The sequence below is a fragment of the Pseudoflavonifractor intestinihominis genome (assembly GCF_040096055.1).
GTDB classification, from domain to species: Bacteria; Bacillota; Clostridia; order Oscillospirales; family Oscillospiraceae; genus Pseudoflavonifractor; species Pseudoflavonifractor intestinihominis.
Genome location: NZ_JBBMFK010000004.1, coordinates 57,672 through 112,000, shown reverse-complemented (window position 1 = coordinate 112,000; position 54,329 = coordinate 57,672). Strand labels below are relative to the sequence as shown.

Annotated in this window: 58 protein-coding genes, 5 tRNA genes and 4 pseudogenes (2 of these 67 cut by a window edge); 39 read left to right on the top strand and 28 right to left on the bottom strand. The window is 63.2% G+C overall.

All coding sequences use genetic code 11. From position 1 onward, the window contains the following. The 3 genes in view from WMO64_RS03885 to mraZ are tightly spaced (at most 59 nt apart) and all read right to left on the bottom strand, a layout consistent with a single transcriptional unit that may run on beyond the window. Positions 1-165 carry the start of a hypothetical protein gene (locus WMO64_RS03885; protein ID WP_349231075.1) on the bottom strand. It extends 408 nt beyond the left edge of the window, so the window shows 165 of its 573 coding nt (coding positions 1-165); the start codon lies at positions 163-165; the stop codon falls past the left edge of the window. Between the two features lie 59 nt (positions 166-224). Continuing rightward, positions 225-1,166, bottom strand: coding sequence for a 16S rRNA (cytosine(1402)-N(4))-methyltransferase RsmH (gene rsmH, locus WMO64_RS03880; RefSeq protein WP_294517280.1), 942 nt, complete (start codon positions 1,164-1,166; stop codon positions 225-227). Position 1,167: 1 nt separating this feature from the next. Beyond that, entirely contained in the window at positions 1,168-1,590 is a 423-nt protein-coding gene (gene mraZ / locus WMO64_RS03875) for a division/cell wall cluster transcriptional repressor MraZ (RefSeq protein WP_006574889.1), read from the bottom strand. A 453-nt stretch (positions 1,591-2,043) separates the two neighbouring features. Between mraZ and WMO64_RS03870 the strand changes: the two genes are divergently transcribed. From WMO64_RS03870 to WMO64_RS03845, 6 genes are all read left to right on the top strand, one after another. Further along, positions 2,044-2,412 carry a VOC family protein gene (locus WMO64_RS03870; protein ID WP_349231074.1) on the top strand — a complete coding sequence of 123 codons (369 nt, stop codon included), beginning with the start codon at positions 2,044-2,046 and terminating at the stop codon, positions 2,410-2,412. Positions 2,413-2,415: 3 nt separating this feature from the next. After that, positions 2,416-3,480 carry an acyltransferase gene (locus WMO64_RS03865; RefSeq protein WP_349231073.1) on the top strand — a complete coding sequence of 355 codons (1,065 nt, stop codon included), beginning with the start codon at positions 2,416-2,418 and terminating at the stop codon, positions 3,478-3,480. A 31-nt stretch (positions 3,481-3,511) separates the two neighbouring features. Further along, positions 3,512-4,930: an MBOAT family O-acyltransferase gene (locus WMO64_RS03860; RefSeq protein ID WP_349231072.1), complete on the top strand. Its 1,419-nt coding sequence runs from the start codon at positions 3,512-3,514 to the stop codon at positions 4,928-4,930. A gap of 12 nt (positions 4,931-4,942) precedes the next feature. Then, a complete protein-coding gene (locus WMO64_RS03855; RefSeq protein WP_349231071.1) occupies positions 4,943-6,178 on the top strand; it encodes an alginate O-acetyltransferase AlgX-related protein in 1,236 nt (411 codons plus the stop codon). 4 nt (positions 6,179-6,182) lie between these two features. Next, on the top strand, positions 6,183-7,418 hold the full coding sequence (locus WMO64_RS03850; protein WP_349231070.1) for an MFS transporter: 1,236 nt from the start codon (positions 6,183-6,185) through the stop codon (positions 7,416-7,418). A 152-nt stretch (positions 7,419-7,570) separates the two neighbouring features. Continuing rightward, positions 7,571-8,194, top strand: coding sequence for an FUSC family protein (locus tag WMO64_RS03845; protein ID WP_349231069.1), 624 nt, complete (start codon positions 7,571-7,573; stop codon positions 8,192-8,194). Between the two features lie 46 nt (positions 8,195-8,240). On the opposite strand, the gene WMO64_RS03840 is transcribed toward WMO64_RS03845, so the two are convergent. Genes WMO64_RS03840 through thyA form a run of 4 tightly spaced genes read right to left on the bottom strand, consistent with a single transcriptional unit; the run spans position 8,241 to position 10,593 of the window. Further along, complete coding sequence (locus WMO64_RS03840; RefSeq protein WP_349231068.1) at positions 8,241-8,810, bottom strand: NUDIX hydrolase; 570 nt, start codon at positions 8,808-8,810, stop codon at positions 8,241-8,243. Positions 8,811-8,814: 4 nt separating this feature from the next. After that, positions 8,815-9,294: a dihydrofolate reductase gene (locus tag WMO64_RS03835; RefSeq protein WP_349231067.1), complete on the bottom strand. Its 480-nt coding sequence runs from the start codon at positions 9,292-9,294 to the stop codon at positions 8,815-8,817. Continuing rightward, a complete protein-coding gene (locus WMO64_RS03830; protein ID WP_349231066.1) occupies positions 9,295-9,750 on the bottom strand; it encodes a 2-thiouracil desulfurase family protein in 456 nt (151 codons plus the stop codon). A 12-nt stretch (positions 9,751-9,762) separates the two neighbouring features. Next, positions 9,763-10,593 (bottom strand): thymidylate synthase, encoded by an 831-nt coding sequence (gene thyA / locus WMO64_RS03825; protein ID WP_349231065.1) that lies wholly within the window; start codon positions 10,591-10,593, stop codon positions 9,763-9,765. Between the two features lie 155 nt (positions 10,594-10,748). On the opposite strand from thyA, the gene WMO64_RS03820 reads away from it, so the two are divergent. Then, a complete protein-coding gene (locus tag WMO64_RS03820; RefSeq protein WP_294517308.1) occupies positions 10,749-11,252 on the top strand; it encodes a hypothetical protein in 504 nt (167 codons plus the stop codon). Positions 11,253-11,314: 62 nt separating this feature from the next. On the opposite strand, the gene WMO64_RS03815 is transcribed toward WMO64_RS03820, so the two are convergent. After that, positions 11,315-12,571, bottom strand: coding sequence for a diaminopimelate decarboxylase (locus tag WMO64_RS03815; protein ID WP_349231064.1), 1,257 nt, complete (start codon positions 12,569-12,571; stop codon positions 11,315-11,317). Positions 12,572-12,956: 385 nt separating this feature from the next. Here WMO64_RS03815 and WMO64_RS03810 point away from each other — a divergent pair, with 385 nt between their 5' ends. After that, positions 12,957-14,312: a uracil-xanthine permease family protein gene (locus tag WMO64_RS03810; protein ID WP_349231063.1), complete on the top strand. Its 1,356-nt coding sequence runs from the start codon at positions 12,957-12,959 to the stop codon at positions 14,310-14,312. A gap of 69 nt (positions 14,313-14,381) precedes the next feature. On the opposite strand, the gene WMO64_RS03805 is transcribed toward WMO64_RS03810, so the two are convergent. The 6 genes from WMO64_RS03805 to WMO64_RS03780 all read right to left on the bottom strand — a co-directional run bounded on the left by WMO64_RS03805 (position 14,382) and on the right by WMO64_RS03780 (position 15,805). Next, positions 14,382-15,212, bottom strand: a complete 831-nt coding sequence (locus WMO64_RS03805; protein ID WP_349231062.1) for a TrmH family RNA methyltransferase — start codon at positions 15,210-15,212, stop codon at positions 14,382-14,384. 100 nt (positions 15,213-15,312) lie between these two features. Continuing rightward, positions 15,313-15,386: transfer RNA gene (locus WMO64_RS03800), tRNA-Cys, on the bottom strand. Positions 15,387-15,435: 49 nt separating this feature from the next. Next, positions 15,436-15,511, bottom strand: a tRNA-Gly gene (locus WMO64_RS03795). A gap of 42 nt (positions 15,512-15,553) precedes the next feature. Then, positions 15,554-15,629, bottom strand: a tRNA-Phe gene (locus WMO64_RS03790). A gap of 3 nt (positions 15,630-15,632) precedes the next feature. Continuing rightward, positions 15,633-15,709 (bottom strand) — tRNA-Asp (locus WMO64_RS03785). 20 nt (positions 15,710-15,729) lie between these two features. Next, a tRNA-Val gene (locus WMO64_RS03780) sits at positions 15,730-15,805 on the bottom strand. A gap of 419 nt (positions 15,806-16,224) precedes the next feature. On the opposite strand from WMO64_RS03780, the gene WMO64_RS03775 reads away from it, so the two are divergent. After that, positions 16,225-18,009: a Na/Pi cotransporter family protein gene (locus WMO64_RS03775; protein ID WP_349231061.1), complete on the top strand. Its 1,785-nt coding sequence runs from the start codon at positions 16,225-16,227 to the stop codon at positions 18,007-18,009. Between the two features lie 72 nt (positions 18,010-18,081). On the opposite strand, the gene WMO64_RS03770 is transcribed toward WMO64_RS03775, so the two are convergent. Next, on the bottom strand, positions 18,082-18,885 hold the full coding sequence (locus WMO64_RS03770) for a hypothetical protein (protein ID WP_294517321.1): 804 nt from the start codon (positions 18,883-18,885) through the stop codon (positions 18,082-18,084). Between the two features lie 329 nt (positions 18,886-19,214). Between WMO64_RS03770 and WMO64_RS03765 the strand changes: the two genes are divergently transcribed. The 9 genes and pseudogenes from WMO64_RS03765 to WMO64_RS03725 all read left to right on the top strand — a co-directional run bounded on the left by WMO64_RS03765 (position 19,215) and on the right by WMO64_RS03725 (position 25,279). Beyond that, positions 19,215-20,507, top strand: coding sequence for a polysaccharide deacetylase family protein (locus WMO64_RS03765; protein ID WP_294517323.1), 1,293 nt, complete (start codon positions 19,215-19,217; stop codon positions 20,505-20,507). Positions 20,508-20,797: 290 nt separating this feature from the next. Beyond that, positions 20,798-21,949 (top strand): DUF6017 domain-containing protein, encoded by a 1,152-nt coding sequence (locus WMO64_RS03760; protein WP_349231060.1) that lies wholly within the window; start codon positions 20,798-20,800, stop codon positions 21,947-21,949. 15 nt (positions 21,950-21,964) lie between these two features. After that, positions 21,965-22,177: a DUF5348 domain-containing protein gene (locus WMO64_RS03755; RefSeq protein ID WP_349231059.1), complete on the top strand. Its 213-nt coding sequence runs from the start codon at positions 21,965-21,967 to the stop codon at positions 22,175-22,177. Positions 22,178-22,282: 105 nt separating this feature from the next. Then, positions 22,283-22,759, top strand: a complete 477-nt coding sequence (locus tag WMO64_RS03750; protein WP_349231058.1) for a PcfB family protein — start codon at positions 22,283-22,285, stop codon at positions 22,757-22,759. Further along, positions 22,756-23,052, top strand: a pseudogene (locus tag WMO64_RS03745) (VirD4-like conjugal transfer protein, CD1115 family); the annotation flags it as partial. The gene WMO64_RS03750 and the pseudogene WMO64_RS03745, both read left to right, overlap by 4 nt. A 31-nt stretch (positions 23,053-23,083) precedes the next feature. Continuing rightward, positions 23,084-23,479: pseudogene (locus WMO64_RS03740) on the top strand (recombinase family protein); the annotation flags it as partial. A 92-nt stretch (positions 23,480-23,571) separates the two neighbouring features. Continuing rightward, the gene (locus tag WMO64_RS03735; RefSeq protein ID WP_072849168.1) at positions 23,572-23,691 is read left to right on the top strand and encodes a transposon-encoded TnpW family protein; all 120 of its coding nucleotides are present in this window, start codon (positions 23,572-23,574) and stop codon (positions 23,689-23,691) included. Positions 23,692-23,733: 42 nt separating this feature from the next. Continuing rightward, positions 23,734-23,961, top strand: a pseudogene (locus tag WMO64_RS03730) (type IV secretory system conjugative DNA transfer family protein); the annotation flags it as partial. Positions 23,962-24,289: 328 nt separating this feature from the next. Then, positions 24,290-25,279, top strand: a complete 990-nt coding sequence (locus WMO64_RS03725) for a DUF4368 domain-containing protein (RefSeq protein WP_349231057.1) — start codon at positions 24,290-24,292, stop codon at positions 25,277-25,279. A gap of 73 nt (positions 25,280-25,352) precedes the next feature. On the opposite strand, the gene WMO64_RS03720 is transcribed toward WMO64_RS03725, so the two are convergent. The 5 genes from WMO64_RS03720 to WMO64_RS03700 all read right to left on the bottom strand — a co-directional run bounded on the left by WMO64_RS03720 (position 25,353) and on the right by WMO64_RS03700 (position 29,307). Then, complete coding sequence (locus WMO64_RS03720; protein WP_349231056.1) at positions 25,353-25,808, bottom strand: CD1247 N-terminal domain-containing protein; 456 nt, start codon at positions 25,806-25,808, stop codon at positions 25,353-25,355. A gap of 315 nt (positions 25,809-26,123) precedes the next feature. Next, positions 26,124-26,687: an elongation factor P gene (efp, locus tag WMO64_RS03715; RefSeq protein WP_294517327.1), complete on the bottom strand. Its 564-nt coding sequence runs from the start codon at positions 26,685-26,687 to the stop codon at positions 26,124-26,126. A 123-nt stretch (positions 26,688-26,810) separates the two neighbouring features. After that, the gene (locus tag WMO64_RS03710) at positions 26,811-27,875 is read right to left on the bottom strand and encodes a M24 family metallopeptidase (RefSeq protein WP_349231055.1); all 1,065 of its coding nucleotides are present in this window, start codon (positions 27,873-27,875) and stop codon (positions 26,811-26,813) included. A 68-nt stretch (positions 27,876-27,943) separates the two neighbouring features. Next, positions 27,944-28,789 (bottom strand): TIM barrel protein, encoded by an 846-nt coding sequence (locus WMO64_RS03705; protein WP_349231054.1) that lies wholly within the window; start codon positions 28,787-28,789, stop codon positions 27,944-27,946. Next, positions 28,786-29,307, bottom strand: a complete 522-nt coding sequence (locus tag WMO64_RS03700) for a YqeG family HAD IIIA-type phosphatase (protein ID WP_294517334.1) — start codon at positions 29,305-29,307, stop codon at positions 28,786-28,788. The genes WMO64_RS03705 and WMO64_RS03700 overlap by 4 nt, the downstream gene beginning before the upstream one ends. A 90-nt stretch (positions 29,308-29,397) precedes the next feature. Between WMO64_RS03700 and WMO64_RS03695 the strand changes: the two genes are divergently transcribed. From WMO64_RS03695 to WMO64_RS03685, 3 genes are all read left to right on the top strand, one after another. Then, positions 29,398-30,174 (top strand): hypothetical protein, encoded by a 777-nt coding sequence (locus WMO64_RS03695; protein ID WP_349231053.1) that lies wholly within the window; start codon positions 29,398-29,400, stop codon positions 30,172-30,174. A 95-nt stretch (positions 30,175-30,269) separates the two neighbouring features. Then, on the top strand, positions 30,270-31,628 hold the full coding sequence (locus WMO64_RS03690) for an 8-oxoguanine deaminase (RefSeq protein WP_349231052.1): 1,359 nt from the start codon (positions 30,270-30,272) through the stop codon (positions 31,626-31,628). Positions 31,629-31,673: 45 nt separating this feature from the next. Continuing rightward, positions 31,674-31,964, top strand: a complete 291-nt coding sequence (locus tag WMO64_RS03685; RefSeq protein ID WP_294517340.1) for a hypothetical protein — start codon at positions 31,674-31,676, stop codon at positions 31,962-31,964. A gap of 124 nt (positions 31,965-32,088) precedes the next feature. On the opposite strand, the gene WMO64_RS03680 is transcribed toward WMO64_RS03685, so the two are convergent. After that, positions 32,089-32,553 (bottom strand): DUF2798 domain-containing protein, encoded by a 465-nt coding sequence (locus tag WMO64_RS03680; RefSeq protein WP_294517342.1) that lies wholly within the window; start codon positions 32,551-32,553, stop codon positions 32,089-32,091. Positions 32,554-32,847: 294 nt separating this feature from the next. Between WMO64_RS03680 and WMO64_RS03675 the strand changes: the two genes are divergently transcribed. The 5 genes and pseudogenes from WMO64_RS03675 to WMO64_RS03660 all read left to right on the top strand — a co-directional run bounded on the left by WMO64_RS03675 (position 32,848) and on the right by WMO64_RS03660 (position 37,189). After that, entirely contained in the window at positions 32,848-33,861 is a 1,014-nt protein-coding gene (locus WMO64_RS03675; RefSeq protein WP_349231051.1) for an inorganic phosphate transporter, read from the top strand. 198 nt (positions 33,862-34,059) lie between these two features. Then, positions 34,060-34,173: pseudogene (locus WMO64_RS17105) on the top strand (MerR family DNA-binding transcriptional regulator); the annotation flags it as partial. Positions 34,174-34,216: 43 nt separating this feature from the next. Then, positions 34,217-34,867: a hypothetical protein gene (locus WMO64_RS03670; RefSeq protein ID WP_349231050.1), complete on the top strand. Its 651-nt coding sequence runs from the start codon at positions 34,217-34,219 to the stop codon at positions 34,865-34,867. Between the two features lie 118 nt (positions 34,868-34,985). Further along, positions 34,986-36,908 (top strand): FAD-dependent oxidoreductase, encoded by a 1,923-nt coding sequence (locus WMO64_RS03665; protein ID WP_349231049.1) that lies wholly within the window; start codon positions 34,986-34,988, stop codon positions 36,906-36,908. A 116-nt stretch (positions 36,909-37,024) separates the two neighbouring features. Then, positions 37,025-37,189, top strand: a complete 165-nt coding sequence (locus tag WMO64_RS03660) for a hypothetical protein (RefSeq protein ID WP_349231048.1) — start codon at positions 37,025-37,027, stop codon at positions 37,187-37,189. Between the two features lie 68 nt (positions 37,190-37,257). Here the strand turns inward: WMO64_RS03660 and WMO64_RS03655 are convergent, their stop codons facing one another. After that, positions 37,258-38,784, bottom strand: a complete 1,527-nt coding sequence (locus tag WMO64_RS03655; RefSeq protein WP_294517352.1) for a PepSY domain-containing protein — start codon at positions 38,782-38,784, stop codon at positions 37,258-37,260. Continuing rightward, the gene (locus tag WMO64_RS03650; protein WP_294517354.1) at positions 38,781-39,365 is read right to left on the bottom strand and encodes an RNA polymerase sigma factor; all 585 of its coding nucleotides are present in this window, start codon (positions 39,363-39,365) and stop codon (positions 38,781-38,783) included. The genes WMO64_RS03655 and WMO64_RS03650 overlap by 4 nt, the downstream gene beginning before the upstream one ends. Positions 39,366-39,605: 240 nt before the next feature. Between WMO64_RS03650 and WMO64_RS03645 the strand changes: the two genes are divergently transcribed. Beyond that, a complete protein-coding gene (locus WMO64_RS03645) occupies positions 39,606-39,875 on the top strand; it encodes a hypothetical protein (protein WP_294517356.1) in 270 nt (89 codons plus the stop codon). 62 nt (positions 39,876-39,937) lie between these two features. Here WMO64_RS03645 and WMO64_RS03640 read toward each other — a convergent pair whose 3' ends face one another. The 4 genes from WMO64_RS03640 to WMO64_RS03625 all read right to left on the bottom strand — a co-directional run bounded on the left by WMO64_RS03640 (position 39,938) and on the right by WMO64_RS03625 (position 42,926). Beyond that, the gene (locus tag WMO64_RS03640; protein WP_349231122.1) at positions 39,938-41,266 is read right to left on the bottom strand and encodes an MATE family efflux transporter; all 1,329 of its coding nucleotides are present in this window, start codon (positions 41,264-41,266) and stop codon (positions 39,938-39,940) included. A gap of 206 nt (positions 41,267-41,472) precedes the next feature. Continuing rightward, positions 41,473-41,868 carry a NifB/NifX family molybdenum-iron cluster-binding protein gene (locus WMO64_RS03635; RefSeq protein WP_349231047.1) on the bottom strand — a complete coding sequence of 132 codons (396 nt, stop codon included), beginning with the start codon at positions 41,866-41,868 and terminating at the stop codon, positions 41,473-41,475. After that, a complete protein-coding gene (locus WMO64_RS03630) occupies positions 41,865-42,227 on the bottom strand; it encodes a DUF134 domain-containing protein (RefSeq protein ID WP_294517360.1) in 363 nt (120 codons plus the stop codon). The genes WMO64_RS03635 and WMO64_RS03630 overlap by 4 nt, the downstream gene beginning before the upstream one ends. Positions 42,228-42,308: 81 nt before the next feature. After that, positions 42,309-42,926, bottom strand: a complete 618-nt coding sequence (locus tag WMO64_RS03625) for a thiamine diphosphokinase (RefSeq protein ID WP_349231046.1) — start codon at positions 42,924-42,926, stop codon at positions 42,309-42,311. Between the two features lie 229 nt (positions 42,927-43,155). Between WMO64_RS03625 and acpP the strand changes: the two genes are divergently transcribed. The 12 genes from acpP (at position 43,156) to WMO64_RS03565 (ending at position 52,819) form a co-directional block, all read left to right on the top strand. Then, a complete protein-coding gene (acpP, locus tag WMO64_RS03620; RefSeq protein ID WP_294517364.1) occupies positions 43,156-43,386 on the top strand; it encodes an acyl carrier protein in 231 nt (76 codons plus the stop codon). A 10-nt stretch (positions 43,387-43,396) separates the two neighbouring features. After that, positions 43,397-43,822 carry an acetyl-CoA carboxylase biotin carboxyl carrier protein gene (locus tag WMO64_RS03615; protein WP_349231045.1) on the top strand — a complete coding sequence of 142 codons (426 nt, stop codon included), beginning with the start codon at positions 43,397-43,399 and terminating at the stop codon, positions 43,820-43,822. A gap of 3 nt (positions 43,823-43,825) precedes the next feature. Beyond that, positions 43,826-45,208, top strand: a complete 1,383-nt coding sequence (gene accC / locus WMO64_RS03610; protein WP_349231044.1) for an acetyl-CoA carboxylase biotin carboxylase subunit — start codon at positions 43,826-43,828, stop codon at positions 45,206-45,208. Next, positions 45,205-46,065, top strand: a complete 861-nt coding sequence (accD, locus tag WMO64_RS03605) for an acetyl-CoA carboxylase, carboxyltransferase subunit beta (RefSeq protein ID WP_294517373.1) — start codon at positions 45,205-45,207, stop codon at positions 46,063-46,065. Before accC ends, accD begins: the two co-directional genes overlap by 4 nt. After that, positions 46,062-46,883, top strand: a complete 822-nt coding sequence (locus WMO64_RS03600) for an acetyl-CoA carboxylase carboxyltransferase subunit alpha (protein WP_294517375.1) — start codon at positions 46,062-46,064, stop codon at positions 46,881-46,883. The genes accD and WMO64_RS03600 overlap by 4 nt, the downstream gene beginning before the upstream one ends. Next, positions 46,880-47,836 (top strand): beta-ketoacyl-ACP synthase III, encoded by a 957-nt coding sequence (locus WMO64_RS03595; protein ID WP_349231043.1) that lies wholly within the window; start codon positions 46,880-46,882, stop codon positions 47,834-47,836. The genes WMO64_RS03600 and WMO64_RS03595 overlap by 4 nt, the downstream gene beginning before the upstream one ends. A 62-nt stretch (positions 47,837-47,898) precedes the next feature. Then, positions 47,899-48,831: a nitronate monooxygenase gene (locus WMO64_RS03590; RefSeq protein WP_294517379.1), complete on the top strand. Its 933-nt coding sequence runs from the start codon at positions 47,899-47,901 to the stop codon at positions 48,829-48,831. Next, positions 48,828-49,766: an ACP S-malonyltransferase gene (fabD, locus tag WMO64_RS03585; RefSeq protein ID WP_349231042.1), complete on the top strand. Its 939-nt coding sequence runs from the start codon at positions 48,828-48,830 to the stop codon at positions 49,764-49,766. The genes WMO64_RS03590 and fabD overlap by 4 nt, the downstream gene beginning before the upstream one ends. Further along, on the top strand, positions 49,766-50,509 hold the full coding sequence (gene fabG / locus WMO64_RS03580) for a 3-oxoacyl-[acyl-carrier-protein] reductase (protein WP_349231041.1): 744 nt from the start codon (positions 49,766-49,768) through the stop codon (positions 50,507-50,509). The genes fabD and fabG overlap by 1 nt, the downstream gene beginning before the upstream one ends. Positions 50,510-50,546: 37 nt before the next feature. After that, positions 50,547-51,791, top strand: coding sequence for a beta-ketoacyl-ACP synthase II (fabF, locus tag WMO64_RS03575; protein ID WP_349231040.1), 1,245 nt, complete (start codon positions 50,547-50,549; stop codon positions 51,789-51,791). Then, entirely contained in the window at positions 51,791-52,228 is a 438-nt protein-coding gene (gene fabZ / locus WMO64_RS03570; protein WP_294517389.1) for a 3-hydroxyacyl-ACP dehydratase FabZ, read from the top strand. The genes fabF and fabZ overlap by 1 nt, the downstream gene beginning before the upstream one ends. A gap of 126 nt (positions 52,229-52,354) precedes the next feature. After that, positions 52,355-52,819 (top strand): MarR family winged helix-turn-helix transcriptional regulator, encoded by a 465-nt coding sequence (locus tag WMO64_RS03565; RefSeq protein WP_040647801.1) that lies wholly within the window; start codon positions 52,355-52,357, stop codon positions 52,817-52,819. A gap of 179 nt (positions 52,820-52,998) precedes the next feature. Here WMO64_RS03565 and WMO64_RS03560 read toward each other — a convergent pair whose 3' ends face one another. Continuing rightward, positions 52,999-54,329: the 3' portion of a recombinase family protein gene (locus tag WMO64_RS03560; protein ID WP_349231039.1), read on the bottom strand. Its footprint extends 316 nt past the window's final position; 1,331 of the gene's 1,647 nt are visible here — the last part of the coding sequence; its start codon lies off the right edge, out of view — the gene reads right to left on this strand; it ends in the stop codon at positions 52,999-53,001.

The window sequence follows — 54,329 nt, the reverse complement described above, 5'->3', positions numbered from 1 at the left end:
GACTGCCGCCCGCTCTCTGGGCCGGACCAGGGGGCGGGTCCCGGTCTGCTCTCCGCCCCGGAGGGGCCGGGCAGCCGTATCGGTGTAGCTCAGGTCGTAGGCCACGCTGTCATAGGTGGCGCGGGGCGTGTTATATCGTCTTCTTCGGGCTGCGGCAGTTGCCATGGGGCGTCCACTCCATTCTTTTGCAGATGCATTGGGGAAGGTGTTCCCTTTTCTCTCATTTACAGTTTCTCCGCAATCCGCAGCTTGGCGCTGCGGGCGCGGGCGTTCTCATTCAGTTCTTCCTCGCCGGACACGATGGGCTTTTTATTCACCAGCCGGATGACCGGCTTCTTCCCGCACACACACACCGGGAAGTCCGGGGGACAGGTGCAGCCCTTGGCAAAGGCGGCGAAGGCGTTTTTCACGATCCGATCCTCCAGCGAGTGGAAGGAGATGATGGCCAGCCGTCCGCCGGGCGCCAGCGCGGGCACAGCCGCCTGGATCAGCCTGTCCACCGCGGAGAGCTCGTCGTTGACCGCGATGCGGATGGCCTGGAAGGACCGCTTGGCCGGGTGCTGCTTCTCCCGCAGGGCGTGGGCAGGCATGGCCGAGCGGATGATGTCCACCAGCTGAAGGGTGGTCTCAATGGGGGCCTTCTCCCGGGCGCGGACAATGGCCGCGGCAATGGCGGGGGCATACCGCTCCTCGCCAAACTGGAACAGGATCCGCCGGAGCTCCTCCTGGGGCCACTCGTTGACCACCGTTCTGGCAGTAAGCGCCTCGGACTGGTCCATCCGCATGTCCAACGGGGCGTCAGCCATATAGGAGAAGCCCCTGCTGGCGTCGTCCAGCTGGGGGGAGGACACGCCCAGGTCGGCCAGCACGCCGCTCAGGTTGTCCAGCTTCAGCCGGTCCAGAATGTCCGCCAGGTCGCCAAAGTTGCCGTGGACCAGAGTCACCCGGTCCATCAGGCCCTCCAGCCGCCCGGGTGCCGCGTCCAGGGCGGCCTGGTCCCGGTCGATGCAGATGAGCCGGCCGGTGGTGAGCCGCCGGGCGATCTCCCGGGAGTGGCCCGCCCGGCCCAGGGTGGCGTCCACATAGACGCCCGCCGGGTCGATATTCAATCCGTCGATGCACTCCTGGAGCAGCACCGGCTTGTGGGAAAATTCCATCTCACTCATATTACAGCCCCAGCCCCTTGAGGATGGCGTTCATCTTCTCGGGGGTGATCTCCTCCTGTTTCTCCTGCCAGCGCTCGGCGCTCCAGATCTCCGCCCGGTTGTGGACGCCGGTGATGACCGCGTCCTTCTCCAGTCCAGCGAACTTCCGCAGCATGGCCGGGATGACGATCCGGCCCTGGCTGTCCGGCTCGCACTTGGCGGCGTTGGCGAACAGGGGGCGCATGGCCACCGACTCCGTCATGGGCAGGGCGGCGAATTTGGCGGTAAAGGTGTCCCAGGTCTCCTGGGGATAGACGGCCAGGCAGCCGTCAATACCCATGGTGACGTAGAGGGTGTCCCCCAGCTCACGGCGGAGCTGGGCGGGAATGAACAGGCGGCCTTTGGCATCGAGGCTGTGCTCGTACGTGCCGGTGGCGCTCATCATTCCCCTTCACCTCTCCTCCACTTTCCCCCCTCTGGGCAATGGCAGGCTCCATTTTCCCCCACCAGTGTTTTTAGTATAATTGTTATGTAACCAAAATGCAACCCTTTTTTAACTCTTTTTTCCCTCCCAACCCCGGTATTTTCGTGTGAAAACAAGTGATTTCCGCACAAGAAACGTATGTTCGATTACTTTTGTAAACAGGAACCAGCGACCAATTTTCCTGTTTTATGTCTCCTTTCCGCCAAAGGAGAGAAAGCTCGTTACTTTTTCCACATTTACGCCCGTTTTTTTATTTTCGCGTTACCGTCTGATTCGACATTTTCTGACCGGCGGTAAATTTTCCGCCCCCTGTTTTTCCGCCCCCGCCCTGTTCAACTTCCAGATCATGTGATATAATGCTTTCCGTTGTTTTCGGCACCCATCCTGCCGCATCTTTTCAATGAGGTGAACCATATGCTGCGCTTTGCACACTTTAATTTCAACGTTCTGGACCTGGACAAGTCCCTGGCCTTCTACCGGGACGCCCTGGAGCTCTCCCCGGTGCGCACCAAGGAGGCGGCGGACGGCTCCTTCAAGCTGGTGTACCTGGGAGACGGGGAGACCGGCTTTGAGCTGGAGCTGACCTGGCTGAAGGACCGCACTGAGCCCTACGACCTGGGGGAGTGCGAGTTCCACCTGGCCTTTGTCACCGACCGCTACGACGAGCTCTACCGCCGCCACAAGGATATGGGCTGCGTCTGCTTCGAGAACCCGGCCATGGGCATCTACTTCATCGAGGACCCGGACGGCTACTGGATCGAGATCGTCCCCGCCAAGGGGTGACCCATGGCCAGGACCTCTGACGGCCGCCTGGCCTACGCCGACCTGCTGCGGGTGCTCTCCATCGCGGCGGTGGCGGTCATCCATGTGGTGAGCCTGTGGATCTACGACGTGCCCGTGGGCAGCGGCGCGTGGGATATATATAATGTATACGACAGTCTGGTGCGCTGGTGCGTGCCCGTGTTCGTCATGCTCTCCGGCATGTTCCTGCTGGACCCCAAGAAGAGCCTGACCCTGCCCAGGCTGTTCTTCCACCATATCCTGCGCATTTTCGTGGCCCTGGTGGTGTGGGGCGCGGTGTACGCCATCGTGGACTTCGGCCGGGTGGGCGGCGCCTTCACCTGGGAGAGCGTCCGCTCCGCTCTGTACACCGCCCTGCTGGGCACCACCCACTACCACCTGTGGTTCCTCTATGTGATCCTGGGCCTCTACCTGGTGACCCCCATCCTCCGGGCCTTTGTCCAGGGGGCCTCCCGGAAGGACTTCCACTACTTCTTCCTGCTGTGCTTCGTGGTGGCCTACCTGCTGCCCACCCTGCTCCAGCTCCGGCCCAGCCAGACCGTCTCCACCTACCTCTCCCGGCTCAATCTGCACATGGTCATGGGCTATGTGGGGTACTACGTGGCGGGGTACTACCTGAAGACCTTCCCCCTGGGCCGGGTGGCGGAGATCATCATCTACCTGCTGGGCATCGGCGGAGCGGCGGCCACCATCTGGGGTACCCGGGTGCTCTCCCTCCGGAGCGGCGCCCTGTCCGGCGCCCTCTACGACTACATGACCCCCAATGTGGCGGCCATGGCGGTGGCGGTGTTCGTGCTGTTCCGGTACCTGCTGGGGGTGAGCGACGAGGGCTCCCGGCGGCAGAGCCTGTCCGGTCTGGTCAAAATCACCTTCGGCGTCTACCTGGTCCACGACCTGTTCCTCATCGTCTACCGCCACTTCGGCATTACCCGGCTGCCCCTGCCGCCGGTGCTGGCGGTGCCCGCCGTCACCGCCCTGGTATTGATCCCCTCGGCGGCGGCGGCCTGGCTCATCAGCAAGATCCCTTTTGCGGGCCGCTATCTCACCTGACGGCCCCAATCTTCACGAAGGAGTTCGACCCATGCTTTTTTCCAGCTCTGTGTTCCTGTTTCTGTTCCTGCCGGTGGTGCTTCTGGTGTACTACCTCCCCCTGCGCAAGTGGCGGCAGGGACAGAACATCTTCCTGACCCTGGCCTCCCTGTTCTTCTATGCCTGGGGTGAGCCCTGGTTCGTCGTGGTGATGATGGGCTCCATTATGGCCAACTACCTGTTCGGCCTGTGGGTTGCCGCCTGGAAGAACCACGGCCGCAGCCTGCGGCTCCCGGTCACCATCGCAGTGATCTGCAACCTGTCCATCCTGTTCATCTTCAAATACCTGACCTTTGTCCTCACCAACCTGAACCTGCTGGGCTTCCAGCTGACGGTACCCGTCATCAACCTGCCCATCGGCATCTCCTTCTTCACCTTCCAGGCCATGAGCTATGTGCTGGACGTGGCCCGGGGCCGGGGACAGGCCCAGAAGAGCCTGCTCAACGTGGGGCTGTACATCTCCTTCTTCCCCCAGCTCATCGCCGGTCCCATCGTGAAGTACGAGACGGTGGCCGAGGAGATCCTCCACCGCCGGGAGAACTGGGACGACTTCACCGCCGGTGTCCAGCGCTTCCTTGTGGGCCTGGGGAAGAAGGTCATCCTGTCCAACCAGCTGGCCGTTGTGGCCGACGCCGCCTTCAACCACGGCCAGCCCCAGTCGGTGGCCTTCGCCTGGCTGGGCGCCGTATGCTACATCCTCCAGCTCTACTACGACTTCGGCGGCTACTCCGACATGGCCATCGGCCTGGGCCGCATGTTCGGCTTCCACTTCCTGGAGAACTTCGACTACCCCTACATCTCCACCTCGGTCACCGAGTTCTGGCGCCGGTGGCACATCTCCCTCACCTCCTGGTTCCGGGACTACGTCTACTTCCCCCTGGGCGGCAGCCGGGTGGACAAGAAGTGGAAGGTGGTACGCAACATCTTTGTGGTGTGGCTCCTCACCGGCATCTGGCACGGCGCCAACTGGACCTATGTGGTCTGGGGCCTGATGAATTACGCGCTGCTCATGCTGGAGAAGTACGGCGGCATGGGCAAGGGCTGGCCCAAGGCCATCGGCTGGTTCTACACCCAGGCGGCCTTTGTGCTCACCTGCGTGGTGTTCCGGTCCGACTCCCTGTCCGCCGCCGGTTCCTACTTCCTCTCCCTGTTCCATATCGGCTCCATGCCGGTGTGGAGCAGTCAGGCGGCCCTCTACCTGCGGGAGTACTGGGTCATCCTGCTGGGCGCCGTGCTCTGCGCCGCCCCCACCGCCACCTGGATTCGGAAAAAGCTGACCGTCACAGCAAACGGCAAGCTGCTGCCGGTGTGGGACTGCCTGTCCACCCTGGCCCTGCTGGCGGTCTTTGTGGTGGCCGTGTGCTTCACCATCAAGGGCACCTACAACCCCTTCATCTACTTTAATTTCTAAGGAGGACGCACCATGAGCAAACTGAAACGCAATCTCACCGCCGTCCTCTTCCTGCTGGGCATCGCCGCCGGACTGGTGGTGGCCGTGACCGCCTTCTTCAGCGGCAGCGGCAACCTGCGGGCCGAGTTCGGCAAGCTGCGGCGGGACTTCTCCTACCTGCCCACCTTCCTCTCCGGCGCGGAGAACGCCCTGAACCAGGACCTGGACGAGGACCACTACTTCATCCAGCTCTACGGCGGCATCCAGCGGCTCATGGGCCGCCGGGTGGTGGAGGACGTGGAGGCGGACTACACCGTCATCAAGCTGAAGGACGGGGACCTGGCCTTTGAGAACCTGTACGGCGGCCCCACCGACACCCAGCCCTACGCCCAGGCCCTGGCCGAGTTCCGGGACCAGCTGGCCGAGAAGGACATCCCCCTGCTCTACGTCCAGGCCCCCCAGAAGGTGAGCCAGAGCGGCGACGAGCTGCCCGAGGGCGTCACAGACTACGGCCACGACAACACCGACCGGCTTCTGGCCTCTCTGGATGAGCTGGACGTGGACACCCTGGACCTGCGGCCCGTGCTGGAGGAGGCGGCCCAGGAGCCCGACGCCCCCCGCTTCTACTTCCGCACCGACCACCACTGGACCCCGGAGGGCGGCTTTGTGGGCTACCAGGCGGTGACGGAGCGGCTGTCGGAGATCCTGGGCTATGAGGTGGACCCGGCCCACACCGACCCGGACAGCTACACCAAGATCACCTATGAGGACTCCTTCCTGGGCAGCCAGGGCAAGCGGGTGGGCACGCTGTACACCGGCGTGGACAGCATCAACCTGTGGAAGCCCAACTTTGAGACCGACTTCACCTACTCGGTGCCCCTCAACGCCATTGAGCGCACCGGTCCCTTTGAGGAGTCCCTGCTGTTCCCGGAGCGGGTGGAGGAGATCGACTACTTCAACGGCAACCCCTACACCCTCTACGCCGGCGGCGACTACAACCTGGCCCGCATGACCAACCACCTGAACCCGGACGGTCCCCGGGTGCTGCTGGTGCGGGACTCCTACTCCTGCATCCTGGCCCCCTTCCTGGCCCTGGACTGCTCGGAGCTCATCACCATCGACCTGCGCTACTTCAAGGAAAACCTGATGGACTACATGGACTGGCTGGACCCGGACATGGTGGTAGTCATGTACTGTACCAGCTCCACCCGCCTGCCCGAGCTGTTCCAGTTCTTCGGCGCCGACGCAAAGCCGGAATTCCGCTATTGACGAGGTGAACGGATTGAACGCCACACAGCCCTCCCTCCGCAGGCTGGACCTGCACTATATCGTCATGCAGATCGGCTACTGGGCCATGTTTGCCGCCATCTGCGCCTATCTGGCCGCCCTGCTGGGGGACCGGGGCTTCTCCAACAGCCAGATCGGCCTGCTCATTGCCATCCGCTGCCTGGCGGGCATCATCTGCCAGCCCCTGCTGGGCGGCTTTGCCGACCGGCACCCGGAGATCCCCCTGAAGGTCATCGTCTCCCTGTCCCTGGCCCTGTCTCTGGCCGCCTCCCTGGTGTTCCTCCTGTGCCCCATGGGCATGGCAGGCACCGCCCTGGTCCTCATCATCCTGGGCGGCTTTGAGATCTCCGCCTACCCCCTGATGGACGCCATGGCCATCCAGTTCATCAACGCGGGCATGCCCATCCGGTACAGCCTGGGCCGGGGCATCGGCTCCATGGCCTACGCGGTGGTGTGCGTGCTCCTGGGCCTCCAGACCCAGTCCATGGGCGTGGAGAGCACCCTCATCACCCACACGGTGCTGGTGGCGGCGGTCATCGCCCTGACCATCTCCTACCCCACCTTCCGCGCCGCGCCTGCGGCAGCGGACGCGCCGCCGGCGGAGCAGCCCCACTCGGTGTGGTACCTGCTGAAGAGCAATCCCCCCTTCACCCTCATGCTGGTGGCCATCCTGCTGGGCCTCACCGCCTGCCTGCCCATGTCCAACTTCCTGGTCAACGTGGTGGAGAGCCGGGGCGGCAACAGCGCCGACCTGGGCGTGGCGCTGTTTATCATGGGCGGCTTTGAGCTGCCCACCGCCTTCTTCTTCCAGCGCATGCTCCACCGCCTGGGCAGCGGGCGCCTCATCCTCATCAGCATGCTCTTCACCGCCCTGAAGGCGGTGGCCCTGCTGCTTTCCTTCAACCTGGCCACCGTGTTCCTGGCCCAGCCCCTCCAGATGCTGGGGTACGGCCTGTTCACCCCGGCGTCGGTGTACTTTGTCAACGAGTCGGTGCCCGAGGCCGACCGGGTACGGGGCCAGACGGTGATGATGGTAGCCTCCAACGGCATGGGCGGCATGCTGGGCAGCTATATCAGCGGCTTGGCCCTGGACGCGGGGGCCTCCCTGCCCATGGGCGGGGCCAACCTGATGCTGCTGTGCTGTCTGACGCTGGGCGTCGCCGCCACCGTGCTGGCCGCCGCCGCGCTGGCCCTGGGCCGGCGCAGTCAGAGAACGCGCTGAAAAGCAGGGCCAAATGGCCCTGCTTTTCTTTTTTCTCCATATTCTTATCCAAAAAGTTCTGTTTTGCTCTTCCCAACAGCTCCGTCCTCATGATATAATGTTTCCACATATGGTACAGGCAGCCAAATTTTCGGAGTTGGAGAGCGTTTGACATGAGCCAAAACCGTCCCTCGCCCCGTCCCCTGCCCAAAATCGGCATGCGCAACATCAAGACGGCCACCGCGGCCGCTCTGTGTGCCCTGGTGTACTTCTTTCTGGACCGCAGCCCCGCCTTTGCCTGCATCGGCGCCATCTTCGGCATGGGCAGCGATCTGGAGAACTCCCGGCTCCACGGCGGCAACCGCCTCTTCGGCACCCTCATCGGCGGACTGCTGGGCATGGCGCTGTTCCGGGTGTACCTGATCTTCTACCCGGACGGCGGCCACTCTCTGCTGCTGGTGCCTCTGGTGTTTGTGGGCGTGGTGATCCTCATTCTCCTGTGCCAGATTTTCTGGGTGGGCGGCGTGCAGCCCGGCGGCGTGGTGCTGTGCATCCTGCTGTTCAACACCCCGGTGGACTCCTACGTCAGCTACGCCCTCAACCGCATCCTGGACACCGCCATCGGCGTGGTGGCGGCCATGGCGGTCAACAGCCTGTTCCCCGGCGGCTTCACCTTCCAGCACCTGAAGGAGCACCACCTCCGCTCCCTGGAGAAGAAGCGCCAGCGGCTGAAGGATCGCCTGAGCCGCATGGTCTCCGACGATGACCAGGACGGCGGCCTGCCCACCTGCGAATAGCACAAGACCCGGTGTACGGAACCATGGTTCCGTACACCGGGTCTTCTTATGCCAGGCCCAGCAGGGCTCTGGCCCGGCGGAGCAGCTTCAGGTACACGTAGTCCATCTGCCACTCGTTGGTCAGCTCGGTAAGGCGGTCGGCGGGCAGCCAGGCCACGCCGGTGTTCTCCCCCTCCCGGACGGCGAGGGCGTCGTCCTCGTCGGCGGTCAGCAGGTAGGACACGTTCAGGTGCTGGTGGGCCGCCACGTATTTTCCCCGCTTCACGTGGCCCCACACGGGCAGGATGTCCAGGGAGGCAATGGCGGGCGAGAGGGGGCGCACATGGGTGACGCCGGTCTCCTCCCTGGCCTCCCGCAGGGCCACGGCGAGCAGGTCCCCGTCCCCGTCGGCGTGGCCGCCGGTCCAGGCCCATACCTTATAGATGTTGTGGTGGGCCATGAGCACCTTGGAGGCGTCGGCGTTGACCACAAAGCCGGAACTGGTGATGTGGGCGTACTCGTTGCGGCGGGTGAGCACAGTGTCGGGGTACTGGTCCACGTACTCCAGGATGATCCGTTTGTCGGTCTCCTCCTGCTCGTCCCGGGGGCGATAGGCCCGGATATCGTCGGCGTACACTGTTTTACCCCCTTCTCCGGTAGGTGGCGTAGTGGAAGGTCAGCCCGTCCGACTCCAGCGGCGGTTCCTCCTCCGCCAGCTCCCACTCCGGCAGGGCGTCCAGGTCGGGGAACCAGGCGTCGGCCTCAAAGGCGGCGTGGATTTTGGTGATATAGGCGGTGTCGCACCAGTCCAGGGCTTCCCGGTACACCTGGGCCCCGCCGATAACAAAGGTGTCCGCCGGACAGGCCCCTTTGGCCTCCTCCAGGCTGTGGAGCACCAGGGCGTTTTCCACCTTGCAGTCCCGATTGGTGGAGAGAATATAGTTCTGCCGCCCCGGGAGGGGCTTGCCGCCGGGGAAGGTCTCCAGGGTCTTCCGCCCCAGCAGCACCGGGTGCCCCAGGGTCAGGGTTTTGAACCGCTTCAGATCGGGGGAGATCCGGGCCAGCAGCTTATTTTGATATCCAATGGCCCAGTTCTGATCCACCGCTGCGATCAGGTACATTTAGCCTTCCTCCTTGATAAAGTCCAGAAATTCCGCCCAGTGCTCCTCGTCAAACACCGGGATGCCCGCGCCCTTGAGCCGGGCGGCGGCAACGCCGTCGCCGGGGACCTTCCGTCCGGTGAAGGTGCCGTCGTAGACGACGCCGCTGCCGCAGGAGGGGCTGCGGGCCTTCAGCAGGGCGCATTGGCAGCCCATCAGCCGGGCCAGCTCCTCCGCCTGGGCCGCGCCCCGGACATACTGCTCCGTCACGTCCCCGCCGTCCCGGGTGAGCACCCGCTCCCCCACCCGCTCGGCGGGGGGACGGGGCGTGGGCAGGCCCCCCAGCTGCTCGGGGCACACGGGCACAAAGTGCAAATCCCCCCGCTTCAGCAGCTCCGCCAGGGGAGGAAACGCCTTCCCGTCGCCGCTGTACCGGCAAATCAGGCCCAGCAGGCAGGCCGACACCAGAATCCGCATATGGGTCCCTCCTTACACCGCCACCGGGATCTTCACATCCAGGGGGTGGCACTGGTAGCCCTCCAGCTTCAGGCTGTCCCGGGTGAAGGCGTAGAAGTCGTCCACCGCCGGGTCCATCCACAGCGTGGGGGCCTCGTAGGGCTTGCGGGCGATGATCTCCTCCACGATGGGCACATGCCGGTCGTAGATGTGGGCGTCGGCGATGACGTGGACCAGCTCCCCCGCCTCCAGGCCGGACACCCTGGCCAGCATGTGGACCAGGGCGGCGTACTGCATCACGTTCCAGCCGTTGGCGGTGAGCATGTCCTGGCTGCGCTGGTTGAGGATGGCGTTGAGGGTCCTGCCCGTCACGTTGAAGGTCATGGACCAGGCGCAGGGATAGAGGGCCATCTCGTAGAGGTCGTGGTGGTTGTAGATGCTGGTGATGATCCGCCGGGAGGCGGGGTTGTGCTTCAGGTCGTAGAGCACCCGGTCCACCTGGTCGAACTCCCCCTCGGGGTAGACGTGCTTCACCCCCAGCTGGTAGCCGTAGGCCTTGCCGATGGAGCCGTTCTCATCGGCCCAGGCGTCCCAGATGTGGCTGTTCAGGTCGTGGATGTTGTTGGACTTCTTCTGCCAGATCCACAGCAGCTCGTCCAGGGAGCTCTTAAAGGCCATCTTCCGGATGGTCTGGACGGGAAACTCCTTCCGCAGGTCGTACCGGTTCACCACGCCGAAGAGCTTGATGGTGTGGGCGGGGGAGCCGTCGTCCCACCGGGGGCGCACCGCCTGGTCCGTGTCCCAGGTCCCGTGGGCGAGGATGTCTTTGCAGTTCTGGATAAATCGCTCGTCGGCGTAACTCATGTGGGTTCCTCCTGTCGTGTTCATACCGGTCTATTTTATTATATCGGGCAGTCCTCCGCAAGCCTTTTCGTCCTGTTCCCTCTTGGCGCTTCCCGGTCTTTATGATAGAATGGAAAAAACGTCCCCTCGGCTGACGACATAATGAGGTGAAGTGGATGCACGATATCCGGGCCCAAAAGGGCCGTTTTCTGCTCCGGGCCCTGCTGTGGCTGATTTTTGTGGCCCAATTTGCCCAGGCGCTCATCCCGCTCATCCGCGCTGGCGGCGGAGAGGAGCCGCTGCCGCTTCTCTCCGCTCTGGCCTCCCTGCTGCCCTCGGCCGTGGTGCTGTGGGCCCTCTACCGGGGCAACCGGGCCGCCCTGGTGGTGTTCTGCCTCATCGGCTTTGAGCAGCTGGCCGCCTTCAGCAACTGGATCCTGCCCCGGTACCAGGAGGCCATGGCCCCCACCGACTCCCTGGGCGCCGCCTCCCTGGCCCTCTCGGTCATCGACCTGGTCCTGCGGCTGATTGTGCTCTACCAGATGTTCTCCGGCTCCTACGTGCCCGTCTGGCTGGAGTGCCGCCGGGACATGCGGCGCAGAAAGGACCTGGTGCTGGAGCTGGTGCTCTTCGCCCTGAGCGTTCTGGCTGTTCTGGCCCTATTTTTCCTCCTCCTGTAACAGAAAACGCCTGGCCGCCCTCCCGGATGGGAGAGCAGCCAGGCGCTTTTTATCCTCTGGTCTTACCAGATCAGGGTGGCGAAGTAGTCGTCGGGGGTCTCGGCGCGGCGGATCAGCTCGGTGGAGCCGTCCTCCTTCAGCAGCACCTCGGCGGAGCGCAGGCGGCCGTTGTAGTTGTAGCCCATGGAGAAGCCGTGGGCGCCGGTGTCGTGGATGACCAGCAGGTCGCCCAGGTCGATCTCAGGCAGCATCCGGTCCACGGCGAACTTGTCGTTGTTCTCGCACAGGGAGCCGGTGACGTCGTACTTGTGGTCGCAGGGGGCGTTCTCCTTGCCCATGACGGTGATGTGGTGATAGGCGCCGTACATGGCGGGGCGCATCAGGTTGGCGGCGCAGGCGTCCACGCCCACGTACTCCTTGTAGGTGTGCTTGAAGTGGGTGGCCTTGGTCACCAGGTGGCCGTAGGGGGCCAGCATGAACCGGCCCAGCTCGGTGAAGATGGCCACATCCCCCATGCCAGCGGGGGTGAGGATGGCCTCGTACTGCTTGCGCACCCCCTCGCCGATGGCGGCGATGTCGTTGGCGGGCTGCTCGGGGCGGTAGGGCACGCCCACGCCGCCGGACAGGTTGATGAAGCGGATGTCGCAGCCGGTCTCCTTCTTCAGGTCCACGGCCAGCTGGAACAGGATGCCCGACAGGGTGGGGTAGTACTCGTTGCTCAGGGTGTTGGAGGCCAGGAAGGCGTGGATACCGAAGTGCTTGGCGCCCATGGCCTTCAGCTTCTTGAAGCCCTCAAAGAGCTGCTCCCGGGTGAAGCCGTACTTGGCCTCTCCGGGGTTGTCCATCACCTGGAAGCCCTCCTCGGACGCGCCGATGGAGAAGGTGCCGCCGGGATTGAAGCGGCAGGAGATGGTCTCGGGGATGTAGCCGATGGTGTCCTTGAGGAAGTCGATGTGGGTGAAGTCGTCCAGGTTGATGGTGGCGCCCAGCTTGGCGGCCAGGACGAACTCCTCGGCGGGGGTGTCGTTGGAGGAGAACATGATCTCGCTGCCGGAGAAGCCGCAGCGGTCGGCCATCATCAGCTCGGTGAGGGAGGAGCAGTCGGTGCCGCAGCCCTCCTCATGGAGGATCTTCAGGATGGTGGGGTTGGGCGTGGCCTTGACGGCGAAGTACTCCTTGAAGCCCGGATTCCAGGCGAAAGCGGCCTTCAGCTTCCGGGCGTTCTCCCGGATGCCCTTCTCATCGTAGAGATGGAACGGGGTGGGGTAGGTTTTGGTCATTTCCTGGAGCTGCTCCAGGGTAACGAAGGGCTTTTTCATGGAAGATTCACTCCCCGATATAATTTTACCTGGCGGACCCACAGGTCGAATACAGGCATATTGATAAAAACTCAGATTTTATATTACATAAATCGGGCCAAAATGTCAATCTGCTAAACTCACAAGCCTGTCCGGTCTTTTTTCCGTCCTTTTGCCGAAACGTCAGAAAACGACAGAAGTCCTCTTTCCCTCTTGCATCCGGCAGCCGGTTCTGCTATGATATCCCGGATGCTGAAAGGAGGGAACCGTCATGACGCTGTCTTGCTTTGCCAATCGCCTTTACGGCCCCTTCCTTTCCGTTTTCATCTGACAATCACCCAGGTGATTGTTTTTTTTTGCCCTCACAGGCAGTGTGTGTCCGCAACGTGAAGAAGGGAGAATCCACATGAATCAGCAAGAACCCATCCGCGACGCCCGGACCCTGGGCATCCCCAAGATGCTCATCCTGGGCCTCCAGCACATGTTCGCCATGTTCGGCGCCACCATCCTGGTGCCCATCATTGTCAGCAAGCAGTACGGCCTGCCCCTGAGCATCCAGACCACCCTGTTCTTCGCCGGAATCGGCACCCTCTTCTTCCACCTGTGCGCCAAGCTGAAGGTCCCCGCCTTTCTGGGCTCCTCCTTCGCCTTCCTGGGCGGCTTTGAGATGGTGAGCAAGCTGGACACCGGCGCCTACGCTACCATGTCCGCCACCGACAAGCTGGCGCGGGCCTGCGGCGGCATCGTTATCGCCGGACTGCTCTACCTGATCCTGGCCCTCATCATCAAGCTGGCCGGCGTGAAGAAGGTCATGCGCTTCCTGCCCCCCGTGGTCACCGGCCCCATCATCGTGTGCATCGGCCTGTCCCTGGCCCCCAGCGCCATCTCCAACGCCTCCACCAACTGGCCCCTGGCCATCATCGCCCTGGCCATCATTGTGGTGTGCAACATCTGGGGCAAGGGCATGGTGAAGATCATCCCCATCCTGCTGGGCGTGGTGGGCGCCTACATCGTGGCCCTCATCATGCACATGAGCGGCATGACCAACCCCGACGGCAGCGCCATCCTGGACTTCACCGAGGTGGCCAGCGCCTCCATCCTGGGCCTTCCCCCCTTCCATCTGGCCAGCTTTGACCTGACCGCCATCCTGGTCATGGCCCCCATCGCCATCGCCACCATGATGGAGCACATCGGCGACATGTCCGCCATCTCCGCTACGGTGGGCGAGCAGTTCATCGAGGACCCCGGCCTCCACCGCACCCTGGTGGGCGACGGCATCGCCACCGCCCTGGCCGGCATGTTCGGCGGCCCCGCCAACACCACCTACGGTGAGAACACCGGCGTTCTGGAGCTGTCCAAGGTCTACGACCCCCGGGTCATCCGCATCGCCGCCTGCTTTGCCATCGTCCTCAGCTTCATCCCCAAGGTGGCCGATGTCATCGGCTCCCTGCCCGCCTCCATCATCGGCGGCATCTCCTTCATCCTCTACGGCATGATCTCCGCCATCGGCGTGCGCAACATCGTAGAGAACCAGGTGGACTTCACCAAGTCCCGCAACCTGATCATCGCCGCCGTCATCCTGGTGTGCGGCCTGGGCTTCTCCGACGGCATCACCTTCGTGGTGGCGGGCACCTCCATCACCCTCACCGGCCTGGCCATCGCCGCCCTGGCCGGCATCATCCTCAACGCCATCCTCCCCGGCAAGGACTATGTCTTCGGCGCCAACCCCACCGGCGACCAGAACCGCGGCATCCACCGGTAAACAATCCAACTGAGAAAGAACGCCCCGACCGCATCTGCGGCCGGGGCGTTTTCCTTATCTTATCTTCTATTATTCCCGCACCCTCAGCTGCCAGAAGGCCACGGCGCTGGCGGCGGCCACGTTCAGGGAGTCCACCCCGTGGGACATGGGGATGCGCACGGTGTAGTCACAGTGGGCGATGGTGGACCGGCACAGGCCGTCTCCCTCGGTACCCAGCACGATGGCCAGCTTGTCCTCCGCCATCAGGGCAGGGTCGTCAATGGATACCGAGTCGTCGCTCAGGGCCATGGCGGCGGTCTTGAAGCCCATGGCATTGAGCCGGGAGAGGCCCCGCTCCGGCCAGTCAGAGGGGCTGTCCCCGATACGGGTCCAGGGGATCTGGAACACGGTGCCCATGCTCACCCGTACCGCCCGGCGGTACAGCGGGTCGCAGCAGGTGGGAGTGACCAGCACAGCGTCCATGTGCAGCGCCGCGGCGGAGCGGAAGATGGCCCCCACGTTGGTGGAGTCCACAATGCCCTCCAGCACGGCCACCCGGCGGGCCCCGGCGCACAGCTCCTCTACCGTGGGCAGCACAGGGCGGCGCATGGCGCACAGGATGCCCCGGTTCACCTGGTAGCCAGTCAGGGCGGCCAGCACTTCGTTGTCCCCGGTGTACACCGGGATATCCCCGCAGCGCTCCATGATCTCCCTGCCCTGGCCTGCCAGGTGCTTGCGCTCCATCAGCAGGGACAGGGGCTGGTATCCGGCCTCCAGCGCCCGGGCGATGACCTTGGGGCTCTCAGCGATAAAGATCCCCTTCTCCGGCTCCAGCCGGTTGCGCAGCTGGGCCTCCGTCAGCCGGGTAAAGACCTCCAGCTCGGGCAGGTCCAGGCTAGTGATTTCGATCAGCTCTGCCATTGTGCTCCCCTCCACAGCTTGCACATCTGTTTTCTCTTCCGGTCCAACACCGGTAACGATATATAAGGAAAAATCCCGACTGCAAAAGCAGTCGGGATTTTGGAGGCGCCACCCAGACTCGAACTGGGGGTAAAGGTTTTGCAGACCTCTGCCTTACCACTTGGCTATGGCGCCGATTACAGATAACAGGAGCAAATAACTTGCTCCTGTTATCCTCTGTTTCTGGAGCGGGTGACGAGGCTCGAACTCGCTACCTCCACCTTGGCAAGGTGGCGCTCTACCAGATGAGCTACACCCGCGGGGGTATCTCTCTGAACCACACTATGCAGTTCAGAGAGATTTGGTGCCTCCGGTCGGAATCGAACCAACGACACGGGGATTTTCAGTCCCCTGCTCTACCAACTGAGCTACAGAGGCAAATGGCGACGCGGAAGGGACTTGAACCCTCGACCTCCGGCGTGACAGGCCGGCGTTCTAACCAACTGAACTACCACGCCACATGGTAGGGGATTCAATCTGGTGGGAACAACAGGGCTCGAACCTGTGACATCATGCTTGTAAGGCATGCGCTCTCCCAGCTGAGCTATGCTCCCCTGTTGGCCGCTTTGTTTATCTCTCGTTCGCGACGAAGGTTATTATACTAAAGCCATCCCCAAATGTCAACCCTTATTTTCATCTTTTTTTCGCGGATTTTTCTCCCGCAGTCTGTTCCGCCGCTTTATACTGATTTTTATTTCTAAATCCAGACATTTATTGTGATATGGATTCAAAATTGGCTCAAATTATTTTCTCTTCTTTTTCTTTCGCCTTTTCTGTTTCTTCAATATATTTACTTTTTATTCTTATATTTCCCATTTTCCGCTAAAATATGCGAAAAAACTTTACTTTTGTCGTTTACGAACTAATTACTGGGGTTTATAATGTATCTTGGGATTGTTTCCGCGCTGACCGGCGCGGGGCTTTTTCCGCCGCGATGCTCTGATCCATCTATCATAATATCTGGAGGCGAACTGTGAGTATTTATGATGTGATCTCTCTTTTGGGCGCCATCGCAACCTTCCTCTTCGGCATGACCACCATGACCAGCGGCCTGGAGAAGCTGTCCAGCGGCCGTCTGGAATCCATCCTGGAACGACTGACCAACAACCTGTTCATGAGCGTCCTCATCGGCGCCCTGGTCACCGGCCTGGTCCACAGTTCGGCCGCCACCACCATCATGTGCGTGGGCTTCGTCAACTCGGGCATCATGAAGCTGGAGCAGACCGTGGGCATCATCATGGGCGCCAACATCGGCACCACCATCACCGCCCAGATCCTCCGTCTGGGGGACATCTCCTCGGACAACCTGCTGCTCTCCATGATGCGTCCGGAGTATTTCGGCCCCATTATGGCGGTGGTGGGCATTGTGCTCTACATGTTCATCAAGAGCGGCAAGAAGCGGATCGTGGGGCAGCTGCTGCTGGGTCTGGGTCTGCTGTTCATCAGCATGCACACCATGACCGCCGCCGTGGCCCCGCTCCAGGACGTGCCTGAGTTCCGCAACCTGTTTGTGGCCTTCTCCAACCCCCTGCTGGGCATTCTGGTGGGCGCCCTGGTCGCCGCCCTCCTCCAGAGCTCCACCGCCTCTGTGGGCATCCTGCAGGCCCTCACCTCCACCGGCGTCATCACCTTCAACATTGCCTTCCCCATCATCATGGGGCAGAACATCGGCACCTGCATCACCACCCTGATCTCCTCCATCGGCGCCAGCCGCAACGCCAGGCGCACCGCCATGCTCCACCTCTACTTCAACGTGATCGGCACCCTGGTGTTCCTGACGGCCATCTACGGGGCCCAGCTGGCGGCCACCCCTGCCGGCGGCCTGCCCTTCTGGTCCTCGGTCATGAACATGGGCGACATCGCCTCCTTCCACACCTTCTTCAACATCGGCTGCACCGTGCTCCTGCTGCCCTTCCACAAGCAGCTGGTCCGCCTGGTGGAGCGCACCGTCCCCGGCGACGAGAGCCGCGCCTTCACCATGCTGGACGAGCGTTTCCTGGCCACCCCCGCCGTGGCCCTGGAGCGGGCCCACGACGCGGTGGTCCACATGGGTACCCTGGCCCGGGACAATTACCGCATCTCCGTGGCGCTGCTGAGCCAGTACGACCCCAAAAAGGTGGAGCTGATGCGGGAGAACGAGGACACCCTGGACAAGCTGGAGGGCGCCCTGGACAACTACCTGGTCCGCCTGTCCAACCACTCCCTGTCGGCGGCGGAGAGTACCCAGGTGTCCGAGCTGCTCCACACCCTCTCCGACTTCGAGCGGATGGGCGACTACTCCGTCAATATCTCGGAGAGCGCCGCCGTACTCCACGACCGTGGCATCACCTTCACGGAGCCCGCCCAGCGGGAGCTCGCCTCCCTCACCGACGCGGTGGGCGAGGCCCTGGACAAGACCCTGGAGTGCTACACCAACCGCTCCCGGGAGCTGGCCTTCCAGGTGGAACCCCTGGAAGAGGTGGTGGACCTGCTGCGGGACGAGCTGAAAAACCGCCACATCGAGCGGTTCAAGACTGGTGCGTGCACCATTGAGCAGGGCACCCAGTTCCTGGAGCTGCTCATCAACCTGGAGCGCGTGTCCGACCACTGCTCCAACGTGGCCCTTCAGATCCTCCGCCGCACCGCCCCCAAGAACGACCTGGTCCTCACCGACACCCACGCCTATCTCCATCAGCTCCACCACGGCTCCAGCCAGAGCTTTGACGAGCTGTTCTCCTCCTATCGGGAAAAGTACATGGCCCCCATCGACGCGGCTTAAAAACAAAAAGCGGGCGTCCGCCCGCAGAAGAAGGCCCGGCAGCAAATGCTGCCGGGCCTTCTGTTTACGTGATTACATGAGCTTTACGGTGTAGTAGACGGCCATGATCAGCACCCAGGCAGTGGGGACTGCATAGTAGACCATCTCGCCCACGCCGGTGCCGATGATCAGGGAGGCGATCAGGACCACCGCCATCAGCGCGCAGCTGACGTAGATCAGGATGTAGTTGGCGGTCTTGGGCAGGAGCTCGATCTTCTTGTCCTTCAGCGTCAGGGCTCCCTCGCCGTGCTGGGCGGCGGCGGCCACGGCGGCCACGACCACCAGCACCACCACCATCAGCCCCAGGGCCACATAGGTCCGGATTCCGCTGCTGCCGGCAAACCGGATGTAGATGCCCAGCATTCCGGCCGCGCAGGTCACGGCCACGGCAAAGAACTCGGTCTGATAGATGTAGTATACAAAGGCCAGCACCGCAAACACTACGTTGGCGAAAATCAGAAACTCCACGCCGGTGGCGTTGAACTGCCACACAAGGGCGCTGTAGACGCCCAGCAGGATCAGGAACAGGCCCACGGCCCAGAAGAAGACGCCCTGCTTTCCCTTTTTCCATCGGGCCCGGGCCAGCACCAGGACCGCAACGCCTGCGATGATGCCCGCGAAGGTGACGACCTTGATGGCGGAGGCGATGGCCACCGCCAGGTTGATCCCGAACTCATCCACCGTGAAGTTGATGAAATATTTCTGCGTCATCAGCAGCAGGAACTCCAGAACCACCGCTCCCACGATCCAGTAGAGAACTTTGGTAAGCGCGATGTCCTCCTGACGCTGCTTCTCTGCCTTCAGCCGCTGCCTTTCCAGCTTTTCTCTGCTATCCATTTATCCATCTCCTATGGAAATACTCCTGCGCTGCCGGCAGGTGCGAGGAACCAATCCTCTGTATTTTACCAGAAAGTGACCTACTTTGCAACTAGAAAAACCATCCGCCCGCCTGTTTCAAAAAAATTCGACTTTTTTACTCCGGTCAAAACTTTTTCCCCCACTCCTCCGTCTATCCAACACCTGACAGCATACGCCGGAAAATCTGAAAAAAAATTTAAGGATTTGTAACCCCTTTGTTATCTACTTTTCGGATTTTTTGTCGTATCATAGTGGTTACTGGCAAGGCACAACAAATAGAGAATCATCTTGCAGGAGGAACGCTTTCCATGAGAACAAAAATCAACCGCCTTCTCGCGTTGGGGCTTGCTCTGGCCCTGATGCTGCCCCTGGCCGCCTGTAAATCCACTGGCGACGGCGGCCAGTCCCAAACCCCCGCCCCTTCCCAGAATGAGGAGCAGCCCGCCGCTACCCCCACGCCCACCCCTACCCCCGAGCCTGAAGTGGACCCCTATGACGCGGTGCGCAACTACTGGAGCGAGGACCAGCTCACCCAGGCCTGGGGCCCCGACCAGCCGGTGGAGCACCTGTTCTTCCACCCCCTCATCGCCTATCCCCAGTTCGCATTCCATGACGCCTCCATCCCGGAGTCCCAGCGCAACGGCCTGGACGACTGGATGGTGACGGTGGACGAGTTCAAGAAGATCATCCAGAGCGTCTACGACAAGGGATACATCCTGGTGAACATGGGGGATGTGTGGAGCGAGGTCACCGACGAGAACGGCGTGAGCCGGATGCAGCGCAACACCCTGATGCTGCCCGAGGGCAAGAAGCCCCTCATCATCTCCTTTGACGACGTGAACTACTACGAGTACATGCTGGAGGAGGGCTTCACCTCCAAGCTGGTGCTGGGGGACGACGGCCAGATCTGGGCCGAGTGCACCGACCCCTACACCGGCGAGACCTTCCTGACCCAGGACCTGGACGCCACCCCCATCCTGGACAACTTCGTCCTGGAGCACCCCGACTTCTCCCTCAACGGTGCCAAGGCCATCTACTCCCTCACCGGCTACGAGGGCATCCTGGGCTACCGCACCCAGAACGACATCGACATCGCGGCGGACGACCCGGCCCGGCCCGCCTTTGACGCCAAGCGCGCCGCCGAGATCGAGGCGGTGAAGCCCATCATCGCGCGGCTGAAGGAGACCGGCTGGACCTTCGGCTCCCACACCTGGGGCCACATCAATCTGGGCTCCGATAAGGTAGACCTGGCCTGGGTCCAGCGGGACACGGTCCGCTGGGCCGAGGAGGTGGGCAGCCTGGTGGGTCCCACCAACATCCTCTTCTACCCCCACGGCGCCCGCCCCGACGGCGACGACTGGCACAACACCGGCGCCAAATTCCAGTATCTCCAGAGCCAGGGCTTCCGCATCTTTGCCAGCGTGGGCATCAACGCCTTCTCCTACATTAAAAAAGACATCTCCGCCGTCATCTGCGACCGGCTCCACCCCGACGGAACCACCCTCCGCTGGGCCCGCAGCCGCTACCTCCAGTTCTATGACGCCCAGGACATCATCGACCTGACCGTCCGCCCCGACCTGGGCTACGACTTCAGCAAATAAACCACAGCGGGACCTGCCGCAAAGGCAGGCCCCGCTATTTTTTGTCCTTTCCATGCAAAAAAGCCCGGAGCGAAAAGAGCGTTGCCATAAGAAAACATGAAAAACCCAGTAATATCAATGTTTTTTAGGGCAGCGGAAAACGGGGCAGGTCAAAACAACTGAATAATCAGACAGAAACGGGGTGTTGTCAAGCTGACAGCGCCCTTTTCTGTTCCCCGGCCAAGCCGCAGATTTTGAAAAAAGTCTGCGGCTTTTCTTTTTGCCCAAATGCAGAAAGGAGGCGACGGCCTATGTACTTCACTTCCGGCAGCGACCGGGCCTTTGAACAGCTCATGCAGGGCAAGCCCGGTTTCGACCACTACGACAGCGGCGAGGCGGTCACGCCGGAGGACTGCGGCACCTGCCGCTTTTATCGCCCGCACTGGAAATATCAATTCTGCGTCTATGCGGAATGTCCCTACCAGCCGGGCAAGCTGACCGCCTACGACGCGGTGACATTTCGAGTGAAAGGAGTTGAGAACATGGCAGTATTCCGTGTGGAGCGCAACAAGGGCTACACGGTGATGTCCAACCACCACCTGCGGAACAAGGATTTGTCCCTGAAAGCCAAGGGCCTGTTATCGCAAATGCTCTCCCTGCCGGAAAATTGGGACTATACCCTGAAAGGCTTATCCCTTATCAACCGGGAAAGCATCGACGCCATCCGCACGGCGGTATGGGAGCTTGAAAAAGCCGGGTATATCACCCGCCAGCAGAACCGGGACGGCAAGGGCAAAATGGCCGACATGATCTACACCATCTACGAACAGCCCCAGCCCCGGCCAGAGCAGCCGGACGAGGCCGCACCGGGATTGGAAAACCCGGTGTTGGAAAATCCAACATCGGATAATCCGACACCGGGAAACCCGACATTGGAAAATCCAATGCAAATAAATAAAGATATATCAAGTAAAGAAAAATCAATTACTGATGTATCAATTACCGATCCCATTCCTATCCTTTCCCGACCCTCTCCTTTGGAGGACGAGGCGGCACAGCAGCCGGAACGGAAAGGAACGGGAGCGAAATCACAGAGCGCCATAGAGATTTATCGTGAGATCATCATGGACAACATCGAGTACGAACACCTTTGCCAGCACGTCAAGGGCATTGACCGGGAAACGCTGGACGAGATCGTGGATTTGCTGGTGGAAACCGTATGCAGCGCCCGAAAGACCATCCGTATTGCCGGGGACGATTACCCGGCAGAGCTGGTGAAATCCAAGTTTATGAAGCTGGACAGCAGCCACATTGAATTTGTGTTCCAGTGTTTGAGCAAGAACACTTCGGAAATCCGAAACATCAAGAAATACCTGTTGGCTATGCTGTTCAACGCCCCCAGCACCATGAACGGTTACTATACCGCACTGGTGGCCCATGACATGAACACCGGCAAAATCTGAAAGGAGGACGGCCCTATGAAACAGGGTGCATTGATCTTCGACGAGCGCAGCGACCGTTACGACATTCGCTTTGATCTGGCGGACTATTACGGCGGCCTGCACTGTGGCGAAACCTTTGACGTGATGGTGGGCGGCAGGTGGAAGCCCACCCGCATTGAGTACGGGGACGACTGGTATCTGGTTGGCATCCGTGCCGACGACCTTTCCGGCCTGCGGGCGAGGATTTAATCGGGGACAACCGGCGCAAGCGGCTGTCCCTTTTCTGTTTCCTGCGGCGGCTGACGGTGCCACCTTAACCGTGCCGCCGCACTTCTGCGAAAGGAGGGATAGCGATTGCAGGAGGAAGTAACCCAAAAGACAATGGCCTTTTCCATCAAATCGGCCAAGCTGACGGCCCAAGTGCTGCAAGCGGCGGCCCGCAAGTTTCTGGAAGCCAGAAACAAGGGCAAGACCAAGCTGCACCACGGCCAGCAGAGCTTAAAGCAGCTCAAAAAGCACGGGGCGGCCCTGTCCAACATTGAGATCACCGACGCCAATATCGGCCTTTTCCGGCCCTGCGCCAAGAAATACGGCGTGGACTTCACGCTGCGGAAAGACGCCACCACCCATCCCCCGCACTACATTGTGATTTTCAAGGCCAAGGACGCCGACAACATGGAACAGGCGTTCAAGGAGTTCACAGCCAAGAAATTGCAGCGGGAGGAACGGCCCTCGATCCGCAAGGACATTGCCGCAAGCAAGGAAAAGGCGGCGGCCCGCAACGCTAACCGGGCCAAGGAGAAATTCAAGGAAAGGGGGCTGTCACGATGAAGCCGGAAGTGAAAAAGCTGATAATCGCCAACCTGCCCTATCTGCTGTTTGTCTATCTGTTCGGCAAGTTGGGGCAGGCGTACCGGCTGGCGGAGGGTATCGACCTTTCCCAAAAGCTCCTGCACTTTGCGGACGGCTGCGCGGCGGCCTTTGAAAATGCCGCCCCCAGCTTCAACCCCTTTGACCTGCTGATCGGTGTCGCCGGTGCTGCGGCGCTGCGGCTCATGGTGTACTGCAAGGGCAAGAACGCCAAGAAATACCGCAAAGGCGTGGAGTACGGCAGCGCCCGATGGAGTGCATAATCTTAAGTGTAAAGAACTCTACATGGACGCACAGGAGGATATGCACATGAATGATTACAACAAAATCACAGCCCTTTACTCCCGCCTTTCCGTAGGCGACGAGGACAGGGACGGCGGCGAAAGCAACTCCATACAGAACCAGAAGAAGTTTTTGGAAAGCTACGCCAGACAGCTAAAATTGACGAATATCCGGCACTACATTGACGACGATGAAAGCGGCAGATTTTTCGACCGCTCCGCCTACTCCCGCATGATAGAGGACGTAGAAAACGGTAAAATCGGCGTGTGTATTATGAAAGACATGACCCGCTGGGGGCGCGACTATCTCCAAGTCGGCAACGCTATGGAGATATTCAGACGGAACAATGTGCGCTTTATCGCGGTCAACAACGGGATAGACAGCGAGAAGCCCGACACATTTGTCGGGCTTCTTTACAGGAGGTGTCGCACATGGAACAGGCAGCAGCCAAAACGAAAGCAGGACAGGCAAGTCCGGCAGGAACATTCAGCATGAAGCTGGGCAAGACCACCTATGTGGTGGGCGTTCATTTCAGCCAGACCGCAAAGGACACGCTGGAGGACAAAATGAAGCGACTGATGAAGGACGATGTGAAATCATCGAATTTTTGATGCAAAACTCGGTGAGATATTCCCTTCATTTATCTTGACAAAACACTCCCGAAGGGCAGCTTGATCGGTGAAGTGGGCCAGCTCCTTATCCGCAGCGGCTACCGCGTGAAAGTGCTGAACACCATCAACTTTTCCAAGAGCATGAAATACAACCCGTTTCGGTATCTGCACTCGGAAAAAGACGTGTTGAAGCTGGTAAACACCCTGATCTGCAACACCAAGGGCGAGGGCGAAAAAAGCGCGGAAGATTTTTGGGTGAGTGCGACTCGTTCGCTGGCGGTAAAAAGTCAGCGGACAAACAACAAAATACCGTTGTTTGGATAACTGGTAATCCGACAGGTGGAATGACGGGGTAACGCCCTGAAACGCCTGCCCTCGGTGGGCGTGCATCGGCCGCAAAGCCGGTGTACGAAGCCCCACGACAACGGCCGAGAGCAACCGTAGCCGCCGCAACGGCGGCCGAAAGCGGTCTGAAGGCAGACTGTGTTGCCTATAGGCCAAGGGGCTATAAAATACCCACGGTTAGAATGTTCGCCGTAGCGGGCGAACTGACGAATCCGCGAATGTACGGGTCTATAAGAAGACCATATAGAAATGTATGGGTGCGTTCAAGCGCAGCCGGTGTGGTTTAGTAGAAATTTTCCCTACGAACGACCATGTTGTGTTACAGGCACATCCCAGCCGACAGGCTCATAGCGGAAACCTATCGTTCAAGAGCAAGAAAGTATTATGGAATGATCCGGCAGACTGGGTGATCTTTGAGAACACGCAGGAACCCATCATTGAGGAAAGCGTGTTTCTGATCGTTCAGAAAATCCGGCAGGGCCGCCGCCGCCCGACCAAGATGGGCGACATGGGAATGTTCTCCGGCCTGCTGTACTGTGCGGATTGCGGCGGAAGGATGTACCTGTGCCGGACGAACTACTTCAAGCCGGAACAGGAATACTACATTTGTTCTACCTACCGCAAAGACCGCACCTTATGTACGACCCATTCAATCCGGCGCGTTGTCCTTGAAGAAATCGTACTGCGGAACCTGCGGGAAGCCATTCAGTATGTGACGCAGTATGAGGACGACTTTGTGCAGCGGGCAGCGGATCAAAGCCTGCGGGAACGGGACAAGGAGCTGGCGCAAAAGAAAGATACCCTGACGCAATCGCAAAAGCGGATTGCCGAGCTGGATGTTATCATCAAGCGACTGTATGAGGATAACATTTCCGGCAAGCTCTCCGACGAGCGTTTCATCAAACTGTCCCGTGACTATGAGCTGGAACAGACCAACCTTACAAACCTTGTCGAACATCTTCGGCAGGAAGTCAAGGAACAGGAAAAGCAGAAAGTCAATGTCAGACAGTTTATTGCAGCGGTCAGGAAGTACACCGATATGCAGCAGCTTGACGCATCTGTTCTCCGGGAGTTTGTGGAGAAAATTTATATCTCCGAGGTTTACACGCCGGACGAGAACGAGCCGCGCATTAAGGTTAGAGAAATTGAGATCGTCTATAACTTCATTGGTGCATTTGATTTTGAGGAAGCAAGGGAGCAATCCCAAGCAGCCCAAAAAGAAAAGAAAACCGGCGTAGCCTAAACTACGCCGATTCTCTCACATAAATGTTTTCTTACGTCACCGCTCCTAAACGCTCCGGGCTTTTATCGCTTGCTTATTCCTCGCCGTCGTGGTCGTGGTCATGGTCGCAGCCACAGCCGCAGCCGCAGTCGTCGTCCTCACAGTCGCCCATGTCGATGACGAACTTGCCCTTGCAGTGGGGGCACTCCACGGTGCCGGCCTCCAGCACGTCCTCGTCGATGACCAGGTCCTCGCCGCAGGTGGGGCACTTGACCTCAAAGAAGTCGTCGTCCCCGCAGCCGCACTCGTCCTCGTCCTCGTCATCCTCATCATAGACAACCTTCTCCACGTCGGAGAGATCGTCGGAAATGGCGTCGATCTCCTCGCCCATGGCCTCCATGTTGTCCTCCATGTCCTCGATGGACAGGCCGACCTCTTCCAGGATGCCGATCATCACGCTGATGAGCTTGCCCTCCTTGGACTCCTCGGTGTCCAGCTTCATGCCCTCGGCCAGACCCTTCAGGTACGCGACCTTCTCAGAAATCGTCATGTTAATCTCCTTTCACACTCATCCTCTTGGGACCGTTCGAAAGTGGATATTCCGCCATGCCTCACCCGGACGGCAGATTGCCGTCAGGATAAACGCAGGCCTTGCAGCGCTCCAGGTACTCGCCGGTACGGGTGACCCGGCCAAATCGGAATTTGTCCGGGGTCCCTTTTCCACTTCCGCGGGCGGAGTGAATCCGCCCTGCGGCAAGATTTTGCCGCAGGCAAAATGCTTGTACGCGCTGCCGCGCGCCCCGCTGTGCGGGGCCCCGCCGACACCCGTGTGGAAACCGGTCCTGTCCTCCGGTGTTGCCTGAACTCAGGCCTTGCAGCGCTCCAGGTACTCGCCGGTACGGGTGTCGATCTTGATACGGTCGCCGGGGTTGATGAACAGGGGCACCTTGATCTCCGTGCCGGTCTCCAGGGTGGCGGGCTTGGTCACGTTGGTGGCGGTGTCGCCGCGGAAGCCGGGATCGGTGTCGGTGACCTCCAGCTCCACGAACGTGGGAGGCTCCACGGAGAAGATCTTGCCCTTGTAGGAGTTGATCTTGCAGGTCATGTTCTCCTTCACGAACCGGAAGTTGTCGCCCAGCACGTGGCCGTCGATGGGCACCAGGTCATAGGTCTCGGGGTCCATGAAGTAGTAGAGATCGCCGTCGTTGTAGCTGTACTCCATGTCCTTGCGCTCCACAAAGGCCTCCTCGAACTTGGCGGTGGGGTTGAAGGAGGTCTCGGTGACGCCGCCGGTGATGACGTTCTTCATCTTGGTGCGGACAAAGGCCGCGCCCTTGCCGGGCTTCACGTGCTGGAACTCGACCACCTGCATAACCTGGCCGTCCATTTCAAAGGTCATGCCGTTACGAAAATCGCTTGCACTAATCATGGGTATCGTCCTCCAAAAATTGGTATCTTGTGGGGGTTCACATATTATCAAGCTATTCTACCGTATTCTTCCCGTTTTTGCAAGGGCTTTTCCCCCTGACCGGCAGAATTTTAAGGAAATCACTCAGAGAACAATGAGTTCCTTGGGCGCTTTGGTGATATCGATGCAGCCGTCCTCGGTCATGACGGCCACGTCCTCGATGCGCACGCCGAAGCGGCCGGGGAGATAGATGCCCGGCTCGGCGGACACGGCAGCGCCCACGGGCATGAGGGTCTCGTCCCGCATGTTGGCGTTGGGGGACTCGTGGATCTCGATGCCCACGCTGTGGCCGTAGCCGTGGCCGAAGTACTCGCCGTAGCCGGCGTCCTCAATGACCTTGCGGGCGGCGGCGTCGATGCTCTTGCCGGTGACCCCGGCCTTGGAGGCGGCCAGACCGGCCAGCTGGGCCTGGAGCACCACGTTGTACACCTTCTTCATCTCCTCGGTGGGCTCGCCCAGGGCCACGGTGCGGGTCATGTCGGAGCAGTAGCCACCGTAGATGCAGCCGAAGTCCATGGTGATGAACTCGCCGCTCTCCACTTTCTTGTCGCCGGGCACGCCGTGGGGCAGGCTGCCGTTGGGGCCGGACACCACGATGGGGTCAAAGGACATCTTCTGGGCGCCGAAGCGGAGCATGTCGTACTCCAGCTTGGCGGCGATCTCCTTCTCGGTGACGCCGGGCTTGATGAACTTGAGGATCTCGTCAAAGGCCCGCTCGGCGATCCGCTGGGCCTTGACCATGGCGTCCAGCTCCTCCTGGTCCTTGGCGGCCCGCAGGCCGTTGACCAGGCCCTGGGCGGGCACCAGCTCCACCTGCAGGGCGTTGTTCAGGTAGTTGTACTGGGCCACGGTCATGTAGCGGTCCTCAAAGCCCAGCTTGCGGATGCCCAGATCGTCGATGGCCTGCTGGAGCAGGGTAGGATAGCTCCGGTTCCGGTCGGTCATGGTGATGGCCGCGCCGGTGACGGTCTTCTCCGCCGCCTCGATGTAGCGGGAGTCGGTGAAGTAGCGGCACTCGCCGGCGGTCACCACCACATAGCCCTCGCCGTGGAAGCCCACGCCGTAGAACTCGCCGGGGGCGCTGGAGAGCAGCATGGCGTCGATTCCGTATTCGGGCAGCTTGGCTGCGATTTGCTTCAGATGATTCATTGTAATCTACTTCCTTCTTTATAAGTTGACGGCTGATTTCTCATCGAGAAGCCGTCCGTACGGCGGCGTTACAGCGCCGCCTGATACAGCTTTTTCATAGTCACCGCATCCTCAGCCTGTGTTCCGGCCGATTCGCAGATAAAGGTGGGGCTCCAGCCCCGGCGGGCGATCTCGGCCATCAGGGGTTCCGGGTCGGGACCGAACTCGTCCTGATCAAAGGTCAGGTGCATCTTCTCGCCGCCATTGGGGGTGAACTGGATCTTGGAGAAGTGGCTGTGGAAGCGGGAGGCCCGCTCCTCCCCCAGTACCTCCGCCACCCGGTCCAGCATGCGGACACAGGCCTCATGGCCCTCCAGCTCCCCCAAGGTGCGGGCGTACAGGTGGCCGAAGTCGATGCAGGGGGTGAGCCGCTCGTCCAGAGTGCACAGCTCCAGCACCTCGTCCAGGTCCCCCAGCTGGTTGATCTTGCCCATGGTCTCGGGGCAGAGGGTGATATGGCCAAAGCCCTCGCCGTCCACGGCGGAGACGATCTCCCGCAGGGAGTTCAGGGCGATGTCCTGGGCCTGACGGCGGGTGCGCTTCATCAGTGCCCCGGAGTGGATGACCACCCGGACAGCCCCCATCCAGTCCGCCGCACGGCAGGCGGCGATGATATAGCCCGTGGTCTTTTTCAGGCTCTCCGGGTCGGGGTTGGCCAGGTTGATGAAGTAGGGCGCGTGGAGGGACAGCGCTACGCCGCTGGCCGCCGCGGCGGCGCCCAGCTTCCGTGCCGTGTCCTCCCCCACGTTGACCCCCTTGCCGCACTGGTACTCGTAGGCGTCCAGCCCCAGGCCGCTGAGCCAGCGGGGGGCGTCCACCGAGGATTTATAGGGAAATGATTCCGCGTTGCCCGCGGGTCCGAATTTTGCGCTCATAATGCTCTCCTGTTGTTTCGTCTTCCCAGAAGCCGGAAGGGCTCCTCCACCGCGTAGCGGAGGTAGCGCCCCGGGTTGCCCGCCAGCTCGATGGGCTCCACCATCAGCGCCTTCACGCCGGACCGCCTGGCCCCCAGGATATCGGTAAAGATCTGGTCCCCCACCATGGCGGTCTGCTCCGGCCTGCGGCCCATGCGCTCCATGGCCCGGAAGTAGCCCGCCGTACCCGGCTTGCCCGAGTGGCCCTGGTAGGGGATGCCCAGCGCCTGGGCGAAATGGCTGGCCCGGGTGGGCTTGCGGCTGTTGGACAGGAGGTAGAGCTCCACCCCCGCCGCCTCCAGCCTGTCCTTCCAGTCCCGCAGGGGCTGGTCCGGCTCCGGCTGGCCGTACTTTGCCAGGGTGTTGTCCAGATCCGCCAGGAGCAGGGTGATCCCCGCCTCTTTGAGGACGGCGGGGTCGATGTCGTAAATGCTGGGATATACCCGGTCGGGTATCAGGGAAAAAGGCAAACCGTTCACCTCATCTGTTCTGCTTCTAAGCCTTAGCATGCCCGCATAGATTGCATTATAGCATTTCGGCAAAACATGGACAAGGGGGTACCATCCATTATGCGTTCCAAAACCCAACTGATTCTCACCGTTCCGCCCGCCGACAGCCGCGCCGCCTCCCGGCTGGGGCTGCCTCTGGCCCACACGGCCTACCGGGTAGGCGGCGGCCCCCACCTGTTCCGGGCCAACATGCCGGTGGCGGTCCGGGGCGGACTGATGGTCATCGATGACGCGGGCTTTGACGGCCTGGGCCAGGCTCTGCCCTTCTGCCATGAGGTCATGCGTGAGTGCGCCGCCAGGGGCTTTGACGGGGTCATCTGCGCCTTCCGCCCCCGGCCCCTCACGGTGCTGGGACAGATCGTCTCCCAACTGGGAGACCTGATGCACAAGCGGGACTGGCCCCTGTACGTCCCCGAGGCCTACGCCCGCTGCTCCGACACGGCCCGGGTACTCATCCCCACCGCCCTGTCGGGCGGCTCCCTCCGCCAGCGGCTGGCCGAGGCGGTGGAGGCGTACGGTGCCGGGCGGGTGGCCCTGGACGTGGAGCTGGTGCGGCAGGACTTCTTCCTGCCCTCCCCCACCGGCCAGGGCGTGCCCATGTCCAGGGAGGAGCTGGACAAAAAGATGGAGGAACTGAGCCCGTCGGTGTTCTTCTCCAACGAGCTGTGCGCCCACTACTTCACCTACATGTCCCCCAAGACCGGCGCCCACTTCGTCCTCTTTGACGACGCCGGCAGCATCCGCAAGAAGCTCCAGCTCTCCCGCAGCCTGGACATCGACAAGGCCGTCCTCTCCTACCCGGACACCGCCGCGCTCCTGCCCCAGATTCTGGCCTGACCGGCCCTCTCCGCTTGCCTTCCCCGCCGCCCCATGATATGATAGTAAGAGGAAAAATCTCCCGGCATCGATCATCAGGAAGGGGGCGCCGCTCCATGTCCACTCTGCTCATCCGCAACGCGCGCTACATTGTCTCCTGCGACGACCGCGACACCCTTTACGAGAAGGTCAACCTCTTTATCCGGGACGGTGTGGTGGAGTACATCGGGCCCAACCTGTGCCACGCTGAGTCCACCATCGACGCCTCCCGCATGGCGGTCTATCCCGGCCTCATCAACACCCACCACCACCTGTACCAGATCTTCTCCCGCAACCTGCCTGAGGTCCAGCGGATGGAGCTGTTCCCCTGGCTGGTGACGCTGTATGAGGTCTGGAAGAACCTGGACGAGGAGGTGGTGTACCATTCCTCCCTCACCGGCATGGGGGAGCTGCTGAAAAACGGCTGCACCACCTGCTTTGACCACCACTATGTGTTCCCCAACCGGGCCGGCGACCTGATCGCCGCCCAGTTCCGGGCGGCGGACACCCTGGGCATGCGGTTCCACGCCTCCCGGGGCTCCATGGACCTGTCCAAAAAGGACGGCGGCCTGCCGCCCGACAGCGTGGTCCAGTCCATCGACGCCATCCTGGCCGACTCGGAGCGGCTGGTGAAGGTGTGGCACGACGGCAGCCGGTATGCCATGCATCGGGTGGCCCTGGCCCCCTGCTCCCCCTTCTCGGTGACCGGCGACCTGCTGCGGGAGAGCGCCAAACTGGCCCGCAGCCTGGGGGTCCGGCTCCACACCCACCTGGCCGAGACAAAGGACGAGGAGAAGTTCACCCTGGAGAAGTTCGGCATGCGCCCCCTGGCCTACATGGAGTCCCTGGGCTGGGTGGGGAATGACGTGTGGTACGCCCACGGCATCCACTTCAACGACGATGAGCTCCGGCTCCTGGCCGAGACGGGCACCGGCGTGGCCCACTGCCCCATCTCCAACATGAAGTTGGCCTCCGGCGTATGCCGCCTCCACGAGATGCTGGACATGGGTGTCCCCGCCGGTCTGGCGGTGGACGGCTCCGCCTCCAACGACGGCTCCAACCTCCTGGAGGAGATGCGGGTGGCCTACCTGCTCCAGCGGCTGACCTACAGCCAGGCGGCCCCCACCGGGTACGACATCCTCAAGCTGGCCACCCGGGGCTCCGCCGCCCTGCTGGGCCGGGACGACATCGGCTGTCTGGCCACCGGCATGGCCGCCGACCTGTTCCTGGTGAACCTGGACCGGATCGAGCTGGTGGCCGCCCAGCTGGACCCCAGGTCCATGCTGGCCACCGTAGGCCTGAAGGGCGCGGTGGACTACACGGTGGTCAACGGCAGGGCCGTGGTGCAGAACGGCCAGCTGGTCACCGTGGACGAGGCCGAGGAGGCCGCCGCCGCCAACGCCTGCGCCGGGCGCTACCTGGGCCGGGTGCTGTAAAAAAAGAGCCGCCCATGCGGCCCAAGTCTGGAGTATCAAGAGAGTATGGAAAAGAAAAATCTGGGCGCCGTCCTCACCGTTGTCATCGAGAGCTTCTGCTATATGGTCAGCCAGTACCTGCTGGCCTCGGCCATCATCTCCTTCCGCCGCAGCTTTTGGTTCGTGGTGTTTTTTGCCGTCAACGTCTTCGTCATCTCCAAATACCTGGAGACCCTGGAGAAGTACGTCAGCCGCCGCCTGGTCCAGTACGGCCTGCTGGCCCTGTGCCTGGTGATCACGGCCGTCTTCGCCTGGTTCTTCGGCTTCCTGGCCATGGAGCTGATCCCCTTCTCCTGACGGACAAAGCACGCCTGAAGTCAGCCACCCCCGGCAAGGCCGGGAGTTCTCTTTTCCCGGATATACAGCGGCAAAGGCCCGCGCCGTCCATGGACGGCGCGGGCCTTCGTCTTTTAACGGAATATCACTTGGCCTCGGCCAGCTGCTTGCGGAACAGGGTCCGGAAGATCAGCCGGGTCAGCGGGCCGCAGTAGAGCATCTGCCAGAACATGGCCATGGGCATATTGCAGCCGAAGGTGTGGATCCAGGTGCCGAAGCTGGGCTCCTTGAAGAGCAGGGTGGCGATCAGGCTCATGACGGGGCACATGATGCACACGATCATAACGGAGATGGCGTAGGTGATGAACTGGGGGCGGTCAGTGGGACGCATGAAGCTGAAGGCCAGCCGGGTAGCCAGCTTCTCCACCACAAAGAACTCCAGCACAAAGGCGATGGGCGCCATGATGGGCAGCTCGTGGAGGGCCATGACAAAGGTGGCGTTGGTGACGCCGCCGGTATTCAGGGCCACATTGTAGACGATCATTCCATAGACCATGATGACGGCCATGATGATGGTGAAAATCACGTTCTGAAACTTGGTTTTGGGCATGCTTTGCTCCTCCTCATATGACACACAGGCTTGTTTTGACCGGCAGCGCAAAAAAAGAAGCAGCGAAACTTTCGTCTCGCTGCTTCCGCTCACTGCGACTACCATTCATTGCTTCGATTATAGCGCAGTTTTCTTCGCCTCGTAAGCGTTTTTTTCATTTCGTAGGAATGGACAAGTCTCCGCGCCGCCATGCGGCGGTGTTTTGGAGAATTTTCCCTCGGTCTTCCGGCAAACAGGTGCTATTTTCCCGGACAGGGCCGTACACTTTCCCATAGCATACCGGGAGGTGGGTCCATGCCCCTGTCCTTGTCCGAGTTTCTCCGCCACGCCGCCGCCAGCCCCGCCCTGGCGGGCACCGCGCTCCTGCTGCTGGCCGTCATCCTAGTCAACGGCTGGACCGATGCGCCCAACGCCATCGCCTCGGCGGTGGTGTCCGGGGTGCTGCCCTTCCGCCGGGCCGCATGGCTGGCGGCAGCCTGCAACCTGCTGGGCAGCCTGTGGGCGGCCGCCGCCGGCGGGGCGGTCCTGGAGACGGTCTTTACCCTCGCCGATTTCGGTCGGAGCGCCTCGACGGCCCTGGCCGCCCTGTGCGCCGCCATGACGGCCATCGTGTGCTGGGCGGTGCTGGCGTGGCGGTTCGGCATCCCCACCAGCGAGAGCCACGCCCTGGTGGCCGGGCTGTCAGGGGCGGCAGCCGCCCTGCCCGGCGGACTGTCCAACCTGCGCCCCGGACCCTGGCTGCGGGTAGCCGGAGGGCTGGTCCTGTCGGTGGCCCTGGGGGCCGCGCTGGGAAGGGGGGCGGCCCGGTGGATGGAGCCCATAAAGATCCCGCCCGCCCGCCTGGCCCGGGGCCAGATTCTGGCCGCCGGAGCCATGGCCTTTCTCCACGGCGCCCAAGACGGGCAGAAGTTTATGGGCGTCTTTCTCCTGGGGGCCGCCCTGGCTCAGGGGAGACAGGACTGGGACACCTTCCCCCTCCCCCTGTGGCTGGCCCTTCTCTGCGGAGGCGTCATGGCCCTGGGCACTGCTCTGGGCGGAAAGCGGATCGTGGCGGCCCTGGGCCGTGCAGCGCCCCTTACGCCCCAAACCGGCCTGGCCGCCGACCTGGGCGGCGGGCTGTGCCTGCTGCTGTGCACCCTGCTGGGCCTGCCCGTGTCCACCACCCATGTCAAGACCGCCGCCATCCTGGGGGCGGGACGGGGCGGAGAGCCCAGTCCCGTCCTGGCCATGGCTCTGGCCTGGCTGCTCACCTTTCCCGGCTGCGCCCTTCTGGGCTTCGCCGCCGCCCGGCTGTTCCTGGCGCTCTGACCGTCTCTCTCAGGCCCTCTTCCGCCGGGCACCGGCATATCAGACAGCGGCGTCACCCGGCAGCGCGCCCCTTAAGGCGCTGTTTCCCCCCAACGCCGCCTTTTCTCCTCCTCAGGCATCTTGTCCGCGCCCTGTCCCGTTTGATAGAATATTTGTGACAGAAAAAGCTTGCAACAGGAGATTGGAAAGGTAGACAGCATGAAGAAGTATAAGGTGAGCAGTCTGGCAAAGGAGATGGGGGTGTCCGCCGACCTGCTGAAGCTGTACGAGGAGCACGGCCTGCTGGAGCCCCGCCGAGACCCCCAGTCCCGCTACCGGTACTACTATCTACGACGGCGGCCGGGTGGTCAGCTCCATGACTCTGCGGAACATGGGCTTTTCCGTCCGCCAGACCAGCGCGCTGCTCAGCGGCGCCTCCCTGACCCAGCTCCACGCCGCCCTGGGAGAGCGGATCGCGGGCCTGCAGGAAGAGCTGGCCCGGCTGGAGCGGCTGATCCCGGCGGTGGAGGAGTACGCCGCCCTGCTGGAGGGTGTCTCCGCTCCCTCCGCCCCCGTCTCCTGTATGCGCCCCGGGTACTACTTTCTGGCCCAGTCCGCCCAGGAGGAGTTCCATCAGACCGAGCGGCAGAAGGCCCTGGCCCGCCGCCTGCTGGAGGAACTGCCCTACAGCGAGCGGCTGCTGGTGATCGACCGGAACTCCTTCGCCCAGGGGCAGGAGTTCCGATTCCAGTGGGGCCTGGCCATCCGGGAGGACCGGTCGGAGGGCTGGCCTCTGGAGGAAATGTGCTATTTCCCGCCCCGCCCCTGCCTCCGGATGGCCGAGGCCCACTCCGCCGCCTCTCTGGTGTGCCGGGAGGCCTTCGCCCCCTTGGGCCGCTTCCTGGCCGGAAACAGCATGGCCCTGGAGGACGACATTGTCTGCCAGGTGCCCGTCACCTCTGTGGAGGGGGGACAGCGCACCGCCTATCGGATGATCTACCTGCCAGTGTCAGCGGAAAATTGTTAGGAGATTGTTAAATTTTTTTCGTTCCCCCTCTTGACTTGGGTGTTACACCCAGCTTTATACTCTCTTCTGTTAAGAACTTCACAAATTATTTCGTGAAGAAAGAGGAGAGAAAGAAGCAATGCATTCCAAAAAGCTCATCAGCCTGCTGCTGGGCGGCGCCATGGTCCTGTCCCTGGCCGCCTGCACTCCCTCCCAGACCGGAGAGAGCAGCTCCCCCTCCCCCAGCGTCTCCGCCAGCCCGGAGAACACCCCTGCCGCCGGCGCATCCTACACCGCCGGCACCTACACCGGCACCGCCGCCGGCAAGAACGGCGATGTGACCGTGGAGGTGGTGTTCAGCGACACCGCCATCGAGAGCGTCACCGTCACCGAGCAGAGCGAGACCGAGGGCATCGCCGACCCCGCCCTGGAGCGCATCCCCTCCGCCGTGGTGGAGGGCCAGACCCTGGCCGTTGACACCGTGGCCGGCGCCACCATCACCAGCGAGGCCATCCTGACCGCCGTGGCCGACTGCGTCACCCAGGCCGGCGGCGACGTGGCCGCCCTCCAGACCCCTGTTGAGAATGAGGGCTCCGGCGAGACCCTCAGCTATGAGGCCGACGTGGTCATCGTGGGCGCCGGCGCGGCCGGCATGAACGCCGCTGTGGAGGCCGCCCAGTCCGGCCTGAAGGTCATCGTCCTGGAGAAGGGCGCCACCATAGGCGCGTCCAACGGCGCGGTGGCCGGCGGCCCCAGCGCCTGCGAGACCGTGATCCAGGAGCAGGAGGGCCAGGAGGTCTCCGTGGAGACCCTGTTCAACTACATGTACAATTACAGCCACTCCCTGTCCAACGCCGCCCTGCTGCGCAACGTGCTGTCCGTGTCCGGCGAGACCATCAACACCATGGTGGAAGTCGGCGTGGGCATGTACCTGCGGCCCGACAACTACGGCGCCGGCTTCCGCGCCCGCCACGGCTTTGACGAGAGCGGCGAGGCCCGCTTCGCCCCCATGAAGGAAGAGGTGGAGTCCCTGGGCGGCCAGTTCCTGCTGGAGACCACCGGCGAGGAGGTCATCATGGACAACGGCGCTGCCGTGGGCGTGCGGGCCAGCCAGCCCGGCGGCGTCACCGTGGAGGTCCGGGCCAAGGCCGTGCTGGTGTGCACCGGCGGCTACCTGGGCAATGAGGACATGATCCACGAGCACTTCGGCAACGTGACCGTCAACCCCCTGGGTAACACCCTGTCCGACGGCGCCGGCATCAATATGGTGGTGGACGCCGGCGGCACCCTGGACCGCAACTGGTCCATCATCGCCAACGAGTTCGCCGGTTCCAACCACAAGGGCGGCGGCTGGAGCTTCGGCGCCAACCAGAACTTCAGCTACGCCGTGTACGGCGGCCTGATGGTCAACCGTGAGGGCGAGCGCTTCTTCAACGAGGAGGTCATCGCCACCATGGCTCTGTCCGAGGGCGGCGAGGCCACCCTGCGGGAGGGCCTGTACTACTCCGTCATCGACCAGGCCTACTTTGACGCCTGCCGCGAGGAGGGCATCTACAGCTACCTGGGCAGCCCCGAGAACTGGTACGTGGGCAAGATGACCCTGGACGGCAAGCTGCTGGACCAGAACGAGGCCCAGCTCCAGGAGGCCATTGACCAGGGTTGGGCCTGGAAGGCCGACACCATCGAGGAGCTGGCCGAGATCACCGGTCTGGAGAATCTGCCCGAGACTGTGGCCGAGTACAACGCCATGTGCGAGGCCGGCAAGGACACCCAGTTCTACAAGGACCCCGTGTTCCTCGCCCCGGTCAGCGAGGGCCCCTTCTACGTCTTTGAGTACGAGCCCAGCGCCTGGGGTACCCTGGGCGGCGTGAAGGTGGACAGCCACCTGCGGGCTCTCACCGCCGACAACGAGCCCATCCCCGGTCTGTATGTGGCCGGCGTGGACGCAGGCAGCATGTACACCACCCCCTACTACTCCAACGAGGGCGCCGCCCTGGGCCTGGCCATGGCCAGCGGCACCTGGGCCGCCAAGGAGATCAACTCCTACGTCAGCGGCAACTAAAATCACAGCAAAACGGTCCTCTCTCCGCGACGCGGAGCGAGGACCGTTTTCTCTTTTCCCCACATGTTTTCCCGCCGCCGGGCCATACTATGGGAAAATGCAGAGGAGGTGCTCTCATGGCCAAACAGGGAATGTCCCGCCCGGAGCGGACCCACACCCAGCCCCGCAACGACCAGCCGCCCGTGCCGGAGCTCCAGGAGAAGGAAAAGCACGGCAAAGACCGGGCCAGGCCCATTGTCCCGGGGACCGGCGGCCCCGACCTGAAGGTGTTCCACCGCTGAGCTTTTTGTCCGAATGAAACGAGGTGCGGGCCGCTGTCAGCAGCCCGCACCCCGTTTTTTATGGAAGATCAGCGGTTGTCCGCGTCCCACTGGATGATCTCGCCGGCGGTGGCGTCGATCTCGAACTCATACTTCCGGCCGTCCAGCACCGCCTCGCCCTCGTAGTAGACCCGGCCGTCGTCGGTTTCCCGCTCGAACTCCACGATGGTGGCCCCAGGGATTCGGGCCAGCACCAGGGCGCGGGCCCCCTCCTCGTCCAGCGCCGTCTGGCCAGCGGAGGTGCTGTTCCCCTGGTTCCAGCCCTCGTCCACGTCGTCGGCGTCCCACTCCAGGAAGCTGCCCGTGGCGGCGTCGATCTCGAACTCGTACTCCCGGCCATTCAGCACCGCCTCGCCCTTGTAGACCGTCCGGCCGTCGTCGGTGTCCCGCTCGAACTCTACAATGGCAGCTCCGGGGATCTGGGCCAGCACCAGGTCTCTGGCCTGCTGCTCGGTGATCAGGGCCGTCTGGCTCGGCTGGGGGGTTGAGGTCGCCTGCTGGCTCTGGGAGGGCTGGGGAGAGACCGTCCCCTGCTGGGGGGGCGTCTGGGGCTGCCCCACGCTGCCGCTCCAGTGGTCGTCCCGCTCGTAGTCCCACTTGACCACCGCGCCGGTGAGGGCGTCGATCTCCACGTCGTACTCATAGCCGTCCTTCAGCAGCTCCGCCTCATAGACCATGCCGTCGTCGTACTCGAACTCGATCTCCTTCAGGGTGGCCCCCGGGAGCTGGGCCAGGGCGATCTCGGTGGCCTTGTCCAGGCCGATGTAGGCCTTGTCGCTGGCCTGGCCGGTGACGGTGAGGCCGCTGGTGTCCGCCTGCTTGGCCTGGAGCAGCAGGCTCAGGTCGTTGACCGACAGCCCGGACAGGGATTCAAAGGTCAGTGTGGGGTCGGTGTCCAGAATCCGCTGGATCAGCGCCGCCTTGCCCTCGGAGATGCCGTAGGTCTCCGCCTGGCTGGCCAGGGTCTGGTCCCGGCTGGTGATGGTCTGGCCCAGCACCGAGGCGTCCACCGATTCCCCGGCCAGCAGCCCGTTCACATCCGCCATCAGGCTCTCCTGGAGGGCCTGGGCCTTGGCCGCGTCCCTGTTCTCCACGGTGATGAGCACCGAGTTCTTCAGATCGTCAATGTAGCCCTGCTGTACCATGGAGCCGATGAGGGCGTTGACCGCCACGTTGAGCTGGGCGCCCCGCAGGTCCATGTCGCCGATGATCTCCGTGCCGTCGGCGTTCAGGGCCTCGCAGCTGAGCACCTTCTCGTTCCGGCTCACTGACAGCTGCACGCTGGGGTTGACGTCGATGCCCACCAGGGAGTCGGGGGCATTGGCGTACCGCCAGCCGAAAAAGCCGCCGCCGCCGATGACCAGCACCAGGGCCGCCGCCACCGCCGCCGCGAAATTCTGCCACCGCCGCCGCTTTTTCTTGGGCGGAGCGCTGATGTCCACGATCTTCTCCTGTCGCCTGGCCTCCTCCCGCACCTCCAGAAGCTCGTCCAGGCGGTTGGGGGCTGCATCCTCCATGGCGCGGGCCAGACGGGCCTCCGCATCCTGTTCCTTCATGTCGCCTCACGCTCCTCCAGATAATCTCTCAGTTTGATCAGGGCCCTGCGGTACTTGGAGAGCACCGTGGCCAGGGGCATATCCAGCAGGGACGCGATCTCCCGGTGCTTCAGGCCGCTCAGGGCATGAAGGGTGACCACCTGCCGCTCCTCGTTCCCCAGGCACTTCATGGCCGCCTCCAGGGCCAGTTTATCCTCCTGGGCCCGGGTGGGGTCCACGCTGGCCCACAGATGCCAGTCCTCCTCCTGCTCCAGGGGCACGTCCCGCCGCTCCCGCAGCTTCTCCAGCGCCAGGTTCCGGGCGATGGTGAGCACCCAGGCCATGGGCTTGCCCTTGGGCTGGTAGCTCCCGGCGGCGGCGTCCACCTTTAAAAAGGTGTCCTGCATCACGTCCTCCGCGTCGTGCTGGTTCTTCACAATGGACAGCGCGAAGCCGTAGACCGCCTTGTGGGCGCGGAGATACAGCTCGGAGAAGGCCTGCGTCTCTCCCCGGGCGATCCTTACGATTAAGCTGTCTTCCAGCGCGGGCGCTCTGGCCGGGCGGAGCTCCTGCTCGATTGCAGACAGGCCAAACAGCAGCATACTTTCTTCCCCTCTCATAGGAATAACGGAGCAGACGGGGCTTTTATTGCGCATGACAAAAAATTTTTCCCGTCTGGAGCGGAATCCGAATTCAGCAGTCTCTATTATACCATCTTTTCCCTGCCCCTTCAATCGCCCCCGTTTTTCCAGATCTTTACACAGTTTTTACCTGCCCTACCCCCATTCCCTGCCGTTTCCTGCTAGACTATCCATATCTCATGGAACCGGGAGGCATCTGCCGTGAAGCGTCTGAAGCTGCGACATTGGGACTGGATTGTGAGCGGGGTCTTTCTGGCCGGGGCCCTCATCTTCGGCGCGTCCGCCTACCAGGACGGCGCCCTTGCTCCCCTGTCCGCGCTGGGGCTGCTTCTCTGCATCGGCAGCTTCATTCTGGGGCTGGTCAAGCTGCGCTGTCCCTTCTGCCATCATTTTCTGGGCTTTCTCTCCGGAAGCAGCCACCCCTTCTGTCCCTGGTGCGGAGACCAGCTCACCGGCTCCGACGGGGACTGACTGCCGTCAATATGCGAAGGGCTGGAGCGCGGTGCGCTCCAGCCCTTTTTTCTTGTCTTCGGTTACATCCGCGCACTCATCCAGTCCGCCTTCTTGTAGTACAGGAAGAACAGGATGCAGCTGATGCCCCAGGTGAGGGGGTAGACCCAGTAGACCATCTGGATGCTGTGAGTCAGGGGGATGGTGATGGACAGGAAGGTCACCCGCACCACGCACCAGATGGCAATCATAATGGCCATGGGGATCACGGCCCGTCCCGCGCCCCGCAGCACGGCGGCCACCGAGTGGGCAAATGCCAGCAGGCAGTAGAACAGCGCGGCAGTTCTTGCCTTGCCGATGCCGAATGCCACCACCTCCGGCGTGGGGTCGAAGAGGGCGATGAGCTGGGGGGCAAAGATAAACACCAGCACACCGATGGCCTCCGCCAGGGTGACGGTCATCAGGATGCCGAACCGGGCGCCCTTCCGCGTCCGCTCATACTCCATGGCGCCCAGGTTCTGGCCCACAAAGGTGGTCAGCGCCAGGGTAAAGCTGTTGATGGGCAGGAAGCCGAAGCCCTCCACCTTGGTGTAGGCGCCGTAGCCGGCCATGGCCATCTCTCCGAAGGCATTGACGTTGGACTGGACAATCACATTGGCAAAGGCGATGATGGAGTTCTGCACGCCGGAGGGCAGGCCCACTCGGATGACCTGCCACAGGATGTCCTTCTGGAACCGGATGGCCTTCAGCTCCACCCGGTAGCTCTCCTTTGTGCGCATCAGCTGGATCAGGCAGAGCAGGGCGCTCACCACCTGGGAGATCACCGTGGCCAGGGCCGCGCCGCCCACGCCGGCATTAAACCCCTCGATGAACACCAGGTCCAGGCACAGGTTGATGATGGAGGAGGCGATCAGGTAGTACAGCGGGTGGCGTCCGTCCCCCACGGCCTGCAAAATGCCCACAAACACATTGTACATCATAAAGGGCAGCGAACCGCAGAAGTAGATCCGCAGGTATGCCACGGACTCCACCATCACGCTCTCCGGCGTGCCCATCCACACCAGGATCTGGGGGGAGAGCAGTACGCCCACGGCGGTCATCACCACGCCCGCCACCAGGCCGAAGGCCACGATGGTGTGGACGGTGCGGTGCAGCCCCTCCTTGTCTCCGGCGCCGAAATGCCGGGCCACGATCACACCTGCGCCGGAAGAAATGCCGCTCAGCAGACCGATGAGCATGGAGATCAGGCTGCCCGACGAGCTGACCGCCGCCAGGGCGCTGCTCCCCATAAAATTGCCCACGATCAGCGAATCCACGGTATTATACATCTGTTGAAATAGATTTCCCAGCATCAGCGGCAGCGCAAACAGGATCATCCGCTTCCAGATCGCGCCGCTGGTCATTGGCTCCATGGTCTTTGCCACAGGCTCCCTCCTCACAATAAAAGCGACACCAACAGATTATATCTCTCTTTTGTCTTTTACACAAGTACACTTAGAATTTTTTCCCACGGGAAAAATCTCCGCCGTCCCGGGCCCAAAACCCACGCCGGAACGCCGGAGGGACAAAAACAGCGGACCGCCGGAAGACGGTCCGCTGTCTCTGTTTTCCGATGGACTCAGCCGCCGCAGTGTCCGCCGCAGGTATGGTCGTGGCTGTGGCAGTCGTGGTGGCCGTGGTCGTGGTGGTGGCAGGTGGGCTCGGCGTTGCGGGCCAGATTGCCCACCAGCAGGGCCTCCACCGCCCCGTCGGCGTCGCCGGACACGCCGCCGTAGACGGTGATGCCCGCCTCGCCCAGGGCCGCGATGGCGCCGCCGCCGATGCCGCCGCAGATCAGGGTGTCCACGCCCAGCCCGACCAGGAATCCGGCCAGGGCCCCGTGGCCGCTGCCGTTGGTGGGCTCCACGGCGGAAGAGGTCACCGCGCCGTTGTCCACATTGTACACCTTAAACTGCTCGCTGTGGCCGAAGTGCTGAAAAACCTGTCCATTCTCGTAAGTGACTGCGATTTTCATCTGTTTTCTCCTCCAAAACACTGTTTTTTCCGGCAGCCGCCCCGGCGGTGGCAGCAGCCCGGCCCGTCGCACAGGCGGTAATTCCCCCCGGCGATGACCAGCCGCTTCCCGTTGACCAGAGCGTCGGCCAGCTTGCGGCGGGCGCTGTCACAGATGCCGGTGACCGTGGTGCGGGCGATCTCCATCTGCTCCGCGCAGGCCTCCTGGGTCAGGCCCTCCAGGTCCAGCAGGCGGATGACCTCAAACTCGTCCACTGTCAGCACCACCGGCTCCTCCGGCCCGGGCTGCTCTCCCACCGGGGCAAAGCCCGCCCAGCCGGGCAGCTGGCACACCCGCCTGCACTTCTGTGGTCTGGGCATCTGTTCTCCCTCCGTTTCTGACTTATGTCAGATATTATACTCTGTTTCTGACATATGTCAAGTATTTAAGAGGAGCGGGTCTCAGCGCTCCCACACCACCAGCAGGGTGCCCTCCTCCGCCGATACCCGGGAAGGGACGCCTGTAAACTCGTTGCTCACCCCCAGGGAGAAGCCGTTGTCCAGCTCCGCCCCGGACAGGGTGTACTTCAGCCCCTGGATGGTCACGCCCCGGACGGTGTCCGAGTGGGCAAACACGGAGATCATGCCCCGGTGCTCCGGGCCGAACTCCACTGCCCCGCCGGTAATTGCCGTGGCAGTCCAGTCCGGGCCGTACAGCCACCCCTGCTCCCCACGGCGGGAGAGCCAGGCCAACAGCTGCAAATTGGCCAGGGTGTGGTCAAATCTTCCCCCGGTGCCGCCGAAGATGTGGAACCGGCGGTAGCCCCGCGCCTGGCCCAGCCGGACGGCGGCCATGGTATCGGTGTCGTCCTTCACCCTGGGCAGGCGCACCAGATGGGCCGCGCCGGCGGGCTCGTCCATGGAGTCAAAGTCCCCCACCACCAGGTCGGGCTCCAGCCCATTCTCCCGCAGCCAGGCGTAGCCGCCGTCCGCCGCGATGAGCAGATCCCCCTGCTCCGGCGCGGGAAGAAAATCGATCCGTTCTCCCGCGCCCACGATATAGCAATTTCCACAACACATGGTTTTTTCCTCACTTTGTGCCGGTATATCCGGGTTTTATCCCGTTTTTTGTGCTTCCGGCTTGTACTCTCTATCCTAGCACAGTCCGGCCTCCGGCGCAAGCGGCCCTATTTTTTGGTAAAAAAATACTTGACAGATGCCCTTGCCCTCGCTACAATAACGCTTAAATTATTTTACTTAAAAATTTTTAATTAAAATAATTGAATGAAATAATGAGGAGTACGTTATCATGACTTTCGAAGAAATGCGCGATATCATTGTGGAGACCCTGAGCTGTGATGCCGAGGACGTGACCATGGAGGCCTCCCTGTCCGAGGACCTGGGCGCCGACTCTCTGGCCGCCGTGGAGCTGTCCATGGCTCTGGAGGAGGCCTCCGGCGTGACCATCGAGGACGAGGACCTGCCCAACATGAAGACCGTGGGCGATCTGATGGCCTACATCGAGTCCCACAAGGCCTGAGGCACGGCCCATGAGCAATCAGGACGTGTTTGAGCTGATGGCCCGCTTTGAGGGCAGCGCGGCTGTCAGCATGAAGTTCACCTGCAAAGACTTCTCCCTGGAGCTGAGCAAGGCAGCCGGGTCCGCCCCCGCCGCCGCCCCTGTGGCGGCGGCTCCCGCGGCCTCCGCTGTGCCCGCCGCTCCCGCCGAGGAGGAGGGCAGCGTCATCACCGCCCCCCTGGTGGGCACCTACTACGCCTCCCCCTCCCCCGGCGCCGCCCCCTTTGTGTCCGTGGGCGACCAGGTGAAGAAGGGGCAGACGGTCTGCCTGATGGAGGCCATGAAGATGATGAACGAGGTCACCGCCCCCTGCGACTGCGTCATCGAGGCGCTGCTCCAGGAGGACGGCGCCCTGGTCTCCTTCGGCGCCCCTCTGCTGCGCTATAAGGCGGTCTGAGCCATGTTCAAGCGGGTTTTGATTGCCAACCGGGGGGAGATCGCCCTCCGGGTCCTGCGGGCCTGCCGGGAAATGGACATCGATACCGTGGCGGTCTACTCCCAGGCCGACGCGGACGCCCTCCACGTCCAGTTTGCCGGCAGCGCCTACTGCGTCGGCCCCGCCAAGGCGGCCGACAGCTACCTGAACATGGACGCCATCCTCACCGTGGCCAAGGCCGCGGGCTGCGACGCCATCCACCCGGGCTACGGCTTCCTGTCTGAAAACGACGCCTTTGCCGACGCCTGTCAGGAGGAGGGCATCGCCTTCATCGGCCCCTCCGGCGACGTGATCCGGGCCATGGGCAACAAGGCCTCCGCCCGGGCGCTGATGCAGAAGGCGGGGGTGCCCGTGGTGCCCGGGTCCGACGGCCCGGTGCCCGACGCCCAGACCGCCAAGGCCGTGGCCGATTCCATCGGCTACCCGGTGCTCATCAAGGCCTCCGCCGGCGGCGGCGGCCGGGGTATGCGCCGGGTGTACGACCCGGAGGACTTTGTCTCCCTCTTTGAGGAGGCCCGGGCCGAGTCTGTCGCCTGCTTCGGCAGCGGTGAGATGTACCTGGAGAAGCTGATCCTGGACCCCCGGCACATCGAGTTCCAGATCCTGGCCGACCGCCACGGGAATGTGATCCACCTGGGGGACCGGGACTGCTCCATCCAGCGCCGCAACCAGAAGATGCTGGAGGAGGCCCCCTCCAAGGCCCTCACCCCTGAGCTGCGGGAGCAGATGGGCGCCGCCGCCGTGGCCGCCGCAAAGGCGGCGGGCTACGAGAACGCCGGCACCATCGAGTTCGTGCTGGACAGCGAGGGTCACTTCTACTTCATTGAGATGAACACCCGGATTCAGGTGGAGCACCCCATCACCGAGATGGTCACCGGCACCGACCTGGTGCGGGAGCAGATCCGCATCGCCGCGGGCCTGCCCCTGTCCCTGACCCAGGAGGACGTGAAGCTCCAGGGCCACGCCATCGAGTGCCGCATCAACGCCGAGGACCCGGCCAACGGCTTCCGCCCCTGCCCGGGCAAGACGGAGTTTCTCCATCTCCCCGGCGGCTGCGGCGTGCGGGTGGACTCCGCCCTGTACACCGGCTACGAGCTCTCCCCCTTCTACGACTCCCTGGCCGCCAAGATCATCGTCCACGCCCCCACCCGGCTGGAGGCCATCCGCCGGATGCGCCGGGCCCTGGAGGAGCTGATCGTGGAGGGGTACGCCACCAACGCCGAGCTGCTCCATCAGATCCTGTACCACCCGGACTTTGTCCGGGGAAGCTGCACCACCGGCTTCCTGGACCGTGAGCTCAAGTCGCTCCTGTCCTGGAGCCGCTGCGGAAGCGAGGAGAAGCAATGAGCAACGTATTTACCCGCCGCCGCGAAAAGCTGCTGGCCCTCAAGAGCCTGCGCAGCGGCGGCCCCCGCTCCGCCCCCGCCCCGGCCTGCCCCGCCTGCGGGGCCGAGGTGCCCAGGGGCGAGCTGCACAAGAACCTCTATGTCTGCCCCCGCTGCGGCCATCACCACGCCGTCAGCGCCTACTACCGGCTCAGCCTCATCCTGGACCCGGGCACCTTCCGGGAACTGGATGAGCGTCTGGCCTCCGCCGACCCTCTGGCCTTCCCCGGCTACGCCGGGAAGCTGGCCGACGCGAGCCGGCGCACCGGCCTGAGTGAGGCCGTGGTCACCGCCACGGGCCGCATCGACGGCCGCAGGACGGCTGTCGGCGTGCTGGACAGCCGCTTTTTCATGGGCAGCATGAGCGCCGCCGTGGGCGAGAAGGTCACCCGCCTGGTGGAGTACGCCGAGAAGAACCGCCTGCCCCTCATCCTGTTCTCCGCCAGCGGCGGGGCCCGGATGCAGGAGGGCATCCTCTCCCTGATGCAGATGGCCAAGACCGCCGCCGCCCTGGAGCACTTCTCCGCTGCCGGCGGGCTGTACATCTCCGTGCTCACCCACCCCACCACCGGCGGCGTCACCGCCAGCTTCGCCAGCCTGGGCGACTACATGCTGGCCGAGCCCGGGGCCCTGGTGGGCTTCGCCGGTCCCCGTGTGGTGGAGCAGACCATCGGCCAGCCGGTGCCCGAGGGCTTCCAGAGCGCGGAGTACCAGCTCAGCCACGGCTTCCTGGACGCGGTGGTGCCCCGGAAGGAACTGCGCGCCACGCTGAGCCGCCTGCTGCGGCTCCATGACCCGAAGGGAGGCCGCGACCGATGAACCAGACTCTTACCCCCGCCCAGCGGGTGGCCCTGGCCCGCAACCCCCAGCGGCCGGGCACGGCGGACTTTATCTCCGCCCTTTTCACCGACTTCTTTGAGCTGCGGGGCGACCGCCACTTCGGCGAGGACCCCAGCATTCTGGGCGGCGTGGCCCTGTACCACGGCCAGCCCGTCACCGTCATCGGCCACCGGAAGGGCCGCACCCTGGAGGAGAACCTGAAGTTCAACTTCGGCATGCCCAGCCCCGAGGGGTACCGGAAGGCCCAGCGGCTGATGGAGCAGGCGGACAAGTTCCGCCGCCCCGTCATCACCTTTATCGACACCCCCGGCGCCTACCCCGGCCTGGAGGCCGAGGCCAGAGGCCAGGGGGAGGCCATTGCCAAGTGCCTGTCCATCCTCTCCGCCCTGACGGTGCCCGTCATCTCGGTGGTCACCGGCGAGGGCGGCAGCGGCGGCGCTCTGGCTCTGGGCGTGGGCAACAGCGTGCTCATGCTGGAGAACGCTGTGTACTCCGTCCTCTCCCCCGAGGGCTTTGCCGCCATCCTGTGGAAGGACGCCTCCCGCAGCAGCGAGGCCTGCGACGTGATGAAGCTCACCGCCGCCGACCTGAAGGAGCTGGGCGTCATCGACGAGATCATCCACGAGCCCGAGGGCGGGGCCCACACCGACCCCGACGCGGTGTTCACCGCTGTGGACGCCGCCATCAGCCGGAATCTGGCCCCGCTGCTCAAGCTGAGCGGCTCCGCCCTGGCCAAGCAGCGCTACAGGAAATTCCGTGCCATGGGCAACCAGGCCATAAGGAGGGATCGGGGATGAACGGCATCAAACTCTGCGGCACCGGAGCCGCCGCGCCGGCCAAGGTGGTCACCAACGACGACATGGCCGCCATGGTGGAGACCAGCGACGAGTGGATCTCCACCCGCACCGGCATCAAGGAGCGGCGCTACTGCACCGACGAGACCCTGCTCTCCCTGTGCACCGACGCCGCCCGCCAGGCCATGGACCGGGCGGGCATCTCCCCCGCCGACCTGGGGGTGTGCCTGGTGGCCACCATCTCCCCCGACTTCATCACCCCCGCCCTCTCCTGCCTGCTCCAGCGTGAGCTGGGCCTGCCCGAGGACTGCCTGTGCATGGACCTGAACGCGGCCTGCTCCGGCTTCCTCTACGGGCTGCACACCGCCCAGTGCCTGCTGGACGCCTGCCCCAGGAAGTACGGCCTGGTGGTGGGCGGCGAGGTCTTTTCCCGCCTGATGGACTTCACCGACCGCACCACCTGCATCCTCTTCGGCGACGGCGCGGGGGCCGCCGTGGTCCGGTCCGGGCCCGACTGCCCTGTGCTTCACACCGTGGTGGGGGCCCGGGGAGACGAGAAGGTCCTCTATGTGCCCGGCGCGGGCACCGGAGCGCCCCAGTACATCCACATGGAGGGCACCGCCGTGTTCAAGTTCGCGGTGGAGACCGTGCCCAAGTGCATCACCCAGGTGCTGGAGCAGGCCCACATGACCGCCGAGGACATCGACCTGTTCGTCCTCCACCAGGCCAATGAGCGCATCATCGACCGGGTGGTGAAGAACCTGCACCTCCCCCCGGAGAAGTGCCCCAAGAACATCGCCAAGTACGGCAACACCTCTGCCGCCAGCATCCCGCTGCTCCTCCACGAGCTGTGCGCCTCGGGCGCCCTCAGGCCCGGCATGCGGGCTCTGCTCTCCGGATTCGGCGGCGGCCTGACCTGGGGCGGCGCCATCCTGGAGCTGGACGGGGCACGCTGATCCGGGCCGAAACACATCTTATATCTATCTGTGCCGCGCATTGCGGCGGAATGGGGATTTTTATGAAACTCAACGAACTGTTGGGAACGGAGTTTCCCTTTATTCAGGGCGGCATGGCCAACATCGCCACCGGCGAGTTTGCCGCCGCCGTATCCAACGCCGGCGCCCTGGGCCTCATCGGCTCCGGCGGCATGAACGCCGACAGCCTGCGGGAGAACATCCGCCGCTGCAAGGCCCTCACCGACAAGCCCTTCGGCGTCAACCTGATGCTGATGAACCCCTCCGTGGACGAGATGGCCAAGGTGGTCATTGAGGAGGGCGTGAAGGTGGTCACCACCGGCGCCGGCAACCCCGGCAAGTACATCCCCGCCTGGAAAGAGGCGGGCATCATCGTCATCCCCGTGGTGGCTGCCGCCGTGCTGGCCAAGCGCCTCACCCGGTACGGCATCGACGCCGTCATCGCCGAGGGCACCGAGAGCGGCGGCCACGTGGGCGAGATGACCACCATGGCCCTGGTGCCCCAGGTGGTGGACGCGGTGGACGTGCCCGTCATCGCCGCCGGCGGCATCGCCAGCGGCCGCCAGCTGGCCGCCGCCTATGCCCTGGGCGCCTGCGGCGTCCAGATCGGCACCTGCCTGCTGGTCAGCGAGGAGTGCCCCATCCACCCCAACTACAAGCAGGCCCTGCTCAAGGCCACCGACACCGACACCATCGTCACCGGCCGCACCACCGGTGCCCCCGTCCGGGTGCTCAAGAACAAGATGGCCCGGGAGTATGTCCGCATGGAGAAGGAGAACATCCCCCTGGCCGAGCGCGAGAAGCTGACCCTGGGCTCCCTGCGCCGGGCCGTCTTTGACGGCGACACCGAGATGGGCAGCCTGATGGCGGGCCAGGTGGCCGGCCAGCTCCACGAGATCCGCCCCGTGCGGGCCATCCTGGAGGAGCTGTACGCCGACTACCAGAAGTGCGTGAAAGGTCTGGTGAACGACCTGTGAGCCTGGCCTTTCTGTACGCCGGACAGGGCAGCCAGCACCCCGGCATGGGCGCTGACCTGTACGAAGCCTATCCCGCCTTCCGCGCCTTGCTGGACAGCGCGGCCGAGCAGGTGGACTTTGACCTGAAGGAGGTCTCCTTCACCGACGCCGCCGGTGTCCTCAACCAGACCGCCTACACCCAGCCCGCCATGGTGGCCTTTGCCGCCGGCGTCACCGCCCTGCTCTATGAGCGGGGCATCAGGCCCGACTATGCCGCCGGGCTCAGCCTGGGCGAGTACTCCGCCCTCCACGCCGCCGGCGTGTTCTCCGCCCCTGAGGCGGTGTCCCTGGTGGCCTTCCGGGGCAAGGCGATGACCCAGGCCGCCCAGGGCATGGACTGCGCCATGATGGCCGTGCTGGGCCTGGACGTGGCCGCCCTCCAGTCCGCCTGCGATCAGGCCGCCAGCCTGGGCGTGGTGGAGATTGCCAACTACAACTGCCCCGGCCAGCTGGTCATCGGCGGCGAGAAGGCCGCCGTGGAGAAGGCCGCCGCCCTGGCCAAGGAGCTGGGCGCCAAGCGGGCCCTGCCCCTGAAGGTCAGCGGCCCCTTCCACACCTCCCTCCTCAAGCCCGCCGGGGACGCCCTGGCGGAGCGGTTCCGCTCCGTGGAGTTCGGCCCCATGGCCTTCCCTGTGCTCTTCAACTGCCTGGGCCATGAGATGGGTGAGGGCGACACCATCCCCGCCCTGCTGGAGCGGCAGGTCCAGTCCTCCGTCCGCATGGAGGACACCATCCGCCGCATGGAGGCCCTTGGGGTGGACACCATCGTGGAGATCGGCCCGGGCAAGGTGCTCTCCGGCTTCGTCCGCAAGACCTGCCCCGCCATCCGCACCTTCGCCGTGGAGACCTGCGCCGACCTGGACGCCCTCACCGCGGCCCTGAAAGGAGAATCCTGATGAGCCTCACCGGAAAAACCGCCATCGTCACCGGCGGCAGCCGGGGCATCGGCAAGGCCGTGTGCCTGGAGCTGGCCCGCCGGGGCTGCAATATCGTCCTGTCCTTTGCCGGCAACACCGCCGCCGCCGACCAGACCGTGGCCGAGTGCCAGGCCCTTGGCGTCCAGGCCCTGGCCGTCCAGGGCAACGTGGCCGACGCCGACGCCGTCAAGGCCCTGTTCGACGCCGCCCTGAAGCAGTTCGGCGCCATCGACATCCTGGTCAACAACGCCGGCATCACCCGGGACAACCTGCTCATGCTCCTCAAGGAGGAGGACTTCGACGCCGTGGTGGACACCAACCTGAAGGGCACCTTCCTCTGCATGAAGGCCGCCGTCCGGCCCATGATGAAGCAGCGCCACGGCCGCATCATCTCCCTGAGCTCCGTGGTGGGCCTCCGCGGCAATGCCGGTCAGGTCAACTACGCCGCCAGCAAGGCGGGCGTCATCGGCATGACCAAGTCCCTGGCCAAGGAGCTGGCCGGGCGGAACATCACCGTCAACGCGGTGGCCCCCGGCTTTATCGACACCGATATGACCGCCGTGCTCCCCGACAAGGCCAAGGAGGCCATTCTGGCCTCCATCCCCATGGCCCGGCTGGGCGCGGCGGAGGACGTGGCCAACGCCGTGGCCTTCCTGGCCTCGGACGAGGCCGGGTACATCACCGGTCAGGTGCTGGCAGTGGACGGCGGCATGTCCATGTGAGCCGCCGCCTAGCGCTGTGTTGAAATTGGAGGTTATTATGGAAAAACGCCGAGTGGTCATCACCGGCCTGGGGGCCGTCACCCCCATCGGGCACACCGTGCCCGAGAGCTGGGCTGCCGTCCGCGCGGGCAAGTGCGGCGTGGCCCCTATCACCCGCTACAACACCGAAAACCAGAAGGTCAAGCTGGCCGCCGAGGTCAAGGACTGGGACCCCGAGTCCGTCCTGGACAAGAAGGAGGCCAAGCGGATGGCCCGCTACACCCAGCTGGCCATGGCCGCCGCCAAGGAGGCCGTGGCTGACAGCGGTCTGGACCTGGCCTCCGACGACCCCTGCCGCCGGGGCGTGATCGTCTCCAGCGGCATCGGCGGCCTGGACGTCACCGAGGCCGAGCACGCCAAGGGCACGGAGAAGGGCTTTGACCGCGTGTCCCCCTTCTACATCCCCATGGCCATCTCCAACATGGCCGCCGGCCTCATCGCCATCGCCCACAACTGCAAGGCCATGTGCACCTGCCCTGTCACCGCCTGCGCCGGCGGCACCAACGCCGTGGGCGACGCCTTCCACTACATCCGGGACGGCTACGCCGACGTGATGCTGTGCGGCGGCGCCGAGGCCGCCGTCACCCCCCTGGCCATCGGCGGTTTCACCTCCATGAAGGCCCTCTGCACGTCCACCGACCCGGACCGGGCCTCCATCCCCTTTGATGCGGAGCGGAGCGGCTTTGTCATGGGCGAGGGCGCGGGCATCCTGGTGCTGGAGGAGTACTCCCACGCCGTTGCCCGGGGCGCCAAGATCTACGCCGAGCTGGTGGGCTACGGCGCCACCTGCGATGCCCACCACATGACCGCCCCCGCCCCCAGCGGAGAGGGCGGCGCACGGGCCATGGCCATCGCCCTGGCCGACGGCGGTGTGTCCCCCGACGAGGTGGACTACATCAACGCCCACGGCACCTCCACCCACCTGAACGACAGCGGCGAGACCGCCGCCGTCAAGACGGTGTTCGGCGCCCACGCCAAGGAGCTGATGATGAGCTCCACCAAGTCCATGACCGGCCACATGCTGGGCGCGGCGGGCGCTGTGGAGGCCATCTTCACCGCCCTGTCCCTGAAGGAGGGCTTTGCCCCCGCCACCATCCACTACCAGGTCCCCGATCCGGAGTGCGACCTGGACGTGGTGCCCAACGAGGGCCGGGAGGCCGACCTGCGGTACGCCATGTCCAACTCCCTGGGCTTCGGCGGCCACAACGCCAGCATTCTGCTGAAGAGATGGGAGGAAGCGTAATGCAGCTCAATTCCAATCAGATCGCCGAGATCCTGCCCCACCGCTACCCCTTCGCCCTGGTGGACCGCATCACCGACGGCGAGGAGGGCCAGTGGGCCCAGGGCATCAAGTGCGTGTCCGTCAACGAGCAGTTCTTCTGCGGCCATTTCCCCCAGAAGCACGTCATGCCCGGCGTGCTCATCATCGAGGCCCTGGCCCAGGTGGGTGCGGTGGCCCTTCTGTCCGTGCCGGAGAACCGGGGCAAGCTGGCCCTGTTCGGCGGCATCAAGAACGCCCGGTTCAAGCGCCAGGTGGTGCCCGGGGACGTGCTGGAGCTCAAGTGCACCCTGACCAAGCGGAAGGGCCCTGTGGGCATCGGCGAGGCCGTGGCCACTGTGGGCGGCGAGACCGCCGCCACGGCGGAGCTGGTCTTTGCCATAGCCGACGCCGGGAAGTAAGGTTGCTCTTTCCGCCCCGTTTTGATACAATAGTGTCTGGATACACTCCCGGCGCGTTTTTTCCCAGGCACAGAAGCGAATTTTTGTCCGGCTGCGGCCGGGCTCTGTCTGATGGAGGCGGAAATGATGCTGGAACAGCGGTTTCAGGACGTGTATACAAAATTCAAACTGCATTTTTATCGCGAAATCTTTGAGCGCTTTCAGAGCCGGGAGGCCAGTCTCACCACGGTGGAGACCTTCTGTATGGAGGCCATCCAGGCCCTGCGCCTGCCCACCATCAATGAATTTGCCTCGTTCATGAAAATCTCCCCCCCAAACGCCGCCTACAAGGTCAACAGCCTGATCAAAAAGGGCTATGTGGAGAAGATCCAGTCCGAGCACGACAAGCGGGAGTATCACCTGCGCCCCACCCAGAAGTATATTGACTACTACAATATCAGCAACGACTACGTGCGCAAGGTGATGGGCCGCATCGCGGAGCGGTTCTCCCCCGCCGACTGCGCCAAGCTGGAGGAGATGCTGGCCATTGTCAGCGACGAGCTGATGCCGGAGATCCCCCTGCCAGCCCATGAGGCCCAGCAGGGCGCCTGATGGACAGCGCGTTCAAAACAGAAAACGCAGGAAGCACCGTGCTCTCCGCCGTATGTGCGGAGGTGCACGGTGCTTTTGCTGTCTCAGTCCTTCTTTTTCCCCTTTCCCGTCGGCTCCTCCATGGCCTGTTCCAGCTTCTGGAGCGCCTTTTTCTCAATGCGGGATACATTCCGCCTGAACTAATGCAAGCATTCGCCGGTGAAAAACGGCGCCGCTTCAGGCGGCGCACTCCCTTGCGGCTGCTGGCTTTGGGCCACTTCGTCCAGTTGGGCGAAGCGGAACTTGATGATGATTTCCTTGTCCTCGGTGAGCTCCACCCGCTCGATGAGGCTCACCAGCAGTTCCCGGCTCTCTCCCGCCGTCTGGATAAACCGCTCCACCAGTTCTCTCGCCCGGTCATCCACTGTGACCGGGCTCTTTTTCTGCAGCTCCATCTCCTGCCGCCGCTCCTCCAGCAGCTTGCGGTCCAGCTTCAACCGGTTGAAGAGCCGTTGAAAGTCCTCCTCAGGCAGCAGGCCGCTGAGCCGGTCGGCGTACACCCGGTCCATGCTGGCGGTGAGGCTGTCGATTCTGGACTGAAGGGCCTGGAGCTCCGCCTCCAGGCTGCTCTGCTTCCTGGCCTCCTCTACCGCCTCCCGCGCCATGGGCAGCAGCTCCTCCGGGTTCAGAAAGCCCCGGCACACCTCCTGCACTCTGGCGATTACCGCGTCGGTCACCGTCTTCTCCTTGATGGAGTGGCAGGTACACACCCCCGCCTTGGTGAACCTCTGGTAGGTGCGGCAGACGAAGTAGAGCACGTCCTCTCCCCTGGTGTTCTTCCGGTTGATGACCGCCAGCGGATAGCCGCACTCATGGCAGAAGATCAGGCCCTTGAGGAGGAAGTCGTAGGTCCGGCTTCTGGTGTGCTTGCGGCTGTTGAGCAGCATCCGCACCCTGTGGAAGGACTCCGCGTCCACCAGAGGCTCGTGGGTGCCCTCCACCACCACCCAGTTGGCCGGGTCCTGCTTCAGGCACTTCTTGGACTTGTAGCTGATCTTCACGCTGCGTCCCTGCACCATGTTGCCGATGTAGGTCTCGTTCTGCAGCATCTCGGAGATGCGCTCACTGCTCCACAGGCCGGTGTAGGGGCCGGGCTTTGCCACCGGCAGATTGGCGTAAGCGGCCGGGGTAGGTATCCCCTCCCGGTTGAGGAGCACCGCGATGTTCCGGGAGCTCATGCCGTCCAGAGCCAGAGCGAAAATCCGCCGCACAATGGGGGCCACTTTCTCGTCAATGACGATTTTGTTTTTCTCCGTGGGGTGCATCTTGTAGCCGTACACCGGCTTGCCGCCGATGAACTCCCCCTTCCGCTGTTTATCACGCTTGACGCTCTTAATCTTCTTGGAGATGTCCTTGGCATACATGTCGTTCATGATGGCCCGGAAGGGCGTAATGTCGTTGGCGGTGGAGTCCACGCCGGTGTCGATGCCGTCCAGCAGGGAGATGTACCGCACCCGGTGCTCCGGGAAGT

Coding starts and splice junctions, on each gene's coding strand:
- rsmH (WP_294517280.1), bottom strand. CDS start 1,166: ATGAGTGAGATGGAATTTTCCCACAAGCCGGTGCTGCTCCAGGAGTGC.
- mraZ (WP_006574889.1), bottom strand. CDS start 1,590: ATGATGAGCGCCACCGGCACGTACGAGCACAGCCTCGATGCCAAAGGC.
- WMO64_RS03870 (WP_349231074.1), top strand. CDS start 2,044: ATGCTGCGCTTTGCACACTTTAATTTCAACGTTCTGGACCTGGACAAG.
- WMO64_RS03865 (WP_349231073.1), top strand. CDS start 2,416: ATGGCCAGGACCTCTGACGGCCGCCTGGCCTACGCCGACCTGCTGCGG.
- WMO64_RS03860 (WP_349231072.1), top strand. CDS start 3,512: ATGCTTTTTTCCAGCTCTGTGTTCCTGTTTCTGTTCCTGCCGGTGGTG.
- WMO64_RS03855 (WP_349231071.1), top strand. CDS start 4,943: ATGAGCAAACTGAAACGCAATCTCACCGCCGTCCTCTTCCTGCTGGGC.
- WMO64_RS03845 (WP_349231069.1), top strand. CDS start 7,571: ATGAGCCAAAACCGTCCCTCGCCCCGTCCCCTGCCCAAAATCGGCATG.
- WMO64_RS03835 (WP_349231067.1), bottom strand. CDS start 9,294: ATGTACCTGATCGCAGCGGTGGATCAGAACTGGGCCATTGGATATCAA.
- WMO64_RS03830 (WP_349231066.1), bottom strand. CDS start 9,750: ATGCGGATTCTGGTGTCGGCCTGCCTGCTGGGCCTGATTTGCCGGTAC.
- thyA (WP_349231065.1), bottom strand. CDS start 10,593: ATGAGTTACGCCGACGAGCGATTTATCCAGAACTGCAAAGACATCCTC.
- WMO64_RS03820 (WP_294517308.1), top strand. CDS start 10,749: ATGCACGATATCCGGGCCCAAAAGGGCCGTTTTCTGCTCCGGGCCCTG.
- WMO64_RS03815 (WP_349231064.1), bottom strand. CDS start 12,571: ATGAAAAAGCCCTTCGTTACCCTGGAGCAGCTCCAGGAAATGACCAAA.
- WMO64_RS03810 (WP_349231063.1), top strand. CDS start 12,957: ATGAATCAGCAAGAACCCATCCGCGACGCCCGGACCCTGGGCATCCCC.
- WMO64_RS03805 (WP_349231062.1), bottom strand. CDS start 15,212: ATGGCAGAGCTGATCGAAATCACTAGCCTGGACCTGCCCGAGCTGGAG.
- WMO64_RS03770 (WP_294517321.1), bottom strand. CDS start 18,885: ATGGATAGCAGAGAAAAGCTGGAAAGGCAGCGGCTGAAGGCAGAGAAG.
- WMO64_RS03765 (WP_294517323.1), top strand. CDS start 19,215: ATGAGAACAAAAATCAACCGCCTTCTCGCGTTGGGGCTTGCTCTGGCC.
- WMO64_RS03760 (WP_349231060.1), top strand. CDS start 20,798: ATGTACTTCACTTCCGGCAGCGACCGGGCCTTTGAACAGCTCATGCAG.
- WMO64_RS03755 (WP_349231059.1), top strand. CDS start 21,965: ATGAAACAGGGTGCATTGATCTTCGACGAGCGCAGCGACCGTTACGAC.
- WMO64_RS03735 (WP_072849168.1), top strand. CDS start 23,572: ATGAAGCTGGGCAAGACCACCTATGTGGTGGGCGTTCATTTCAGCCAG.
- WMO64_RS03725 (WP_349231057.1), top strand. CDS start 24,290: ATGGGTGCGTTCAAGCGCAGCCGGTGTGGTTTAGTAGAAATTTTCCCT.
- WMO64_RS03720 (WP_349231056.1), bottom strand. CDS start 25,808: ATGACGATTTCTGAGAAGGTCGCGTACCTGAAGGGTCTGGCCGAGGGC.
- efp (WP_294517327.1), bottom strand. CDS start 26,687: ATGATTAGTGCAAGCGATTTTCGTAACGGCATGACCTTTGAAATGGAC.
- WMO64_RS03710 (WP_349231055.1), bottom strand. CDS start 27,875: ATGAATCATCTGAAGCAAATCGCAGCCAAGCTGCCCGAATACGGAATC.
- WMO64_RS03705 (WP_349231054.1), bottom strand. CDS start 28,789: ATGAGCGCAAAATTCGGACCCGCGGGCAACGCGGAATCATTTCCCTAT.
- WMO64_RS03695 (WP_349231053.1), top strand. CDS start 29,398: ATGCGTTCCAAAACCCAACTGATTCTCACCGTTCCGCCCGCCGACAGC.
- WMO64_RS03690 (WP_349231052.1), top strand. CDS start 30,270: ATGTCCACTCTGCTCATCCGCAACGCGCGCTACATTGTCTCCTGCGAC.
- WMO64_RS03685 (WP_294517340.1), top strand. CDS start 31,674: ATGGAAAAGAAAAATCTGGGCGCCGTCCTCACCGTTGTCATCGAGAGC.
- WMO64_RS03680 (WP_294517342.1), bottom strand. CDS start 32,553: ATGCCCAAAACCAAGTTTCAGAACGTGATTTTCACCATCATCATGGCC.
- WMO64_RS03675 (WP_349231051.1), top strand. CDS start 32,848: ATGCCCCTGTCCTTGTCCGAGTTTCTCCGCCACGCCGCCGCCAGCCCC.
- WMO64_RS03670 (WP_349231050.1), top strand. CDS start 34,217: ATGACTCTGCGGAACATGGGCTTTTCCGTCCGCCAGACCAGCGCGCTG.
- WMO64_RS03665 (WP_349231049.1), top strand. CDS start 34,986: ATGCATTCCAAAAAGCTCATCAGCCTGCTGCTGGGCGGCGCCATGGTC.
- WMO64_RS03660 (WP_349231048.1), top strand. CDS start 37,025: ATGGCCAAACAGGGAATGTCCCGCCCGGAGCGGACCCACACCCAGCCC.
- WMO64_RS03655 (WP_294517352.1), bottom strand. CDS start 38,784: ATGAAGGAACAGGATGCGGAGGCCCGTCTGGCCCGCGCCATGGAGGAT.
- WMO64_RS03650 (WP_294517354.1), bottom strand. CDS start 39,365: ATGCTGCTGTTTGGCCTGTCTGCAATCGAGCAGGAGCTCCGCCCGGCC.
- WMO64_RS03640 (WP_349231122.1), bottom strand. CDS start 41,266: ATGGAGCCAATGACCAGCGGCGCGATCTGGAAGCGGATGATCCTGTTT.
- WMO64_RS03635 (WP_349231047.1), bottom strand. CDS start 41,868: ATGAAAATCGCAGTCACTTACGAGAATGGACAGGTTTTTCAGCACTTC.
- WMO64_RS03630 (WP_294517360.1), bottom strand. CDS start 42,227: ATGCCCAGACCACAGAAGTGCAGGCGGGTGTGCCAGCTGCCCGGCTGG.
- WMO64_RS03625 (WP_349231046.1), bottom strand. CDS start 42,926: ATGTGTTGTGGAAATTGCTATATCGTGGGCGCGGGAGAACGGATCGAT.
- acpP (WP_294517364.1), top strand. CDS start 43,156: ATGACTTTCGAAGAAATGCGCGATATCATTGTGGAGACCCTGAGCTGT.
- WMO64_RS03615 (WP_349231045.1), top strand. CDS start 43,397: ATGAGCAATCAGGACGTGTTTGAGCTGATGGCCCGCTTTGAGGGCAGC.
- accC (WP_349231044.1), top strand. CDS start 43,826: ATGTTCAAGCGGGTTTTGATTGCCAACCGGGGGGAGATCGCCCTCCGG.
- accD (WP_294517373.1), top strand. CDS start 45,205: ATGAGCAACGTATTTACCCGCCGCCGCGAAAAGCTGCTGGCCCTCAAG.
- WMO64_RS03600 (WP_294517375.1), top strand. CDS start 46,062: ATGAACCAGACTCTTACCCCCGCCCAGCGGGTGGCCCTGGCCCGCAAC.
- WMO64_RS03595 (WP_349231043.1), top strand. CDS start 46,880: ATGAACGGCATCAAACTCTGCGGCACCGGAGCCGCCGCGCCGGCCAAG.
- WMO64_RS03590 (WP_294517379.1), top strand. CDS start 47,899: ATGAAACTCAACGAACTGTTGGGAACGGAGTTTCCCTTTATTCAGGGC.
- fabG (WP_349231041.1), top strand. CDS start 49,766: ATGAGCCTCACCGGAAAAACCGCCATCGTCACCGGCGGCAGCCGGGGC.
- fabF (WP_349231040.1), top strand. CDS start 50,547: ATGGAAAAACGCCGAGTGGTCATCACCGGCCTGGGGGCCGTCACCCCC.
- fabZ (WP_294517389.1), top strand. CDS start 51,791: ATGCAGCTCAATTCCAATCAGATCGCCGAGATCCTGCCCCACCGCTAC.
- WMO64_RS03565 (WP_040647801.1), top strand. CDS start 52,355: ATGCTGGAACAGCGGTTTCAGGACGTGTATACAAAATTCAAACTGCAT.